The sequence below is a fragment of the Pseudomonas fluorescens genome (assembly GCF_003732425.1).
In the GTDB taxonomy this organism is placed as follows: domain Bacteria; phylum Pseudomonadota; class Gammaproteobacteria; order Pseudomonadales; family Pseudomonadaceae; genus Aquipseudomonas; species Aquipseudomonas fluorescens_BE.
Genome location: NZ_MOBX01000003.1, coordinates 748,017 through 805,687, shown reverse-complemented (window position 1 = coordinate 805,687; position 57,671 = coordinate 748,017). Strand labels below are relative to the sequence as shown.

Sequence of the window (57,671 nt, the reverse complement as noted above, 5' to 3'; positions counted from 1 at the left end):
GCGGATCAAGATCCTCGTCAAAGCGCTCACGCCGGAAGTGTTCGCGCAGAAAGTCGATGCGGAAATGGAACACCTGCGCGGTGGCCAGACCACATTGACCGAAGCTGAACTGCAGCGCGTGGCCAAGCACTTCGTCGATCCGGACTACAAGGCGCTGGACAACCAGACCGCGCAACTGGCCGAACTGGACAAAGAGCATCCAGGTTTCGCCCGCTGGCGCACCCGCAACACCCTGGCGCACAAGAAGCCGGGCTATGTGGCCGTGACCCTGTCGCTGAAACCGACCGGCGTTGCCCCGGGCGATATCACTGACAAGCAGCTCGACGCCGTCGCCGATCTGGCCGACCGCTACAGCTTCGGTCAACTGCGTACCTCGCACGAACAGAACATCATTCTTGCCGACGTCGAGCAAAGCCAGTTGTTCGCCCTGTGGGGTGAACTGCGTGAAGGCGGTTTCGCCACGCCGAACATCGGTCTGTTGACCGACATCATCTGCTGCCCTGGCGGTGATTTCTGCTCGCTGGCCAACGCCAAGTCGATCCCGATTGCCGAATCGATCCAGCGTCGTTTCGACGACCTCGACTACCTGTTCGACATTGGTGAGCTGGACCTGAACATCTCCGGCTGCATGAACGCCTGTGGTCACCACCACGTCGGCCACATCGGCATCCTCGGCGTGGACAAGAAAGGCGAAGAGTTCTATCAGGTCTCCCTCGGCGGCAGCGCCAGCCGTGATGCGAGCCTGGGCAAGATCCTCGGCCCGTCCTTCGCTCAGGAAGCCATGCCGGACGTGATCTCGAAGCTGATCGACGTGTACGTTGAACAACGTACCGAAGACGAGCGCTTCATCGACACCTACCAGCGTATTGGCATCGACCTCTTCAAGGAACGCGTCTATGCAGCGAATCATTAAGAACAACGCGGTCGTCGACGAAACCTGGCACTTGCTGCCCAAGGATTTCAACATCGACGAAATCAGCAACTGCGACGACCTGATCGTGCCGCTGCAACTGTGGCGCGAACACAGCCGCATGCTCAAGGCCCGTGACGGTGGTTTGGGTGTATGGCTGGACGCCGACGAAGAAGCCGAGGAAATCGGTGACGACGTGGATGAGTTTCAGGTAATTGCCCTGAATTTCCCGGCCTTCACTGACGGCCGCAACTACTCCAACGCCCGCCTGCTGCGTGACCGTTACGGTTTCAAAGGCGAACTGCGGGCGATTGGTGACGTGCTGCGCGACCAGCTGTTCTACATGCACCGCTGTGGTTTCGACGCCTTTGCCGTACGTGCGGACAAAGACCCGTACGAAGCCCTGGAAGGTCTCAAGGACTTTTCGGTGACCTACCAGGCTGCCACCGACGAACCGCTGCCGCTGTTCCGTCGCCGCTAAGCCTGCAGTTTACTGCGGACAAAAAAACGCCGGTCATGTGACCGGCGTTTTTTTATGGCTACCTGATTTACCAGAAACGCTGCTGGGTCAGACGGCTCCACCAGCTCAGCAGCACGCGGTCGACCGAACCACTGGCGGCCATGCCGATACGCTCCTGCAAGCTTTTGCGTTCGGCGTAGTGCAAGTGATAGACCTCGCCCTTCTTCGCCCGGTCTGCGAGGTATTCATCACTGGTCTTGAGTTCATCGACCAGTTGTTTGTCGAGCGCCGCGACACCGAGCCAGACTTCACCGGTAGCCACATCATCAATCGCCAGTTGCGGGCGGTAGCGGGCGACGAAGTTCTTGAACAATTGATGGGTGATGTCCAGGTCTTCCTGGAACTTCTCCCGGCCCTTCTCGGTGTTTTCGCCAAACACGGTCAGAGTGCGTTTGTACTCGCCAGCGGTAAGAACTTCAAAATCGATGTCGTGCTTCTTCAGCAAGCGGTTGACGTTAGGCAGCTGTGCAACCACGCCGATCGAGCCGAGAATCGCGAACGGTGCGCTGATGATCTTCTCGCCGATGCACGCCATCATGTACCCGCCGCTGGCCGCGACCTTGTCGATGCACACGGTCAACGGCACGCCGGCTTCACGGATACGCGCCAGTTGCGAGGACGCCAGGCCGTAGCTATGAACCATGCCGCCGCCACTTTCCAGACGCAGGACCACTTCATCTTTTGGTGTGGCGAGGGTCAGCAGTGCAGTAATTTCATGGCGCAGGCTTTCAGTGGCCGAGGCCTTGATGTCGCCGTCAAAATCCAGCACGAACACACGCGATTTGGCTTCGGGTTGCTTCTTCTGTTTTTTCGCGTTTTTCTCGGACTTGGCCTCGCCCTTGCGCAAAGCCTTGAGCTGATCCTTGTCGAGCAATGTCTGCTCCAGGCGCTCACGCAGGCCCTTGTAGAAATCATTGAGTTTGCTGACCTGCAACTGACCGGCCGATTTGCGCCGGCCCTTGCTGCGCAATGCGGCAAAACTGGCAAGCACCACCAGAATGGCGACTACCAGGGTGACGGTCTTGGCCAGAAAACTGGCGTATTCGGTGAAAAACTCCACAGAGACTCCTTAAACGATGCGCGGATGTGAGGCACACGCGGGATGGCTCCAGCATACCCATGCGCCGGCTTGTCGGCCAGCCGTGAAACCTCTGGCAACACCCCTGTAACGGGCATTTCAAACAAGCGTATGTTTTTTCATTGACAGCTACCCGTCATCCTCATAACCTCGCCACAACCTTCAACGTACCGGGATGACGCGGACGTGGGCAGCATCTACTTGATTCGACATGGCCAGGCCTCCTTTGGTGCAGACGACTATGACGTCCTGTCACCGACCGGTGTGCGTCAGGCAGAAATCCTTGGTCAGCACCTCGCTGAACTGGGCATCAGCTTCGATCGCTGCCTCGCCGGTGACCTGCGTCGTCAGCAGCACACGGCCACCAGCGCACTAGCGCAATACGCCGCCAAAGGCCTGCCGGTGCCGACCCTGGAAACCGATTCGGCGTTCAACGAGTTCGATGCCGACGCGGTGATCCGCGCCCTGCTCCCGGACATGTTGGCGGACGAGCCGGAAGCCCTCGATATCCTGCGCAATGCCGCGCAGAACCGTGGCGAATTCCAGCGCATTTTTGCCCTGATCATCGAGCGCTGGCTGACCGGCACTTACGACACCCCAGGGCTGGAAAGCTGGCTGGGTTTTGTCGAACGGGTTCAGGGCGGACTGCACCGGATCCTCGATCTGGCGGAAAAAAATCAGAAAATCGCCGTGTTCACCTCCGGCGGCACTATTACTGCCCTGCTCCACCTCATTACGCAAATGCCTGCCAGACAGGCCTTTGAATTGAACTGGCAAATCGTCAACACCTCGCTCAACCAGCTGAAGTTCCGCGGTCGCGAGGTGGCTTTGGCCTCCTTCAACAGTCATGCGCATCTGCAGCTGCTGAAGGCTCCGGAACTCATCACTTTCCGCTGAGTCCGGTTAGCTGTGAACCTTGCTGTAATCAACCAGCACCCATTATCCAAGAAAGGACCGAACCATGACCTCCGTAGCCGATGCCGTAAAAGCAATGCAAGCCAAGTTCAACCCAGCCGCTGCTGCCGGTCTGGATCTGATTTTCGGTTTCAACATCACTGACGAAGACAAGCAATACGCGTTGATCGTCAAAGATGGCACTTGCGATATCCAGGAAGGCGAGAACCCGGACGCCAACTGCACGCTGGTACTGGACAGCGAAACCCTGAAAGGTATCGTCAGCGGCGAAACCGATGGCATGCAGGCTTTCATGGGCGGCAAGCTGCGCGTTGAAGGCGACATGATGCTGTCGATGAAACTGTCCGAGCTGTTCCCGTCGTAATAGCGACGTTCAGCGGCACAAAAATCCCGCCCCCTGTGGTGGGATTTTTGCGTTTTGGTCTTGCAGGAGCTTCGGCACGCTGCGGTCATTTGCCTGCGTATCAGGCCAACGCCATCTCCTTCAACAACCGGGTGTCCAGGCCAAACCTTTCTTGGGAGACCATCTGGAACTGCCCCTCCGCCAGTTCGCAGCTCACCAGCAGATTCCACGAATGCCGTGTCGCCGCCGAGGGGATCAACACAAACGGATGCTCGGCCAATAGCGCATCGGCAAACAACTGCTGATTGGGTGAAGGCCGTGCGGGGCTCAACCAGTATGGGTTCGGCACCTCTTCCGGCTGCACGATTCTGACCTTGGCATCGTTGATGACTTCAAAGCACGTCAGTACATACGGCTTACTGTCGAGCGCATTAAAACTGTTATTGGCTGCCACCTCCAGAATCGCCGAAGACGGGTCGACGGATGCGTAGACGACTCGCCGGCCAGGCGCATTCCATCGACCTCCATTCAGTTCTGAACCTATCCCGCTGTCCCACGTAGTCCCGTAGGCCTCGGGGTCAAGCCGCCAGGCATACCAGTGCTCGTCCCAAGGCAAGGGATTCATGGGTAAACCCCGGACATGATCTGCCACAAGTATTGTTCCACCATCTGGAAACCCAGTGGATGCCGGATAAATTCCAACGGCACGTGGCCGCTCAGATAAGGGCTGGGTTTCTGCATCCATGCCTCCGCCCGCGATTGCCCTGCGAATGCCCGAGTGGCCATCTCGAGCACCAGCGCATATTGGTAGGCGACGACACTCTGCTGCGGGTCAAGCCGTACCGGTTTACCTTCCTTCATGAGCCGGCGCACGGTTCTTACAGACTTGCCGGTGATGCGTCTGACCATGTCTTCGCGCAGGTACATCTCGGAAGTTGAAAGCATGTTGACGACATCGCGCAGCTCAAAGCCCTCTTCGGTAAGGCGGATGATCAGCAGGGCATCGTCACCGATGTTCTGGCCGTTGACGAGCAGATCGACAGGCTTGCCCGCGACCTTCTTCAGCCCCGTCAGCCGGGGCACTTTTGCTGTGGGCATCGCGACATCCTCCGTGGGGCATCTGGCGCGATCATCGATCCAGAAGTTGCGCAGGGAATAAACTTTGCTTTCATGCTCGATGTGTGGGGTACGCATAATTGATCCTTGATCCGGGAGCCTGAGCGTTCAAGCCGCTCAGCGACTTCAATGTCAGGTCCGATGCTATAGATCGCGCTTCCGACGACCAACCTGAAAAGGTCGTCGGAAATATCCCCTGCTTGCCGCAAAACCCTGCATTTTCCGTAGGACGTAAACGCAAGACATCCGGCCATCAGCCGCCGAAGTGATCACTCACATCCAGCCACCACTGTCGCCCGTCCGGCTCTGATCAGGCGCGACTGCGCAATAGCTTCGGCGAAATTTTAAGCAATAAAAAACCAGCACAGGCAAACCATTGAGCATAAAGCGCTTCGTCGCCGCAGAAACATTGGCTGACAGAACGTTGACTTCGATCACTGGCGCGTGGGCGGTCACTCATTAATCTCGCGGCTCCATCGAAGGCCAGGGACGGCTCAGCGAGAGCCCGTGGCTGAACCCACTCAAGGAAGAGCAATCATGCGACCACTCAACATCATCCTGCTGTCGTCAGCATTCAATGGCCTGACCCAACGCGCCTGGCTGGAACTGCGCGAGGCCGGGCACTCGCCCAGCGTTGTGCTGTTTACCGATGAACAAACCGTGTGCGAACACATCGAGAACAGCGGCGCGGATCTGGTGATCTGCCCGTTCCTCAAGGACCGTGTGCCGCAAACGCTGTGGAGCAACACCGAGCGGCCGGTGGTAATCATCCATCCGGGTATCGTCGGCGATCGCGGTGCTAGTGCCCTCGACTGGGCGATTACCAACGAGCTGCCGAGCTGGGGCGTCACCGCGTTGCAAGCGGTCGAGGAAATGGACGCCGGCCCGGTGTGGGCCACCTGCGAATTCAACCTGCCGCCGGGCCTGCGCAAATCCGAGCTGTACAACGGCCGGGTCAGTGATGCGGCGATTTGCTGCATACGCGAAGTGGTGGAGAAATTCGTCGAAGGCTTCGAGCCGGTGGCTCTGAATTATGCCGATACGAAAGTGCGCGGGCGTTTGCAGCCGAACATGAAACAGGTCGACCGCAGTTTCAGCTGGCACGATTGCGCGCGTTTCATCAAACGCTGCATCGATGCCGCCGACGGCCAGCCCGGCGTGCTGGCGAGCCTGGCCGGCGGACAGTATTACGTGTACGACGCGCACCTGGATGCGCGCAGTGGCATGCCCGGCGAGATTCTTGCGGTGCATGACGATGCAGTGCTGGTCGCCGCCGGTGATCAAAGCCTGTGGATTGGCGCACTGCGGCGCAAACCGCAGCCTGGCGAGGAGACGTTCAAACAACCGGCGCGGCACCTGTTGGCCGGGCAATTGGCCGAGGTGCCGGTGCTGGACTGGTCAGTTGCCACGCAGCCGTTCAGTGACGAAGCGTATCAACCGATTCGCTACCGCGAATCCGGCATCGTCGGTGAGCTGACGTTCGAGTTCTACAACGGCGCCATGAGCACCGAGCAATGCCAGCGCATGGTCGCCGCGCTGCGCTGGGCCAAATCCCGTGATACCCAGGTGCTGTTGATCAAGGGCGGGCGCGGCAGTTTTTCCAACGGCGTGCATTTGAATGTGATTCAGGCCGCGCAGGATCCCGGTGCCGAAGCCTGGGCCAATATTCAAGCGATCGACGATGTCTGCGCAGAACTGCTGACAGCCCGGCAACTGGTGGTCAGCGGCGTGACCGGCAATGCCGGCGCCGGTGGCGTGATGCTCGCGCTGGCGGCTGACATTGTCTTTGCCCGCGCCGAGATCGTGCTCAATCCGCATTACAAGAGCATGGGCTTGTACGGCTCCGAATACTGGACCTACAGCCTGCCCCGCGCCGTCGGCCCGGCAATGGCCGAGCAATTGACCCAGGCCTGTCTGCCGGTGAGCGCGGTGCAGGCGTGGCAACTGGGCATGGTTCAGGAAATCGGCCCGCGCTGCCCGGACGAGTTTGCCCTGTGGTTGCTGCAACGGGCCAACAGCTTGGTGAGCGATCCGACCTATGCAGCGGTGCGCGAGCGCAAGGCACGGGTCGATCAGGTGTTGGTCCGCGAGTGCCGCGAAACCGAGTTGCAAGAGATGCAGGAAGACATGCTCTACAACCGCAATCAGTTTGCCGAGAAGTGCCGCAATTTTGTCTACAAGCGCAAGGTTTGTGGCACGCCGGCGCGGTTGATCGAGGCGTGGGCACGGGGGCGTTCGGTCGAGTTGGCCAATTGATTCTTCACTGACCGGGAACGGCCTCTTCGCGAGCAGGCTCGCTCCCACAGAGTTCAGCTGTAAAACCGGATTTTGTGGCCGACAACAACACCTGTGGGAGCGAGCCTGCTCGCGATGAACGATGACGCGGTATCAAGTGGGCACTTACAATGCGCCCACCTCAAACACCGGCCCGCCCATGGACATCGATCTCGCTCGCACCTTTCTGGAAATCGTCCGTCACGGCAGCCTCGCCGCAGCCGCGCAGAAGCTGTTCGTCACGCAAACGGCAATCACCGCCCGGGTGCAGAAACTCGAAAGCCAGCTGGGTAGCACGCTATTTGTGCGCAACCGTGCAGGGGCGAAACTGACGCCCAATGGCGAGGCCTTTGTGGTCTACGCCAATCAACTGGTGCAGACCTGGGAAGCCGCACGCCGCGACCTGCCGCTGCCCGAGGGTTATCACAACGTGCTGCACATCGGCGGTGAAGTCAGCCTGTGCAACCCGTTGATGCTCAGTTGGGCGGCGGAGCTGCGCGAGAAGATTCCCGGGCATGCCCTGCGCATGGAAATCCGCGACGGCGAAAACCTCCTGCGCCAACTGGAACTTGGTGTGCTCGACGCCGCGCTGGTCTATCAACCGGAATACTGGCCGGGCTTGCAGGTCGAGCAAGTGCTGGAAGAAAAACTGATTCTGGTCCGCGCCCCCGACCGTCCCGATCCCTACGTCTACATCGACTGGGGCCCGGATTTCCGCCGCCAGCATGACGCCGCCCTGCCGGAAAAAGCCAAAGCGGCGCTGAGTTTCAACCTCGGCCCGCTGGCCTTGCAGTACATTCTCGAACATGGCGGCAGCGGCTACTTCCGTACCCGTGTCGTGCGCACTTACCTGGAAAGCGGTGCGCTTGAGGCGGTGACCAAAGCCCCGGAGTTCGGCTATCCGACCTACCTTGTCTACTCACGCGATCGCGATTCGGCGACGCTGCAGCAAGCCTTCCACCTGCTGCGCGAAGTGATCCGCACCGATGACGACTGGTCGCAACGCTGGAATCCATTGAGCTGATGCGGCGGCTTTGCTCCCGATCATGGCGCAAGTGACATTGAGGTGTGGCCTGCACAAACGGCCGGATCGGCTAATCTGCCGGGTATAACAACAATACCCGCAGGTGACGCAGTGAGGCAGACCACCGAGATCTTTCGCAGCCGCTACCGTGCGGCCATTCATCCGCTGTACAACCCGTGGCTGCACGGCACTTTCGTGCTGCTGTTCGGCGTGCTGGCCATCGCTGCGTTCTGGAGCGGCGTGCAGCAGGTCAGTCTCCTGGAGTGGCTGACGGTGCCATTGACCCTGCTGTTGTTCAATTTCGGCGTGTACAAGGTCCATCGCCATCTCGGCCACCACAAAAAGACCTTCGCGAAAATGTTCTACGCCCGGCATGCCGGCGATCATCACAGTTTCTTCACCCCCGGCCACATGACCTACGACAGCGCCCGTGACTGGCGGGTGATTCTGTTCCCCGCATGGCTGATCGTGCTGCACACACTGCTGATCACCCTGCCGTTGTGGTGGCTGATCGCACCGATAAACGCCAACGTTGCCGGGCTGTTTGGCGGGTGCATGGTCCTCGGTTATCTGACTTACGAAATATTCCACGCCTGCGAACACCTGCCGCCGCATAACCCGCTGACCCGCCTGCCGTGGATCCGCCAGATGCGCCGCTTGCACGAACTGCATCACCGTCGCGAACACATGCAGGAGCTCAATTTCAACATCGTTTTGCCGCTGATGGACTACCTGTTCGGCACCCTTTACTGGGAGCCGGAAACCACCCCTTTGAGCCATTCGAATATGCCCATGACCCGCCTGCAGCACCCGATCGATATCGCTGGTGAACCCATCGCCGTACTGGCCTACGCCGCCAGTGTCAGTCGCTGGCCGGAGTGGCACCCGTCGTCGCTGAAAATCGACGGCGCGCAAGGCCCGTTACATGCGGGGGCGCGCTTCGAAGAGGACATTCATGCTGGCGGGCGCGCGGGCCATTTGCGCTGGGAAGTCACCGAGTACCTGCCCGGCCGGCGCTGGTGCGCGCGGGCGCAAGGCGATCATGGCTTGTCGCTGTTGCTGACCTATGAATGCAGCGCTGAAGGCAGCGGCACGCGGTTTGTGCGCACACTGGATTATCGCTTCGACGGCCTGGGCATGCGCATCGCCAATCGCTTGCTGCTCAAACGGCGCATCGAGCGCGAATCTGCCGCGTCAATGCTGGCGCTGCGCGACATGGTCGCCCGCTACCTGGCCTCGGCGAGGGCCAGCGCGTGAAATTCAGACATCTGCTGTTGCTGCTGGTCCTTATCGTCATCGGGTTTTTATTGTTGATGCCCACCAAAGTCGAACCCGTGGCCTGGAAGCCACCGCCAGCGCCATCGCTGGAAGAAGGTCTCTACGCCGCGAACCAGAAACTCAAAGGCGCAGCGCAGGTCGGGCCGAGCGACATCGACGGGCCGGAAGCCCTGCTGCTGGAGAGTGACTTCCTGATCACCGGGCTGCACGACGGTCGACTGATCCGCAGCAGCCTCGACGGCCAGCAGCGCAAAGTACTCGCCGATACCGGTGGCCGCCCGCTGGGCCTGGCCCGGCATCCGAACGGCATGCTGGTGATCGCTGACGCGGTCAAGGGCTTGCTGTCCCTTGATGCGCAAGGTCAGCTGGTGCCTTTGACCACGGCGGCCAACGGTCTGGCGTTTGGTTTCACCGATGACGTGGCCATCGACAAGTCCGGGCATTACGCCTATTTCAGCGATGCTTCCAGCCGTTGGGGCTATGGGCATGACGGCGAGGCGATCATTGAGCATGGCGGCGACGGACGTCTGCTGCGCTATGACTTCCAGAGCGGTAAAACCAGTGTCCTGCTCGACAAGCTTGAGTTCGCCAACGGCGTGACCCTCGGCCCGGAAGACGCTTATGTGCTGGTCAACGAAACTGGCGCCTACCGCATCAGCCGTTATTGGCTGACCGGGCCGAAAGCCGGCACTCACGACCTGTTCATCGACAACTTGCCGGGGCTGCCGGACAACCTCGCATTCAATGGCAGCAATCGCTTCTGGGTGGCGTTGTATGCGCCGCGCAATGCACTACTCGACGGTACCGCCGGGCATCCGTTCGTGCGCAAGATGATCGTGCGGGCATTGACGGTGCTGCCGAAACCGGTGGAGAAGCGCGGGTTTGTGCTGGGCCTGGATCTGGAGGGCAAGGTGATTGCCAATTTGCAGGATGCGAGCAGTGGCAATTACTCGCCGATTACCACGGTGCGCGAGTATGGGCCGTGGTTGTATTTTGGCTCGCTGAAGGCGATGCATATGGCGCGGATGCCATTGGATGCGGCCCTGAAGTGAATCTGGCAACTTTGTGGTGAATGCGCTGACGCCTTCGCGAGCAGGCTCGCTCCCACAGTGGATTGTGTTGAGCACAAATGCTGTGGACAGCAAAGCACCCTGTGGGAGCGAGCCTGCTGGCGATGGCGGTCTGTCAGTTGCTGGACTTGTCGAACTTATCCGGATCTTCGTCTTCGGGAAGATCCTCGTCCGGCTCCTCAGGATTGGCCGTGGTATGCGCCGGGCTGTTCGGTTCGGGATGGGTGGGAACCGGGTCGAATGCGCCCTGCTCTTCACTGGGGAATTTCGGATCGTTCATAAGGCACCTCGCAATGAGTCGCTGATAGAAGACTCTGTAGTTTCGAGGTGCCGGTCGTGGCTGTCGTTCCCGTCAATCCGCAACCGTAGGTCGGCGGATCAACAGGGCTTCAGGTTCGCGCCTGTAATTGCTCGACGATCTTGTCTTTAACCTGCAGGCGTTTCTCTTTGAGTTTTTTCAGCGTGTCGTCGCTGGGCGCATCCGAGGTGGCAGTCTCGGCCTTGACCACCTCGGCGTCCGCCTGGGAGTACTTGTTGATCAGTGCGTCCAGATGTGGATCCGCGGTGCGTTTTTGCTGGATCTCTTCCTTTGTAAGCTTCAAGTCCTGTAACAGATCATGGGTCACCGGCATGGAACACCTCCGTCAGTTGATCGGCTGGCCAACGCGACCGATTGCGCGGGCCAGTTATCAGAATGGCCTCGGTTGGGCGCTTCTGTCGACCACCTGTCAGACCAGCGGTGTCCGTTCGTCGCCCTGTCGCAAATGCGATCAAACCTTTATTCGCCTTGCTGCCTCCATTGCTTAACACTAACAAAAACTGCGTGGAGATACACAATGGACGGATTCAACCTGCGGCATCTGGTTCTGGCTGTCGCTTTGAGCAGCGGCATGGGCAGCGCTTTCGCTGCGACTGACAATGACTTCGTCGACAACGCCGCAGCCGGTGGGATTGCCGAAATCGAAACCAGCCGTCTGGCCCTGGAAAAAAGCCAATCGGCTGACATCAAGGCGTTCGCCAACATGATGATCACCGATCACGGCAAGGCCAATGACGAACTGGCGAGCATTGCCAAGGCTAACGACATCGAAGTCCCGGACACCACGACCCTGGTCAAACAGGCCAAGGAAAAAATCCTCGAAGTGCGTGATGAGTCTTTCGACGCGGCGTACGCCAACAATCAGGTGAAGGCGCACGAAGAGACTATCGAGCTGTTCAAGAAACAAGCCAATACCGTGACCGATGACAAGGTCAAAGGCGCGACTGAACTGAAAGCGTTTGCGCAGAAAATGCTGCCGGGGCTGGAAAAACATCTGGCCGCCGCTAAAGAGCTGCAGGCCAAACATCCGAGCAAGTAACGGTCGTCACAAAAAAGGCCGCATCTCTAAGATGCGGCCTTGTCATATCTGCCGAAATCAACCGCCGTCCGTATCGATGTCCGCATCCGTCTCCTCTCCCGGTTTGGCCCGATCCGGTTTTGGCTCAAAGCCCGGACTGAACTCGTTGTCGTTATCGGTATTCTGGTTCTTCTGATCGACTGCCGGATCGGCGCTCTGAGCCTGTTCTTTCTCACCCTGCTGCTGCGTCGGCGCCGGTTGCCCCGGGACCTGCGGGTCGATCGCTGGATCATTGCGATTGATCGGTTCGCCAGATTGGCTCTGCTTCGTTTGCTCGTTCATGGCCACCTCGTTGGTCAAGTCACGCCCGACACACAACCGCCGGGTGTTAATGATTCGAAGCCTGCCCCGCGCCATCGTTCAAAACATCGCCGCAACCTTGATGGTGCCAGTCGGACCGCCGCAATTACCGGTTCAAGGCTCTGGCCAAAAACGGCGCAGTTTTGCTCTTCTTGCTCGCCGCTACCTTCTGCGGTGTGCCCGCAGCGACAATCCTGCCGCCCTGATCCCCCGCCCCCGGCCCGATATCGATCACCCAGTCACTCTGCGCCACCACGCGCATTTCGTGCTCGACCACAATCACCGTGTGCCCGGCCGTCACCAGCGTATCCAGTTGCTCCAGCAACCGGTCGACATCGCGCGGATGCAACCCGGTGGTTGGTTCATCCAGCACATACAAGGTCGCGCCACGCTGGTTGCGCTGCAACTCGGTAGCCAGTTTGATCCGCTGCGCTTCGCCGCCGGACAGCTCCGTGGCCGGCTGACCCAGGCGTAAATAACCGAGGCCGATATCGCGCAACACCTCCAATGAACGACGAATCCCCGGCTGCTCGGCAAACACCGTCACCGCTTCCTCGACGGTCAACTGCAGCACTTGGGCAATGCTCAAACCCTCCCAGAGAATCGCCAGCGTCTGCGGGTTGTAGCGCGCACCATGGCAAGTCGGGCACGGCGCATAGACGCTCGGCATGAACAACAACTCGACACTGACAAAGCCTTCACCCTCGCACGTGGCGCAACGGCCCTTGGCGACGTTGAAGGAAAATTGCCCGGCGTCGTAGCCGGCGGCCCGTGCCGCGTCGGTGGCAGCGTAGAGTTTGCGCACGTTGTCGAACAACCCGGTGTAGGTCGCCAGATTGGAACGTGGCGTGCGGCCGATGGGTTTCTGGTCGACCTGCACCAGCCGCTTGATCGACTCCAGCCCCGACGTGACCTGGCCGCTGCTGACCTGCGGCGCGTCGTCTTCGAGGCTGAGTTCTTCCGGCTCACTCTCTACCGTCGGACGCCCCAACTGCGCGCCGACCAGTTCCAGCAAGGCCTGACTGACCAGGCTCGACTTGCCCGAGCCGGACACGCCGGTCACCGAGGTGAAGCAGCCCAGCGGAAATTCGGCGCTGAGGTTATTGAGGTTGTTGCGGGTGATGCCATCGAGTTTCAGCCACGCCGTCGGTTTGCGCGCCGCGCGTGTCTGGCGCTGCGCTTCGGCAAACAGGTAGGCGCGAGTCTGCGACGCCGCGATCTCGGCCAGACCGGCGGGCGGGCCGCTGTACAGCACCTGCCCACCCTGCTCGCCCGCCGCCGGGCCGACATCGATCAGCCAGTCAGCGCGGCGCATGGTTTCCAGGTCGTGCTCGACCACAAACAGCGTATTGCCGTCAGCTTTCAAGCGCTGCAACGCCTCGAACAACGCCTCGCCATCGGCCGGGTGCAAACCGGCGGAGGGTTCGTCGAGCACGTAGATCACCCCGAACAATTGCGAGCCCAGTTGCGTCGCCAAGCGCAAGCGCTGCAACTCACCGGACGACAGCGTCGGCGTGCTGCGCTCCAGCGCCAGATAACCGAGGCCCAGATCGGTCAGGGTGCTGACCCGCTCCAGCAGATCTTCGGCGATGCGCTGCGCCGCCAGGCGTTTCTCCAGCGACAGGTTGGGCGTGTGGCGCACGTCCGGCGCGCTCGCGTGGCCGCTGGCGCCGTGGGCCACGCGCTGCTGGCGCGCTTCGCGGGTTTGCGCGTGGCTCAAGGTCTCACCGGTTTCTTCTGCGTGTTCGAGGTAACTGGCCGCTGCCACCGGCCGTAATACCTCGGCCACTTGCAACAACGGCATCTGCGACAGCTCGCCAATGTCGTACCCGGCAAATGTCACCGACAATGCTTCACGCTTCAGGCGTTTGCCGTCACACAACGGGCAAGGGCTACCGAGCATGAATTGCGATACGCGCTTCTTCATCAGCGCACTTTGCGAATGGGTAAACGTGTGCAGGATGTAGCGCCGGGCGCCGGTGAAGGTGCCCTGATAACTCGGCTCCATCTTGCGTTTGAGGGCGACGCGGGTTTCCTCCGGGGTCAGCCCGGCGTACACCGGCACGGTCGGGGTTTCTTCGGTGAAGAGAATCCAGTCACGCTGTTTTTTCGGTAGTTTTTTCCACGGGATGTCGACGTCGATACCCATGGTCACAAGGATGTCGCGCAGGTTCTGCCCCTGCCACGCCAGTGGCCAGGACGCCACCGCGCGCTGGCGGATGGTCAGGTTCGGGTCCGGCACCATCAGCGCCTCGGTGACTTCATACACCCGCCCCAGACCATGGCACTCCGGGCACGCGCCTTGCGGGGTGTTCGGCGAAAAGTCCTCGGCATACAACATCGGCTGCCCCGGTGGATAGCTGCCGGCGCGCGAATAAAGCATGCGGATCAGGCTCGACAGCGTGGTCACGCTGCCCACCGACGAGCGCGTACTCGGCGTGCCACGCTGCTGCTGCAGGGCCACGGCCGGCGGCAGGCCTTCGATGGAGTCGACATCCGGCACGCCGACCTGATCGATCAGCCGTCGCGCATACGGCGCCACGGATTCGAAGTAGCGGCGCTGGGCTTCGGCATACAAGGTCGAGAACGCCAGGGACGATTTGCCCGAACCGGACACCCCGGTGAACACCACCAAGGCATCGCGGGGGATGTCGACATCGACGTTTTTCAGGTTGTGTTCACGGGCGCCGCGTACCCGGACCATGCCGGCGGGCGCTTTGGAATTACGCTTGGAAGTCATTGGCGGGCCTTGTCTGGAAAGTTTCAATCTCCGTAATTGACGAGATTCTTGTGGCTAGTGAAACCTTTGTGGCGAGGGGATTTATCCCCGATCGGCTGCGCAGCAGTCGCCAATCCTGAGAATACGGTTCAGCTGGATAAATGCAGGGGAGCGCTTCGCACTCCGTCGGGGATAAATCCCCTCGCCACACGTTATTGGTGTACCCAGTCAGGCACCCAGCACCACCCGGATCATCTGCAACATGGCTTCCGGGCTGTACGGTTTGCCGAGCAAGTGCGTGTCGGGACTTAACTGGTGATTGCGTGAAATGATGTCGCGGGTGTGCCCGGAGGTAAACAGCACCGCCACCGGCGGCGTCTGTACTTTGGCCCAGGCGAACAGGTCGGAGCTTTTGATCAGCCCCGGCATGACCACGTCAGTGAAGATCAGGTCCACCTCGACACCTTCGAGCAACATTTGCATGGCCGCATCGCCATGGCCGGCGGTCAATACGCGATAGCCCTCCTCGCGCAACAACTCGACTGCCGAGGCACGCACCGCGTCGTTGTCCTCGACCACCAGAATCGTTTCGTGGCCGCCGCTCTGCTGCCTTTGCAGATTGGGCGCCTCATCAAGGATCGGCCGCAGACTGCGCGGGAAGTACAGCTGCACCCGCGTGCCTTCACCGAGGGCACTGGTGATTTCGACATGCCCGCCGCTCTGCTTGACGAAGCCAAACACCATGCTCAGGCCCAGCCCGGTGCCCTGGCCGTCGGCCTTGGTGGTGAAGAACGGCTCAAACACTTGCTCGAGAATCTCTGGCGGGATGCCGGCGCCGGAGTCACTCACCGCGACGCGGACAAACTCGCCGGGAACGATGCCTTTGCCGGCACAGAACTCGCGCTCGAGCCGCACATTGGCAGCGCTGAGCGCAATGGTGCCCTCGCCCTTCATCGCATCACGGGCGTTGATCGCCAGGTTGAGAATGGCGTTTTCCAACTGGTTGCGATCAACGTTGATGTGCCACGGTTGTTGCGGCAACTGCACGTCGATCTGAATGGTTTCACCCAGCGCTCGCTGCAGTAATTCGCCGAGGCCTTCAAAGATCTGCCGCGGGTTGCATACCGCCGGCGACAACGGCTGACGCCGGGCAAACGCGAGCAGTTGCGAGGACAGCTTGGCCCCGCGCTCGACCGCCGCCAGCGAGGCGCTGACACGCCGCTGCACGTTGGCGTTGTCCGGCTCGTGGCGCGCGAGCAGATGCAGATTGCCGGCGATCACTTGTAGCAGATTATTGAAGTCGTGAGCGACGCCACCGGTCAAACCGCCAATGGCTTCGAGCTTCTGTGATTGGCGCAACTGCTCTTCCGCCGCCAGCCGCGCCTCGACTTCTTCGCCCACGCGCTGTTCGAGATTGCGGGTAAATTTGAGCAGGGATTCTTCGGCAATCTTGCGTTCATGGATGTCGATCAGTACGCCGGGAAAGCGCAACGGCGCACCCTGTTCGTCGAACTCACAGGCGCCACTGGCCAGCACCCAGGAATAACTGCCGTCACTGCGCCGCACGCGATATTCGGCGTTATACGGCTCACCGGTCTGCACCGAATGGACGATCCGCTCCTGCACCCAGGCTGCATCATCGGGGTGGATGCGCGATTCGGCGATGTCCTGAGGCAGGTCGCTCAAGTTCTGATCCGGCGGATACGAAAACGTGCGGGCGAATCGCTCATCCGCCGACAGCGTGTTGTTTTTCACGTCCCAGACAAACGAACCGAGCAAGGCCCCGGCATTCAGCGCCAGACGCACCCGTTCATTGTCAGCGCGGTAAGCACTTTCAGCTTCCTGACGCCGGCGTTCGGAATGTATGAATTCGGTGGTTTCCACCACCATCGCCATGACCCCGGCCGGCTTGCCGTCATCATTGGCCACCGGGCTGTAATAGAGATCCATCCAGACGTCTTCGGGGACGCCGTCGCGCAACAGCACCAGTTCTTTATTGCGAAACGACAAGGTGCCGCCCGCCAGGCAGGTATCGACCACGTGCCGGTTGAAATCGGCGACCTCTGGCCAACCTAACTCAACCGGCGAACCGAGCAGATACGGGTGGCGACCACCGGCAAATTTCGAATAGGCGTCGTTGTAGATCATGTACCCGGCGTAGCCCCAAAGCATGACCATCGGCAGCGGCGATGCCAGCATCAGTTGCACCGCGCTGCACAGGCTGGCCGGCCAGCTATTGAGCGGACCGAGTTCGGTGTGGCTCCAGTCGAACGCGCTGATGCGCCCGGCCATTTCGCCTTTCCAGCCCTCACAACCATGGCTATCGGATAAAAACTGCATCGACTGACTCAGTGTCCTTTGGTGATTGCCCGATAAATCGCGATGCCATAACGACGCGACGCCCGTCTGTTTCGAGCGCCTCCAGTCGCATTGGTTTCATATGATATATAGCCGATTTCATCCCTGTCCGGGGCTAGACCCCGATCAGGTGCTTGAGCGGATGGTAGCCAGTTTTCATCTTCGCGGCGACGTCGAGAATGGCCTTCTCGATGCCGTTGAGATGCATGCAGGTCAGCTCGATGGCGGCGCTCTGATTACCGGCCTCGATGTATTCGATCAGGCGCAGGTGTTCGTCGTCACGGCAGACTTCATGGCTGTCGTCATCCAGCGCCGCAGCGTACAGCGAGGCGCGGGAGATCAGCTTCTGGAACCAGTCGAGCAGTACAGGGTTATTGAGGCTGCGCGCCAGTTTGATGTGAAACTCGCCGAGCAGATGGATCAGCCGTTCGTGATCGCCCGCTGCGTGGGCTTCATCTTCCAGCAGCAGGTGTTCGCGCAAATCCTGCATTGCCGCACTGTCCTTGCGCCGGCACAGTTCGGTGACGATGCCGATCTCGATCAGCCGGCGGGTTTCGAACAGCGAACGCAGCTCTTCATTGCTCGGCAGCGACACCGATGCCCCTTTATTCGGCTCGGTGGTGACCAGTCCATCGGCTTCCAATTGCTTCAATGCCGCGCGCACCGACGTGCGGCTGACATTGAATAACTCGGCCAGCGAGGCCTCGCCCAACTTCATCCCCGGGCGTAACGAACGCTTGCTGATCGCCTGGTAAACCCCTTGGTAGACGCGGTCGACCGTGGTTTCCAGTTTCTTTTCGGTCATTCGAATGCTCCTTCAGCATCGGGCAACCAGCCCCTGGCGATACCTGGCCATGGAAAAGGGCGGCAGACGCAGAGTAATCCGGGCATGTCCAAATTGCATTCATAGATTGCATACCGGCAGATGATGGCGCTGAACATCGGCCAGTCGCGGGAGGGCTTTTTTGCCGAGGTGTTGAGGGCGCATGTGCGCGATGAGGGGGGCGATCCGCAGACGCTGTACATTGATCAATCGGGGCCGCGTGGACGGAAACAACGGAGGATGGCGAGCGGTTTTGGCCTACAGCCCAATGAAACGATCCTGCGAGAGTCTGTGGCGAGGGAGCTTGCTCCCGCTCGGCTGCGCAGCAGTGGTAAAACCAAACGACGCGGAGAATCAGATTCATCGCGACGTTGGGTTTTGGGGCCGCTTCGCAGCCCGGCGGGAGCAAGCTACCTCACCACAGATCGCATCCGATAGGCATGGCCCTGTGGGATCTGCCGAAAGCTGCGATCTTTTGATCTATCAGTCAGTGCCGTACTTCGGCGAACGCGGACCGTACAGCAAACCCGCCGGATGCCCGGCCGACAGCAGACGATTGCTCGCCACGCCGGCAATCGGGTAGCCGGCATCGGTGGAGCTGTTGATGATCTGCTTCACCGCCGCCGTGATCAGCATGCCGATCAGACCACCACCACCGTTGTTGCCACCCTCTTCGCTCGACGCCCGAGCCGTACCGGTCCACAGCGTGGTGCCGCTTTTCAGGTCGACCAGTCTGGCCGTCGCAGTCACAGCCGTTTCGCTGCTGATCACCATGTAACGCGTGCCGTATTCGGTGACGGTGATGTACAGCGCGGCGTCCGCACCGAAGATTTCCTTCAGTTTGTTTGGCGGAGCCTGATGGATGTCATCCGGCGTGGTCAGGCCGTTCTGGCGGAACGTCTCGTCAACCAGCGTAATCGGCAGCACGTAGTAACCGGCCTCGGCCAGGGGGAACGTCACCTGCGACAACAGGCTGTACGACGCCTTCACATCCGGCGAGGTGTTCAGCGGCGGCAGCACCAGAATGGTCTTCGGCCGCGCCTGTTTGTAGGCCGAGTAGTCCACGGTCTTGGGCGCGACGCAGCCACCCAGCACGGTCAGGGCCAGACCGGCGGCGAGCAGTTTCAAGGTACGCGCGATCATTTCGCGTCTCCGCTCTTGGCGTTCTTGAGCAGGAAGTCCATGTATGTACCGGACTCGGGAAACAGCGTTTTTTCGGTGTTGAACTGCTGCACCATCTGATCGTCCTTGCCCATGCTCAGGTAGAGCAAGCCAAGGTGCGCGTGGTAGCCCGGCGGTACAGCCTTGCCGGTGGAGCGGATTTTCTGCAGGTCACGTTCCAGTGCTTCGGCCTGGGCTTCCTTCGGCTCTTCGCCTTTGAAGTATTCGTAGACCTGGGGCTCGTAGCCTTCCCACTGATACAGGGTTTTCGGGCTGCTGCAACCGGCCAGCAAGGCACTGGCGGCCAGCGTCAGCGCCATCAACGAGCGCGACAAATTCAGAGTCATGGGGTGTTGCTCCTTGCAATGGGCGTCGATCAGTTGCCCGGCTTCCAGGCACCGGCGTTCATGCCATCAACCAGACGATTGATCGCCTCGCGCATGGCCAGATCCAGTACTTTGCCGTTGAGGGTAGAGTCATAGGCAGCGGTGCCGCCGAAACCGATGATTTCACGGTTGGACAAGGCATATTCGCCGGCGCCCTGAGTCGAATAGACCACTTCGGAGGTGCTGATATTGACGATGTTCAGGTTGACCTTGGCGTAGGCCACTTGAGTCTTGCCACGGCCAAGAATGCCAAACAACTGGTGATCGCCGGTCTCTTTGCGGCCGAACTCGGTGACGTCGCCGGTCACTACGTAATCAGCACCTTTCAGACGCTGGGCCTGGCCCTTGATTGCGGCTTCCTGCTGGATTTCGCCCATGTTGTCGCGATCCAGCACGCTAAAGCGGTTGGTCTGCTGCAAGTGAGTGATGAGGATGGTCTTGGCCTGACCGCCGAGACGGTCGACGCCGTCGGAGAAGATCCCGCGCATATAGCTGGAGCGGTTGTCGAACTTGCCCACGGCCATTGGTACACGAACGCCCGTCCAGACTTGTGTGGCGCTTTCAACCTTGGCTACCGGCAGCGCGCGGGAGCTTTCGGTGGCGCAACCGGCGAGTGTGCCGGCAATTGTGCCGAGCACCGCAATCGCAACGCCTGAGACCAGCATCCGGGAGATCATTCTCACTGAGTATTCCTTTTGAAAAACGGGGATGTCCCGGCACGGCAAAGCGCTCGGGAGCTGAAAAGGGCCGGCATTATGACAAAGTGCCATCATTCACGACAGACTTTTTTGACGCCAATGAATTGGCTTGGCTCAGCACACAAAAATCCCGTGTGGGAGCGAGCCTGCTCGCTCCCACAGAGGGGTTGTGTTTGGTTTGGGAAGAAAGGATCAGTGGAAATCGCGGCTCTGCACGCGGATGCCGTTGAGCAGCGGGCTGAGGTCGCTCAGGCGGCCGGCGATCAGGTGGCGCACTTCGCCTTCGCGCTCCCAGCGGCCGTCGACTTTCAGCAGTTGCGAGCCCACCAGCACTTGCCGCTGACGCTCGGCCAGATCCCGCCAGACCACCACGTTGACGTTGCCGAACTCGTCTTCCAGGGTGACGAAGGTCACGCCACTGGCGGTGCCCGGTCGTTGCCGTCCCGTCACCAGCCCGGCGACGCTCACCGGTCGACCGTGTTCGACCTCAAGCAACTCCTGCGAACTGCGACAGCGCCGGGCTTTGAGTTCGCCGCGCAACAGCGCCAGCGGATGCGGCCCCAACGTGGTGCCGACGGTGCTGTAATCGGCATGCAGATCCTCACCAACACTGGGTTTGGGCAGCAGCACCTCCGGCTCCTCCTGACTCGGCAACCCGGCAAACAGGCCCAGCTGTTTCTGCACCCCGGCGACTTCCCAGCGCGCCCGATGCCGATGCCCGGCCAGACCACGCAACGCCCCGGAGTCAGCGAGTAACGCCTGCGCCCGGCTGTCGAGGGCTGCCCGCTCGCCCAGGTCGGCGACATCGGCAAAGGCCCCGCGCGTCCGCGCCGTTTCGATACGCCGGGCATCGTCCTCGCGAAAGCCCTTGATCATCCGCAGGCCCATGCGGATCGCCGGTTGCGCCGTCGTGGTGGTTTCCAGGCTGCAATCCCAGTCACTGGCGCGCACGTCGACCGGGCGGACCTGCAACTGATGTCGGCGCGCGTCCTGGAGAATCTGGTCGGGACTGTAGAAACCCATCGGCCAGCTATTGATCAACGCACAGGCGAACGCCGCCGGTTCGTGGCACTTGAGCCAGCAACTGGCGTAAGTCAACAAGGCAAAACTGGCGGCGTGGGATTCGGGGAAGCCGTAGCTGCCGAAGCCTTTGATCTGTTCGAAAATCTGTGCGGCGAACTCCGGCGTGTAGCCGTTTTTCTTCATGCCGGCGGCGAGGCGTTCCTTGTGCGGCTCCAGTCCGCCGTGGCGTTTCCATGCGGCCATCGAGCGACGCAACTGATCAGCCTCGCCGGGGCTGTAATCGGCGGCGACGATAGCGATCTGCATCACTTGTTCCTGAAACAGTGGCACGCCGAGGGTTCTTTCCAGAACGACCTTGAGTTCTGGCGACGGGTAGGTTTCCTCTTCCTCTTTGTTTCGGCGGCGCAGATACGGATGCACCATCCCGCCCTGAATCGGCCCCGGGCGAACGATGGCCACTTCAATCACCAGATCGTAGAACTTCGCCGGTTTCAGGCGCGGCAGCATCGACATCTGCGCCCGCGACTCGATCTGAAACACGCCGATGGTGTCGGCGCGGCTGATCATGTCGTAGGTCGGTTTGTCTTCGGCCGGAATCGTCGCCAGGCTCAGGTCCAGATTGCGATGGCGGCGCAGCAGATCGAAGCAGCGACGGATGGCACTGAGCATGCCGAGGGCGAGGATATCCACCTTGAGCAGGCCGACTGCATCGAGGTCATCCTTGTCCCACTGAATGATCGTGCGCTCGGCCATCGCGGCGTTCTCCACCGGCACCAGCGTGTCCAGCGGCTGCTCGGAAATCACAAAACCGCCGGGGTGCTGCGACAGGTGCCGGGGGAAGCCGATCAACTGCCCGGTCAGGCTCAGCACCCGGCGCAGCAGCGGGCTGTCCGGGTCGAAACCGCCTTCGAGCAAACGCGCGACCGGCGGCGTTTCATCGCTCCAGTGGCCGCAACAATCGGCCAGTGCGTTGATCTGATCAGGCGGCAGGCCCAAGGCCTTGGCCACATCGCGCACCGCGCCGGCAGCGTGGTAAGTGCTGACCACCGCCGTCAGCGCCGCGCGACCACGGCCGTAACGGCGAAACACATATTGCAGGACTTCTTCGCGGCGTTCGTGCTCGAAGTCGACGTCAATGTCCGGCGGCTCGTTGCGCTCCTTGGACATAAAGCGTTCGAACAGCAGCGTGGTGCGATCCGGGTCGATTTCGGTGATGCCCAAGGCAAAGCACACCGCCGAATTGGCCGCAGAGCCACGGCCCTGGCACAGAATCCTCTGCTCGCGGGCGAAGTGCACCACGTCATGCACGGTGAGGAAATAGCTTTCATAGCCGAGTTCGGCAATCAGTTGCAGTTCATCGTCGATCTGTTTGAGCACTTTGGCTTGCGGACCTTTCGGCCAGCGCCAGGCGATGCCTTGTTCAGTCAGATGGCGCAACCAGGAACTGGCGCTGTGCCCCTCCGGCACCAGCTCTTTGGGGTATTGATAACGCAACTCGCCCAGATCAAACGTGCAGCGTCGGGCCAGACTTACCGACTCGTCGAGCAAGGCCTGCGGATACAACTCGCGCAACACCTCGACACTGCGCAAATGCCGTTCGCCATTGGGATGCAGGCGTAATCCCGCCTCGGCCACCGGGACGTGATGCCGGATCGCGGTCATGGTGTCCTGCAAGGCACGCCGGCCACGGGCGTGCATGTGCACATCGCCGCTGGCTACCGGCGGAATCTGCAACTCGGCGGCCAGCCCCAACAACGCCGCCAGCCGCTGCTGATCGTCCTGCCCGCGATGCAACTGCACCGCCAGCCACAGACGCTCACCGAAGGTCTGCTGCAGCCAACGCCCCTCTTCCACCTGATCCAGCGAATCCGGCACCCACAACACCAGCAACCCCGGCAACGGTTCGGCGAAGTCTTCGCGCAACACCTGATACTGGCCTTTCTGCGTGCGTCGCCGAGCACGGGTGATCAGACCGCACAGCGCCTGATAACCCGCCAGATTTTCCACCAGCAGCACCAGTTTCGGGCCGTTTTCGATACGTACTTCGCTGCCGATGACCAGCGGCAGCTCAACCGCTTTCGCCGCTTGCCAGGCCCGAACGATCCCGGCCAGCGTGCATTCATCGGTGATCGCCAGTGCCTGATAGCCGTGCTTTTTTGCACGCTGAAACAGTTCCAGCGCACTGGACGCACCGCGCTGAAAACTGAAGTTCGACAGGCAGTGCAGTTCGGCATAACCGTCGTTCATGCAAACCAGCCCTGCAGCCACAGCGGACCGTCCTCACCCACCGCCCGATAAGCCCAGCCTTGCTGACCAGCGCGGTTCTGGATCAGGTAATAATCGCGGCGCACATCGTCACCGTCCCACCAGCCGGATTCGATACGTTCCGGGCCCATGAGAATTCGCGCCGAACCTTCTGCCACGCTTTGCGGCTCACCGAGCAACCAGCCCGGGCGATGCACATTCGGCAAGCCTGCGCAGCGTTGTTTGTCGACGCCGTGCTGCCACGCGCACTCCGGGCGATGATCAGCCTGAAAACGCAAGCCCTGCACCGCGTCATCGCCCAAGCGTGCACGCAGGCGTTCGCGCAACTGCTCCCACGGCAAGGTCTGCTGCGGACGGTCGTCGAACAACTCCTGAAACTGCGGCACGAAACTCGGCAGGTCCTCGGCGCGCAGACGAAAGCCGCGCACGGGCGCCTCGACTTGCACCTGTTCCAGCCGGCCACGCGCCAGCTCGAAGAGCATCGCCGGATCACGTTCGGCGCTGAGCAGGCCGACTTTGATGATGCTGTCCGGCAGCCCGGCGTGCTCCAGGTGCAGATCGAAACGTTGCACGCCGCTGTCACGCCCGCAGAGGAACGCCGACAAGTCACCGGTCAAACGGCGTAACGGGAACAGCAACGCCTGATGGGATTGCACGTCAAAGTTGAGTTCGATGCGCACGTCGAAACGATCCGGCGGCAGGTAAAACGCCAGCGCCAGCGGCCGCGCACCGAACAAGGTGTCGAGGTGCTTGAGCATCTGCGCTTCGAAGCGCCGGGCCAGCGCCTGACGCGGCAGGCTCTGCACCTGACTGAGATTGCGCAGGCCCATGCGCGACAACGCCGTGGCCACTGCGGGTTCCAGACCGACACGGTCGACCGGCAACTGACCGAGGTGATGCTGCAAGGCCTCGCCGTCCGGCACCACCAAGCCATCGTAAGCATTGGCCAGCACCCGCGCCGCCACCGGATTCGGGGCAGCGACGATGCGATGGCGGAAGCCCAGATCGGTCAGCTCCTGGCGCAGTCGTGCTTCGAACTGCGCCCACGAACCGAACAGGCCAAGGCTCGACTCGATCTCGAACACTACGGTGCGCGGATAGTGCACGCTGACCTGCGCGCTAAACCGGTAGGCCCACGCGGCGAGAAACTGCTGCCAGTGCTCGACCTCGGCGGCCTCGTAATCGGCGGTGACAAAACCTTTGCTCATCGCTTGGGCGGCGGTCATCGACTGGCCGGGACGCAAACCGAGTTTGCGCGCCGCCGGGTTGACTGCTTGCAGGACCCGGCGCTGGGCCGGGCCGTTGAGCAGCACCAACGGCTCATCGGGGTCGGGCCGCTGACGCAGCACGGCGTCGAGGGCCAATTGCGGAAACAGAATACACACCCAGCGCATGACGACCTCAGTGACCCACGGCAAAGGCGATCGGTGCCGTACGCGCCAGCCCACCCCGGCACTTGAGCACGCGTAACTGCGCGGGTTTGGCGTCGATGGCGATGCGCAGCGCCGCCGGTGACGGGTTGATCGCTTCGCTCAAGGGGCGCCAGGCAAACGCCAGGGTCTGGCCGGTTTCTGCAGCTACCTGCAAACGGCGCAAGGCACGGTCATCGGCCTTGTGCGGCCAGCACAGCACCGCGCCGCAACTGCCCGAACGCAAACACTGTTCCGCCGCCCACAAGGCATCGCGGTCGCTGGCCTGGATCACCGACAACTGACGCAGATCGACCCCGGCGTTTGCCCACGCCTGCGGATACGGCACAAACGGCGGCGCCACCAGCACGATGCGCTCGCCCGCCGCCGACAACCGCGCCAGCGTCGGCCAGACCAGTTGCAGTTCGCCGACACCGGGACCGGCCAGGAGAATTTCGCTCAGCGCCGCCTCCGGCCAGCCACCGCTGGGCAGTGCCGCGTCCAGCGCGGTGTGCCCGGTCGGTTGCGGGCTGGCGGCCGGTGGCGCAGGCCGGCCTTTCCAGACCTGGCCGCCATTGAACAGCGTATCCAACGCAACGACGGCGCCCATCAGCCTTGCCTCACCAGACCGCAGAACACCCCTTCGATGGCCAGATCCTGATCGTCGCGCACGACAATCGGCTGGTACGCCGGGTTGCGCGGCAACAGTCGCACTTCATCGCCCAGCCGTTCGAAGCGTTTGATGGTGACTTCACCGTCGAGCCGCGCCACGACAATCTGGCCGTTGAACGCCTCGGGATTGCGCTTCACGCCGACCAGATCGCCGTCGAGAATGCCGTCCTCGATCATCGAATCGCCCTGCACCCGCAGCATGTAGTCAGGTGGGCGGGAGAACAGCGCCGGGTCGAGCAGCAAGCGGCTATGGATGTCGGCATCGGCGCCAATCGGCGCACCGGCAGCGACGCGGCCGAGCACGGGAATGTCGAGCAATTCCGGACGCGCCGGTTGCCCGAGCAGGCGAATGCCCCGGGCCTGATGCGGATTGACCTCGATAAACCCGGCTTCGGTGAGCGCGAGCACGTGCTTGCGCGCCACGCTGCGCGAGGCAAAACCAAAAGCCTCGCTGATTTCAGCGAGGCTTGGAGGCTGACCGTGTTCGGCGATGCGTTCGCGAATAAAAGTCAGGATGGCGGTACGGCGGGGAGTCAGGTTCGTCATGGAGTACATTTGTACTCCTGTAGGATTTTCCTGACAAGCGCCGCCAGTCGGCCTAGGCCGACGTAGGAGCTGCCGAAGGCTGCTCCTGCATTAGCTCAGGCCTCTCGAGGCCAGAAATGCGGCGATGTAATCGATAAAGGCGACGACCTTGGCCGTGGCCCGCCGGTGGCTCGGGTACACCGCGAGAATGTGCGGGCCGAAGGTGTCCGGATCGATGTCGTAATCAGCCATAACCCGCATCAATCGCCCGTCGGCAATGTACGGCGCGGCGCTCCACAGCGGCGTGTGCAGCAAACCGCGCCCGGCCAAAGCACTGGCCAACAACAAATCGTAATTATCGCTGCGCAACAGCGGATTCGCCGGTTGCGCGAGGCTCAAGCGCTGCCCATCGCGCTCGGCCCACCAGAATTCGCGGCTGAGCAACGGGTGCTGATAAAGCAGCCATTCATGCTGTTCAAGGGTTTGCGGAGTCACCGGCAAACCCTTGCGCGCCAGATATTCGGGGCTGCCGCACAGGGCCAGACGATTGCTGCCGACCACCCGTGCAATCAGCCCCGGCAAATCATCGTGGCCCTCACGCAGCGCCAGGTCGTAACCACTTTCCAGCAGGTTGACGAACGCATCGCACAAATCCACTTGCAGGCTGATCTGCGGGTATTGCTGCAAAAAGCCGTCACACACCTGATCGAGAAACGCCCGCCCGTACGCCAGCGGCGCGGTGATTTTCAGATTGCCGCGCAAACCGTGCTGCAACTGCTCGATTTCTTCACTGGCCTCGTCGAGCCGCTGCAACACCAGCCGTGCGGTTTCCAGGTACACCCGGCCGATTTCGGTGAGCAGAATCCGCCGCGTGCTGCGTTCGAACAGGCGCGCGCCCAGCTCCGATTCCAGGTGATTGACCGCTTTGGTCAGTGCCGAAGGCGTTTTGCCCAACTGTTCGGCGGCGCGGCTGAAACTGCCGAGCTGCGCGGTGACCACGAACATTTTCAATGCACCCAACTTGTCCATGCTTTTTCCATTCAGGCAAAAACGTTTTTCGTGAGGGAGGCGTTCTGTCGGCCGCTGTCAGCCACTAATCTCGCCATCAGACGCAATAACAAGGAAATCTTCAATGAAAAGATTCATCCCGAGTCTGTTGGCAGCCGCCGTAAGTTTTGCCTCGATGGAAGCCATGGCCGCCGCCGATCTGATCCTGCTCAACGGCAAGATTTTCACCGCCGACCGCACGCAACCCAAGGTTCAAGCACTGGCCGTGGAAAACGGCAAAGTGCTGAAAGTCGGCACCGATGCACAGATCAAAGCCCTGATCGAACCCGGCACACAAGTCATCGACCTTAAGGGCAAAGCGTTGATGCCCGGCCTGATCGACAGCCATTCCCACGCGATATTCGGTGGTCTGGAAATGGTTTCGGCGAACATGGAAGACGAAGTCGTCACCCTCGACGAACTGCAAAAACGCCTGCGCAACTGGCGAGAAGACGGCAAGGCCAAACACGGTGATGTGCTGAGCATTGCCGGCATGAGTTCAGCTTACTGGGCGCAGGCCGAAGCCTTGGGCAACACCTTCAACAACGGCGAATGGGCCAATGTGCCAGTGGTGTTCATCGGCAGCGACCACCACACGGCGTGGGCCAACAACGTCATGCTCAAGCGCGCCGGGATTGATGCGGCCCTGCTGAAAACCCTGCCCGACGCGGAAAAAGACACCATCGGCAAACTGGCGAGCGGCGAGCCGAACGGCTTTGTGGTCGACGCCGGTTGGGATCGGGTCGCCTCGAAAATGCCGGTGCCAAGCCCTACCGACATGTTGAACGCGGCGAAATCAGCGGTGCGCTACAACAACAGCCTCGGCATCACCGCGTGGATGGACCCGGCCGCCAACGCTGCACCGGGTGAAGCGGTGTTCGCCCTCAAACCCACCGAGAAAACCGTCGGCGTGCTGCCGGCCTATAAAGCCCTGTCGGAAAGTGGCGACATGAGCGTGCACGTCGCGGCGCTGCTGGTGGCCAACCCGAAAAGCGTGCCCGCCGACCTCGATACGCTGGACAAGGTGCGCGAGCAATTTCAGGGCATCCCCAACCTGACCCTGCCCGGCATCAAGATCTTTGCCGACGGGGTGATCGAATTCCCGGCGCAAAGCGCGGCGATGATCGACCCGTACAGCAACTCGCACAAACAGGGCGAACTGCTGATCGATCCGCAACACTTCGGTGAACTGGTCAGCGCCATCGACCAGCGCGGCTGGCTGGTGCACATCCATGCGATCGGCGACCGCGCGGTGCGGGAATCGCTGAACGGCATTGCGCAGGCGCGCAAGGACCGCCAAAGCGGTGTGACCCATTCGATCACCCACCTGCAAATGGTCAACCCGAAAGAGTTCGCCCGCTTCAAACCGCTTAACGTGATCGCCTCGATGCAACTGCTGTGGGCCAGCGCCGACGACTACACCACCGAGATGATCAAGCCCTACGTCAGCGCCCTCGCCTTCCGCTATCAGTACCCGGCGCACTCGCTGCTAAAACAGGGCGCGACGATTGCCGGCGCCAGCGACTGGCCGGTGTCTTCGCCGAATCCGTTCAACGCCATGGCCCAGGCGATTACTCGTGTCGGGCCGTTGGGTGTGCTCAATGCCGACGAACGTCTGGACCGCGACACGATGTTCTATGCCTACACCATCAACGCAGCGCGCACGATTGGCCTGGAGAAACAGATCGGCTCGCTGACGCCGGGCAAGCAGGCGGACTTTATCGTGCTCGATCGCGATGTGTTCAGCGTCGACAACAAGGCCCTGCATGACACCAAAGTCCTGCAAACCTGGTTCGGCGGTCGTCAGGTCTATACCACCACAAAATAACAACACTGTTCCCCCCTGTGGGAGCGAGCCTGCTCGCGAAGGCGGCGTATCAGTCGCCATCAATGCTGAATGAACCACCGCTTTCGCGAGCAGGCTCGCTCCCACAGGGTCTGTGCGGGTGGTCGAGATCGAATCCCCCCGCAGTTCTCTTTCTGCCCAATAACAATCACAACATCGGGACTTCACATGAAAGCCTTGCCCCTGTTCGCCCTGAGTTTTTTGAGCGTGCTGCCGTTGAGCAGTTTCGCGATCCCTTTGAACGATGACTTCGCGGTGCTGGTCGACCTGACCCTGGCCAGCGATTACCGCACCCGGGGCATCTCGCAAACCCAGAATGATCCCGCCGTGCAGGCCGGCCTCACCCTCGCCCACAGCAACGGTCTGTACCTCGGCGCCTGGAGTTCCAACGTCGATTTCGGCGGCGGCCTGAAAACCCGCCAGGAAGTCGATTACTACGCTGGCTGGCTGTGGCAGGCGACCGAAGAGGTCAGCCTCGATCTGGGCTACATGAAGTACGCCTACCCCAAGGAAAGCCAGTTCAACCAGAGCGAGGTGTACGGGATCCTCGGGGTGTATGGGGTGAAACTGGCGGCGTATTACTCCAGTGATGCGCCGGGGATCGATAGCAAACAGAGTTCGCTGTACAGCTACATCGGTTATGAAACCGAGTTGCCGTTCGACTCGGGGTTGAAGCTGCGTTACGGCAATATGGATTTCAAGGATCCGCATCTGTATTCGGCGTCCGGGCAGGCCGAGGACAGCTATCGGGAGTGGGAGGTCAAACTCACCCACAATCTGGCCGGGGTGGTGTTGGGGTTGAGCTATATCGACACCGATCTGTCGCAAAGCCAGTGCCTGAGTAATTGGGGCTTCAAGGATGTGTGCACGGCAACTGTCGTCGCCAGCGTCAGCAAATCCTTCTGAAAAACCGTTGTTCACCTGTGGGAGCGAGCCTGCTCGCGAAAGCGGTGGAAGAGTCGCCATCAATCTTGACTGACACATCGCCTTCGCGAGCAGGCTCGCTCCCACAGTTTTGATCGGGGTGAGCCAGCTCGGTAGTTGTTACAGGATGTTTACGAATTTTTTGCTAATGTTCTTCTACAGTTACCCGCGCAACCGCGTGGTTTTCTATTCATGTAGAGGAATGTTTGACATGGCTTTGGGCAAGGGACTGCGTTTACCGTCCATTACCTCTACTCGACTGGTGCTGCTGTTTTCCCTGGCGCTGGTGGCACTGTACAACCTGGCGACCTGGAAGGCGCTGGGTACGCTGATCACCCTGCAAGGCGCGCACAAACTGGCGTTTTTCGCCTCGTTCGGCCTGTTTTTGTGGGCCGCCATCACCCTGCTGCTGACTCTGGTGTCGTTCCGCTGGACGTTGAAACCGGTGCTCACCGTGGTCGCTCTGCTCTCGGCATGCGCTGCGTATTTCATGAACGAATACGGCATCACCATCGACACGGTGATGATCCAGAACGTCTTCGAAACCAACCCCGCCGAAGCCACCGCGCTGTTCAACGGCAAGCTGCTGGCTTACGTGCTGTTGCTCGGCGTGTTGCCGGCGGCGTTGATCTGGCGTTGGCCGGTCAGTTATCGGCCGTTCTTTCGCGGCCTGCTCAACAAGGTGCTGGTGATCGTCGCCTGCGTGCTGGTAATCGCCGCTTCAGTGGGTGCGTTCTATTCGACCTACGCGCCGATCTTCCGCGAAGAAGACAAGCTCACCCACTTCATCAACCCGACCAACTACATCTACGCGATCAGCAAGTACACCCAGCAACGCCTGGGCATCAAAAAGCACTTCGTGGTGCAGGCCATCGGCGAAGACGCGGTGATGAGCGCCAAAGTTGCCAGCCGCGAAAAGAAATCGCTGATGGTGTTTGTGGTCGGTGAAACCGCCCGTGCCGATCACTTTTCGCTGAACGGCTATGAACGCGAGACCAATCCCGAACTGAGCAAACTCGACATCCTCAACTTCACCCAGGTGCATTCCTGCGGCACGTCGACGGCGGTCTCGGTGCCGTGCATGTTCTCGATGTTCCCGCGTGAGGATTACAGCGATAAGAAAGGCAAAACCTACGAAGGCCTGCTCGACATCCTCCAGCGTGCCGGCGTGCAAGTGCTGTGGCTGGACAACAACAGCGACTGCAAAGGCACTTGCCTGCGCGTACCACATCGCGACATTTCCAAAAACCAGCCGGGGCCATTCTGCGACGGCAACAACTGCCTCGACGAAGCGCTGTTGCAAGACCTGCAAAGCTACATCGACAGCCTCAAGGGCCACGCGATCATTGTGCTGCACGCCGACGGCAGCCACGGCCCGGAATACTACGAGCGCTATCCAAAAGACATGGAGCGCTTCAAACCGATCTGCCACACCAACCAGTTGGGCAGTTGCAGCCGCGATGAACTGGTGAACGTGTACGACAACACGATCCTGTACACCGACCATTTCCTCGCCAAGGTCATCGAATTGCTCAAGCGCAATCAGGACGCGCTGGACACCTCGATGGTGTATGTCTCCGACCACGGCGAATCACTGGGCGAGAATGGCTTGTACCTGCACGCCGCGCCGTATGCGCTGGCGCCGCAAGCGCAGACCCATGTGCCGATGGTGATGTGGTTCGGCAGTGGCGCACTGGCCAGCGAAGGGATTGATCGCGGCTGCCTGCAAGGCAAGACCGGGCAGGCGGATCTGAGCCATGACAACCTGTTTCACTCGGTGCTGGGGTTGTTTGAGGTGAAGACCTCGCTGTATCAGCCGGGGCTGGATATTTTTCATGGCTGCCGGCCGTCGATGACCGCTGCGCAATAACCCCAGGAACTGCACAAATCCCCTTGTAGGAGTGAGCCTGCTCGCGATAGCGGTGGATCAGCCAACATCATTGTTGAATGACATACCGCTATCGCGAGCAGGCTCACTCCTACAGGGGGCTGTGGTGTATCAGGAGTTGAGGTTTGCCAGATAAGCCCACGGGTAGATGCCGCGCTGATGGCCGTCACTGAACACCAGTTGCACGCCGTAGCCCTGGGGGTTGAGTTCGATCAGGCGCACGCGATCATCGACCCGCGGCGTCAGGCCTTTCAGGCGAAACGCGCGACATTGCGAGCACGGGCACTGGCGGCGCAGTTCGGCGTGATTGAGCTGTTGTTCGCGGCCATCCGGCCAGCTCAAGCGCAAGGTGCCTGCGCTCTGCGAATTCCCCACCGACAGCGGGTTCATTGCAGCTGACTCAAGGCGATGCGCACGGCTTTGCGCACTTCCGGGTCGCCGTCGTCCTGCGCGGCCTGCAACGCGGCCACGGCACCGCGATCATTCAGTTCGCCCAAGGCCAGCGCGGCTTCCTTGCGCAGGTTGCTGATGCGATGGCCGAGGGTCTCGATCAACGCCTCCAGCGCCGGCACGAAACGCAAACGGCCGAGGCTGCGGGTGGCTCGCAGGCGCACTTGCCAGTAATCATCGCTCAGCGCTTCGACCAAGGCCGGGCCGGCGTCTTGGTGGCCGACCTTGCCCAAGGTCGTCGCGGCTTCTTCGCGCACTTGCCAGGCGTTGTCCTGCAAAGCCTGGCGCAGGGCCGGGAGGACCTCGGCGCTGGAAGCCAAACCGAGGGCACCGGTGGCGGCGCGGCGCACTTCGGTGTCCGGGTCGTCGCTGGCCAATCGCGCTAACGCCGGTAGCGCGTCGAGTTGTTTGAGCCAGCCGAGCACGCCCACCGCTTCGCGACGCACACTGGCATCAGCATCGTTCAGCGCAGCGACCGCAGCCGGCGCGGCGTCGGCGAAACGCAACTCACGCAAGGCACGGAATGCGGCGATCCGCACGCTGACGTCGGCGTGATCGGTCCACGGCAGAATCACCCGCCCCGCTGCTTCCGTTTTGAGCAGACTCAGACTCTGCGCCGCAGCGGATTGCACGGCGGGCGACGGGTCAGTCAGCGCCTCGCACAAGGCCTGCACGACCTCAGCATCTTCCCAAGCCTCAAGCAGGCGCGCGGCTTCGGCGCGGACTTCTTCGGCGGGATCCTGGCCGAGGCGATCGACCAGCCAGAGCAAGCCATCCGGTTCTTCCAGATCCGCCAGATCAATCAGGGCAATGCGCCGCACGCCGGCGTCTTCTGCAGTCAGACGCGGTTGCAGGGCGAGGATGTCATCGTTATCGGTCACAGCAAAAATAGAGGTCATAGGGCAAATCGCGGCAAAGGGTTTTCGGGAGGCAGGCCGAGCGGATTGAGGCGCGGCAGCGGTCGGTCATCGTCGTGGCGCAGCAGGTCGAGGCAGTGGCGTTTGAGTCGCGAGAACTCGGGGCTGGTGACCAGTTCACTGGTGCGTGGCCGGGCGAAATCCAGACGCAAGTCTTCAATGATTCGCCCCGGCCGTGCGCTCATCACCAGCAAGCGGTCGGCGAGGAACAGCGCCTCGTCGATGTCGTGGGTAACGAAGACCACGGTGGTGCGGATGCGCGTCCAGATGTCCAGCAGCAGCTCCTGCATGTTCAGGCGGGTCAGCGCATCCAGCGCGCCGAACGGTTCGTCCATCAGCAACAGGCGCGGACGGTTGACCAGCACGCGGGCGATTTCGACGCGTTGCTGCATGCCGCCCGAGAGCTGATCGGGCCAGCGTTCGGCGAAGCCTTCGAGGCCGACCAGTTTGAGAATGTCATCGGCGGCTCGATGGCGCTCCGCCTTGCCGATGCCGCGCATCTTCAGACCGAAGGCGACGTTGTCGCGCACCGTGCGCCACGGAAACAGCGTGTGATGCTGGAACACCATGCCGCGCTGGGGTGACGGCCCGGATACCGCAGCGCCATCGACTTTAAGGCTGCCGGCGTGCGCGCTCAGATGCCCGGCCAGGGCGCCGAGCAATGTCGATTTGCCGCAACCTGACGGGCCGAGAATACACACGAACTGGCCCGGTTCGATCTGGCAATCAAGTTCGCGCACCGCTTCGAACGCTTCACGCCCTGCGCCGAGGACGATGGACAACTGGCGGATATCGATCCGCCCTTCCGGGGTTTGCATCACGCTCATCAGGCTTTTCCTCGCGGTCGATGCCAAGGCGTGAACAACCCGCCCAGATGTTTGATCAGCAGACTGCTGCCCATGCCCAACACGCCGATCAGCAGCATGCCGACGACGATGTCGGCGTAGTTCTGAATGGTGTAGGACTCCCAGGTGTAGTAACCGATGCCGAACTGGCCGGAGATCATTTCCGCCGTGACCAGACAGAACCACGACGTGCCCATGCCGATCGCCAGGCCAGTGATGATGCTCGGTGCGGCGCCGGGCAAAATCACTTCCAGCAGAATTGCGCGGCGCCCTGCCCCGAGGCTTTTCGCGGAGGCGATCAGACGCGGGTCTACACCTTCGACGCCGTGCACGGTGTTGAGCAGAATCGGAAACAGCGCGCCGGTGAAGGTGATAAAGACCATCGACAGTTCCGAGGATGGGAACATCAGGATCGCCAGCGGGATCCACGCGACGGCGGGGATCGGGCGCAGGACTTCCAGCGGTGGCAGCAGCAGGTCTTCGGCCCATTTCGAGCGGCCGATGGCCAGACCGAGGGCGACGCCGATCAGCAGTGCCGCGAGGTAACCGGCGAACACGCGGCTGAGGCTGGCGGTCAGGTGCTGGAGCAACTTGCCGGAGTCGCCCAGGCCAAGCGCAGCTTCGATCACGGCCACGGGGGTGGGCACGTTGGCAAAGGTGACCAGGCCGAGGTTCCAGTGGTGGCTGGCGGCGAGTTGCCAGAACAGCAGGCAGAGCAGCAGTGAGGCGACTCTTGATGTCCAGCGGATGGGTGTTTTCATGGAGCGGGTTTCCAGTTCTGGATCTGTGTTGTGGCTGAGATTTACCCCCTCACCCCAGCCCTCCCGAAACGTCGGACCGCCCCCAAGGGGGCGAGGGGGAAAGGGAGCCGATTTTCATGCTTTTCAAAACCTGAGTTCGGCTCGGTATTTCAGGTCGGCGTACCTTGCCCAAACACCTCGGTCAGTCCCCTCTCCCTCTGGGGCGCAAGGGGGAAAGGGAGCCGATCTTCATGCCTTTCAAACCTGAGTTCGGCTCGGTATTTCAGGTCGGCGTACCTTGCCCAAACACCTCGGTCAGTCCCCTCTCCCTCTGGGGTGCAAGGGGGAAAGGGAGCCGATCTTCATGCCTTTCAAACCTGAGTTCGGCTCGGTATTTCAGGTCGGTGTACCTTGCCCAAACACCTCGGTCAGTCCCCTCTCCCTCTGGGAGAGGGCTAGGGTGAGGGGCTTTTGATCTTCAACTAGCGGGCAGCGACTGCTTGGGTGGTGGCGTCGGTGAAATCGAGTACCTTGCCCCCCTGCGTCGAGGCAAATTGCTGAGCCTGGCCCTTGAGCAGGAACGCGCTCAAACGTCCTTTCGCATCGCTGGCAAACCACGCCTGTTCAGCGAGCAATTTGATCCCGCTGTCACTGGCCTGGGCATACACAGCACGGATGTTTTTGCCTTCCTGCTTCAATGCGGCGAGCGCAGTGAACGCCTCTTCCGCTGACGCGTACTGGCGCACTTTGTCCTCACCGCGCACCCAGATTTCCGCGACATGGCTGAAGTCAGTGATCGCTTTACCGGTCGCCACATCCACGGCTTTCAGTGGCGTTTGCGCGTAGTTGGCCAGTTGCGCCGTGTAGTCCAGACCCGATGCCTTGAACGCCGCCCGGATGTATTGATCGTCGATGAAGGTATGCAGATCGAGGCCACGATCGGCCTTCTTCAGTAACTTCAACGTATCAATGGCCGTGCCGACTGCCTGACGATATTCCGGCTTCCAGCTCAGGTCGCGGGTCTGCACGCCGAGCGGGCCGTGGAACAGGTAGTTCACTTCTGCATCGACGCCAGTGACTTTGGCGATCAGCTCGCTGTACTTCTCAGGTTCGGCGGTGAGCAGTTGATTGGCCTCGATACTCGCGCGCAAGTACGCGACGACGACCTCCGGGTACTTCTTCGCATACGCCTGATCCACCAGCGCACCGTGAAACGTCGGCGCATTGGCCTGGGCGCCGTCGTAGATCTTGCGGGCGAAACCTCGGCTCGGGAACAGTTCGGCGAACGGCACAAAATCGGCGTGGGCGTCGATCTTGCCGGCCTGCAACGCCGAACCCGCGACCTCTGGCGGCTGGGCAATGATGTTGACGTCCTTGAGCGGATCCCAACCCTGCGCCGCCACCGCGCGCAACAACATGCCGTGGGCCGTGGAAGCGAACGGCACGGAAATCGTCTTGCCCTTGAGTTCGCTCAGCGCCTGCACGCCGGACGCACTCGGCACGACGATGCCGTTGCCGCTGCCCTTGATGCTCCCCGACAACACGCTGATGAACAGGCTGTGCTTGCCGGCGGTCTCGAACGCGACGCCGTTGAACGCGCCGGGGAAATCGGCCATGGCGCCGAAGTCGAGTTTGCCGGCGACCATCTCGTTGGTCAGCGGTGCGCCGCTGGTGAAGTTCTTCCACTGCACGTCGTACTTCGCGTCTTTGTAGGCACCGTCGTGGGGCAGGTATTTGTCGAGCAGACCGAGTTCACGAATCAACAACCCACCGGCGGCGCAGTTGATGGTGGTGTCCTGGGTGCCGATGGCGATGCGGATGGTTTCGGCCGAGGCCGACACGGTGAATGAAGCCAGTACCAGACCGGCGATTGCTGCACGCAACATGAGTGTTTCCCCTCGAATCATTTATTTGAGTTCGTCTCCGCCGCGATCAGGGCGCGGTGGGAAACGAGGGGTGTTCGGTTATTTCAGCGTCCGGGGTTTCCGGATGGCTTTGGGTTGTCAAAAATCCAATGTAGGAGTGAGCCTGCTCGCGATAGCGGTGGGTCAGATGTAGATGTGTTAGCTGACACACCGCTATCGCGAGCAGGCTCACTCCTACAGGGGAACGGGCTTCAGCGCAGGAGATAGGGGATGTCGACTTTGACCGCGCCGGTCGGGCAATCCTTCTCGCACGGCATGCAGTACCAGCATTCATCGAACGCCATGTAGGCCTTCTGCGTTGCCGGATTGATCGCCAGCAAATCCATCGGGCACACATCGACGCACACGGTGCAGCCCTTTTCGGCGATGCATTTGTCCTCGTCCACGGTGACGGGGGCGTTGGAGCGGAAGAAGATTTCCTGAGCTTGATAGGCCATGGTTCGGACTCTCTTTTAGTAGTGCATCAAGCGGCGAAAGCGCCTACCCGCAAGCGGTCGTAAGCCTGCATTTCTTCGGCATCGAGCGGGATGATGTAAGGCTCGACGGCTTTCTTGAAACTGGTCATCTGACCGTCCTCGCCTTTTTTCAAATGGCAATGGCAGAACCAGTCACTGTCGTTGCGCTGCGGGTGATCAACGCGATAGTGGTACAGGCCCCAGCGGCTTTCGGCGCGGAACAACGAGGCGCGCGCAGCCATTTCGGCGCAATCGCGGATCACGCTGGTTTCCATGGCGCGCATCAGCTCATGGGCGTTGTTGGCTTTCATCTGTTCGAGATCGCGTTCGATGTCGCTGAAGCGTTGCAGGCCGATCTGCATTTTCTTGGTCACTTTCGGCGGCTGCAGGTAATCGTTGACGAAGCGTCGCAGCTTGTACTCGACCTGCGCCGGCGGCAGACCGTGCTCGCGGTCCAGCGGTGCGTAGACCCGGGCCTTTTCCTTTTCGATCTGCTCGGCATCCAGCGCGGAAAACTCGCGGCCGGCGACGAAGTCTGCGGCGTTGTGCCCGGCGAACCAGCCGTAGGTGAACGCGCCAAGCATGTAGTTGTGCGGCACCGCAGCCATGTCGCCCGCCGAGTACAAGCCCTTCACCGAGGTCTCGGCACGCTCGTTGACCCACACCCCGGACGCCGAATGGCCACTGCAAAAACCGATTTCGGAGATGTGCATTTCGACCATTTGCGTGCGGTAATCGGTGCCACGATTGGCGTGGAACTGGCCGCGACTCGGGCGCTCGTTGCTGTGCAGGATTTCCTCGATGTTCTGGATGGTTTCCTCGGCCAAGTGATCGAGCTTGAGGAATACCGGGCCGTTGCCGCTCTCCAGTTCCTGGTGGAATTCCCACATCATCTGCCCGCTCCAGTAGTCGCACTCGATGAAGCGTTCGCCCTTGTTGTTAGCTGTATAACCGCCCAGCGGGCCGGTGACGTAGGCGCAGGCCGGGCCGTTGTAATCCTTGATCAGCGGGTTGATCTGGAAGCACTCAAGGTTCGCCAGTTCGGCACCCGCGTGGTACGCCATCGCGTAACCGTCGCCGGCATTGGTCGGATTCTCGTAGGTGCCCATCAGGTAGCCCGACGACGGCAGACCGAGACGCCCGGCAGCGCCACACGCGAGGATCACAGCCTTGGCCTTGATCACATGGAAATCGGCGGTGCGGCAATCGAAGCCCATCACACCGTTGACAGTGCCCTCCTCGTCGGTCAACAAGCGCGTGCAAACCAGGCGATTGGTGATGCTTACCCGCGCACGTTTCAACTGGCGATAAAGGACCTTTTTGATGTCGTGCCCTTCCGGCATCGGCAACACGTAGGCGCCCATGTGGTGGACCTTTTTCACCGCGTAATCGCCGGTTTCGTCCTTCTCGAACTTCACGCCCCAGCGGTCGAGTTGTTCGATGGTTTCAAAGCTGTGCGTCGCATAGGCGTAAACGGCGGCCTGATTGACGATGCCGTCGTTGGCGATGGTGATTTCCTTGGTGTACTGCTCCGGCGTCGAGTGGCCAGGGATGATCGCGTTGTTCAGGCCGTCCATGCCCATGCTGATCGCGCCGCTGCGTTTGACGTTGGCCTTGTCGACCAGCAACACGCGCAAGTCGCGGTTCTTTTCCTTGGCCTTGATCGCGGCCATCGGGCCTGCGGTGCCACCGCCGATGACGACGATGTCGTATTCCTGTTCAAGAACGTTGCGGGTCATGCCTGCTCCCCTTTTTGCCGGTCGATCCGCAGGCGGTACTGGAACGCATCGCCACGGTAGTAAAGGTGTTCGAAGTCCAGCGGCTGCCCTTGCGCATCGTGGGTCAGGCGCTCAATGCGCATGATCGGCGAGCCGGCCTCGACGTTGAGCGCCTGGGTCAGGTCGCTGTCGGCGAGCACTGCATCGATGGCCAGATCGGCGTGGCCGAGGGCGATGCCGCAGTCGTTTTCGAGGATCAGGAAGATGTCGCGGGTGACCAGATCGGCTTTCTCCAGTCGCTCGCCGACGGCTTTGGGCAGGTAGGTGATTTCCAGCGAAATCGGCTCGCGATTGATCAGTCGCACGCGTTTGATCTGCGCGACAATCTCGCCCTCGGCGACTTGCAAACGCTCGGCGACACGCTTGTCCGCCGGGATGAATTTGAAGCTGCGCAGGCGGTTGATCACCTCGTAGCCGCGTCCGGTCATCGACTCGGCAAGGCCTTGCAGGCTGCTGACGTTCTGAAAGGTTTTCGGCTTGGCAACGAAGGTGCCTTTGCCGTGGATCTTGAAGATCAGCCCTTCCTTTTGCAGATCGCCCAGCGCCTGGCGCACGGTGATGCGGCTGACTTTGAACAGCGCACCGAGTTCGCTTTCGGAAGGCATCTGGCTGTCTTGCGGGTATTCGCCGTCGAGGATCCGCGCACGGAGGACGTCGCGCAGTTGGGTGTGCAGAGGAACGCTACTGAGGGAGAGAACGTTATCGGTCATCACGGGATCACTTGTTATAACGAGTTATGACGTGATCTTAGAGTTGTTATGACAAGGTTGAGAAATACCGAATGGGCATAACCTTAGAGCTGGAAGCGGTTCCTGAGGACTCGAGATTTTGTGGCGAGGGAGCTTGCTCCCGCTCGGCTGAACAGCAGTCGTAAACCCGGCTGACGCGATTTACCTGAAATACCTTGTTGCCAGTATTTGGGGCCGCTGCGCGACCCAGCGGGAGCAAGCTCCCTCGCCACAGGGTTGTGGTTTAAGGCGTAAATCAGTGGCGTTTGAGGATCTGGTCCATGACCCAGTCGGTCTTGAGCGCTTGCTCGGCGACGGCGGGATGGTGTGAATCGCCACGAATATGCGCATTCATGCCCAGCACGTGATGCCACTGGATGTGCTCGTGATGGGGGATTTCCAGGCTGATGTGTTCATCGGCATGCAGCTGCACCGGATGCTCATCAAACACGGAAAAAACGATCCGCCCCTTGCTGCCGATGATCTCGACCCGATCCTCGCGCCGATCCGCGACAAAGCTCCAGCAGCCCATGCCCAGCGCGCCTGAAGCAAACCGCCAACTGGCGCTGACCGCGTCTTCTGCCGCGTATAACCCGGCCTGGTGCGCGGTGAATCCGGCGACTTCAACAATGTCACCGAGCAGATACTGGAACAGATCGAAACCATGGCTGGCCAGATCGGCAAAGTACCCACCACCGGCCACCGCCGGATCAGTGCGCCAGTTGTCGCTGCCTTCCAGGTCTGCCGCTGACGGTGCCTTGGTCAGCGTCCAGCTCAAGTGCCGCACCTCACCGATTCGCCCCTCTTCCAACCATTGCCGCACTTGCGCAAAACGTGGCAACGCACGGCGGTAGTAGGACACGAACAGATGCAAGCCGGCCTCGGCAAACGCTTGCTGCATTTGGCGACTCTGCCCGCCACTCAGCGCCATGGGTTTTTCCACGCAGCAATGCTTGCCGGCGGCGGCGACTTTCAGACTGTAGGCGTGGTGGCTGTCGGGTGGCGTGGCGATGTACACCGCGTCCACTTCGGGATCGTTGATCAGCGCGTCGACGTCGGTGTAGAACCGCTCGATGCCGTGGCGCGCAGCGTAATCGCTGACCGCCTCAAGACGTCGGCCCATTACCGCCACCAGCGCCGAACCGGGGGCCTTGTAGAAGGCCGGCCCGCTCTTGCGTTCAGTGACATCACCGCAACCGATCATGCCCCAGCGCACTACGTTCATTTTAAGTCCCTTTTTTCAAGATCAGTCCATGCGCAAGGCGCGCAAATCGAGATGCCCGTCTTTCAGCGGCGGGCACCAGTAATAGCCGCCGGTGAGTGGACGGCTGATGCGATACAAACCATCGGTGATGCCATCTTCCAGACCGCTCATGCGCCGCAGTTGCGCCTCAAAAGCATCCAGCGAGAAACCGAAAGCGAGGAACATCAAACCGGCACGATCACCTTCGATCCACGGCATCGAGCGGCGCACGACAAATGCCTCCGGCGCGAAGCTTTCCTGCGCGGTGCGTTTGACGTGAGCGGAGACCGGGGCGTCGTCAATCTCTTCGTTGTCGCTCAGGCGACGGCCCATGATGTTGTCTTTGTCGTCGGCGGACAACTTGTGGAAACCCTTGAGGTCGTGCTGCCACTGCTGGATCGCGGCGAAGCTGCCACCCACCAGGCCTTCAGCGCCTGTACTTTGCAGAGCGGCGGCGATGGCGGCTTCGTCGTGCGGGTTTTCGGTGCCGTCTTCGTAGCCGGTCAGGTCGTGGCCGTCCTTGTGGCGGAAGGCTTCCTGCATGTCTACCAGACGCAGCGCCGGGGCCAGTGCGGCTTCAAGGGCGTTGCAACGGTTGAGCAGTTCACCACGGTCGACGCCGTGCAGCCAGACCCACAGCGCGTGCTGGGTCGACGGGTTCTCGACGCCAACGCCGGTCATCTGCGGAAAACTGCGCAAGCCGTCGATCTGCACGTTGAGGGCCTTGACCAGCGCTTCACCGAAACCGACCACCGCCGACTTGCCGTCCACCTGATTCAGCAGGTTGTCGAGCGCCTGCGGCAGAGCTTCAACCGACTCAAGGGCGAAAAACAGGTGACGTGCTTGCGCAGGAACAGGGGTGGCGAGAATGCCCGGCTGGTAGTAACTCATGTGAACTCCTTGGGAAAGTGCGCGGGAGTTTACCTGTGGCCGGAGGGTTTGTGTGGTTGAAACACTGATGCATTGCGCACGCAAGCCTGTGGCGATTGTCCGGACTATGCGGTGATGCTCTCCTGCCGCCACGCGCTCGGGCTCAGCCCCGTCCAGCGCTTGAACGCGCGGCGAAAACTGCGCACATCGCTGTACCCGACTTCCTCGGTGATCCGCTCGATCGGCATATCAGGATTGGCCAGCAAACTCAGGGTCCGCGCCTGGCGCACCTGCTCCAGCAACGCTTCGAACGTCAGCGCATGCTCGGTCAACCGCCGGCGCAAGGTGCGACTGCTCATGTTCAAGTCGCTGGCGACCTTTTCAATGTGACTGCCGCTGCTCAGATCCCGGGCGATTGCACGCTCCACGGCCTGAATCAGATCGAGTTTCTGATGCACCTGCGCCGCTTCCAGCTCGAGCAATGCAACGGCCTGACGCAACGCCAGCGAATGATGATTGGGCAGGTGCACGTCCAGCCATTGCCCGTCGATGAGCATGCGATTTTGCAGACAACCGAAGCGCACCTCCGGCCCTAGCAGGCGGTGGTATTCGCTCAGGTAATCCGGTGCGGCATGCACAAACTCCACAGCGATCGCCTTGAACTCAGCCCCCACCAGCGCGCGGCCATACACCAGCAGACTGGCGAAAAACTCCTCGACCGCAAACACCTGCACATCGGCAAACGGCAAGCGGCATTCGGCATCGAGATGCACCTGCCCGCCGACCACATCGACGCTGGACACGACGATGCCGCCTGAAGTGTGCTGATGGCGAATGCCGAGGGCGAAGGCATCGCGCAAGGTCTTGCACAGCGATAACACGTGCCCGAGCAGGCCCAGTGTGCCAAGTACATTCTGCGCCCCGACCCACAGCCCCAAACCTTGATTGGGCAACACCTTGAGTGCGCGCTGAATCATCGCCACGGCCTGACGATAGGAAATCCGCTGCGCCGGATCCTGAAGATCCTCAAGGGTGAAGCCCAGTCCCCGGCACAGGCTCTGGGGATCAATGCCCTTGTTCTGCACGACTTCAGCGAGGGTTTGCAGGAGGAACGGCGAGACCAGCGCCAGTTCAAAGGTCGGGTCTTGGACTTTTACGTTCATGGGGGCTGACATTCCGGATCACGCTTGATTGTTATTTTTGTAACCGGTTATGTCGAAGAAAGTTAGCACAGGGTTGGGCGACTGTCCGCAGAAGTCCCCCTAACTGTCCGCCAATACCCTGCCCCGCCGAGCACCAAGCGCTTATTTCTATAGTACCGGGCGTACTGCGTGCCGGCGTTGCGCCCAAAACACAATAATAATGAGGACGGTTATGCACCCGAACCGCGCGACATTCCCTCTGCGTCTGGCCCTTTCCTTACTGAGCTGCGCCGCGACCGCAGCGGCGCTGGCCACCGAAGCCGGCGTCGACAACATCGGCACCGGCACCGACGGTTTCTTCATGCTGCCGCTGGAAGTCGACAGCCTTCCGGAGAACATGGTCGCGTTCAACCTCTACTACAACCACTACAAGGCGCGAAAGCTCAACATCAGCTCGTTCGGCGGCAAGGTGCCGAATGTCGAAATCGAATCCACCGCTGTGATTCCGCGTCTCGATTATTTAAGCCCGGTGCGCGTGTTCGGTGGACGCCTGGCCGGTTACATCGCCCAGCCGTGGCTGAAGCAGGAAGTCTCGGTGTTCGGCTTGAGCGACACCCGCGAAGGCATGGGCGATACCACCATCGCCCCAATCATTCTGTGGGACATGGGCAAAAACCTGACCCTTGGCGCCGCCGTGGAAATCACCGTACCCACCGGCGAATACAACGTCGACCGACTGGCCAATACCAGCAACAATTTCTACACCTACAAACCGCTGTTCTCCTTCACCTGGTTGCCGACCGACAACACCGAAGTCTCGATGAAGACCACCTACAGCTTCAACGAGAAGAACAAAGACACCGACTACAAGTCGGGGCAGATCTTCCATTTCGATTATTCGGCCAGCTACAAAATCACCGACGACCTGATGCTCGGCATCAACGGCTACTTCCTCCAGCAGACCACCGATGACAAACAGTTCGGCCACACCGTGCAGTTCGCCGGGCAGGACGTCGATGACGGCGTGCGCGGCAAGGTGTTCGCGATCGGCCCGGCGCTGCAATTCACCTTTCTCAAGTACGCCAGTGCGGAGATTCGCTGGGCCAAGGAATTTGATGTGGAGAACCGACCGGAGGGGGAAATGTTGTGGGCGAAGGTGAGTATTCCGTACGCTTTCTGAGTGCATTTGTAGGAAAGCGCACCTGGATTTGTAGCCTGAAAACCTGAAAAACGCATGGGTGGAATACGCCTACAGCGGCGGTCGAGATTACCGGACAACAGGGGGAAACGTCTGGCAGATTTAAAGGGGGCGCTTGCAGATACTGACGCCGTTATCCCATGGTTCCTCAAGGGCTCATGGGGTGCATCGTCAGCCAGTGACGACAACGGGCCATTCCCCACTTAGACTGCTTGAAATTGATCACGGAGGTCATATGAGCATATTGCTTTCCCCGTTTTATTCTGAGTTCGAATCCGAAGAAGAGGCAGAGAGCTACGATCGCTGGTTCCGTGCCAAGGTGCGGGCTGCACTGGATGATCCTCGCCCGGGCATTCCCCATGAGGAAGCCATGGTGCGGCTCGAGCAACTATTAGAAGAGAAACGCAAGAATCGACGCGCTGCCGCTTGAATGGAGCGATCAAGCTCTGGACGATCTGGCTGACATTATCGATTACATTGAACAATACAATTCCAACGCTTCAGCGGCTTTGCAGCGCAAGGTGGGTGCAGCAACGCAAAGGCTTTCATCAATTCCCTATGGTTACAGATCCGGTCGAGCGCCAGGTACTCGGGAAATGCTGGTCAATCCAAACTATCTACTGGTCTATCGAGTGAACGGGCACATCAAAATACTGACGTTTGTCCACACTCGACAACAATACCCACGAACCTCATCAACATAAAAAAAGGGCGACCAACCGGTCGCCCAAACGTACTGCACGAGAGTCTTTTACAGCGTCAGTTGCCCACGTTCCTCTTCGGTCAACTGCTGTTTCGCCTGTTCATCCAGCGCCCCGGCGCCCAACACCTGCACCGGACTGTTCGGGTTGTAACCCGGGGCCGGTGCACGGCTGGCACCATCGCGGGACGGCGCGAGTTGCTCATTGCCGAAACTCAATACCTGCACGGTGAACACCGACGCCTGATTCTGTCGCGAAGCTGCTTGCTGCTGACGGGCGACGTCCTCCGCCGCTTGCGTGGCCGACGATGCGGCCGAACTGGCCGAAGTAATCGCCCCGGTATTCACCGCCGACACCACCGGCACACCCGTCGCCTTGCCCTGCACCGAGATGTTGGCGGCGTTGACCACCGTCAGCGCGGCGATGTTGACGTTGCCCGAGACACGAATCCCCGCCTCGCCCGCATCAATGGTGCCCAAAGGCGCGATCAGGTCGATGTCGCCCGGCGCCACTTCGGCGATCGGGTTGAGCGTGGCGATACCGGCGCCGGTGCTCGGCACCGATGGCGACAGGGTCACGTTGCCCCAAGTGTCGTACACGCGCTTCGGCGGGGTGTAGACCACCGTGGTTTTCGAGCCACGACCGGCGTTGATGTCGCCCTCGGCCGACCAGCCGAGAATCGAGCCGCCGAAGGTGGTCATGATCCGGCTCTGCCCCAGCAAGATGCTGCCCTGCGAGTAGAGCTGAATGTTGCCCGAGCCCTGAGTGATGATCCCCGCCGTGGACGGTGGCGCCGCGCCTTCGATGCCGAACACCTGACCGCCACCCGGGGTGAGCATCTGGATATCGCCGCCGAACAGCGTCTTGACCCCTGCTCCGCCGTACAGCGTGATGTCGCCGTCGTAACGGATCGGGTTACCGGCCACATCGGTGGTCGGGAACAGCGCCGCGATGGCGTTGCGACCGCGCAGGTAACTGCCTTTGCGCGGGCCGTCGACATCGTTGTATTCCAGGCCGCCGGCACGCAATTCGGCGAAATACACTTGGCGGGCGAAAATTGCCTGCTCGGCACTTGGCAGCGCGGCGTAGAACGCTTGCGCCTGTTCGGCGTTGCCGCTGAAGCCGTAGCCCAAGGTCAGCCAGCTCTGCAGTTCGTCGAGGTAGGTCTTGACCACTTTGCCCGGCTGACTGTTGAGAGAGGCATTCGGATCAGCAAGGTTCTGCAGGTTCAGGTAACGCGCGATGAACCTTGTGTAATCCGGCCCCTGCGCGCCCACGCCCGCCTGCAATACCACGCTGGCACCAGGGCGCTGATCCCCCGCAACTATCGAGCCGAGACTGGTGATGCTGGCACGGTTTTCCATGAGGATGTTGCGCCCGGCATTAATGTCCAGCGTGCCTGGGCCGGCAATATCGAAGCTGCTGTAGAGAATGTCGCGGCCTGCCGACACCCGCGATACGTCTCGCGGGTCGTTATGCACGAAAAGGTTGCCGCTTGAGCTGATGCTCTCCCGACCAACGCCCATTTCATCAGGCTGTACGATTGTCGGTTGGCCCAGGTTGGTCCCTGACGCCACGATGTCGCGCCCGGCGATCATCCAGACCGGGCCTGCCGCTTCATACCAGGTACGTTTGGACACACCAAAGCTCAAAGTTTCGCCACTGCGTATCCCCACCAGATCGCCGGTCAAGGCGTAGAACCGTGCCGGCCCCTGCACGTCATTCAATCCGGAATAGCTGTCGGGACCAAAGGCCAACAACGGATAACGCGAATTAGCGTCAGGCTTAACACCGTCGCTGCCGTAGTTGCTAGTGAGGGGTGTCCCGGCGCTAGCGCTGGCGAAAGCCTGGAATGCCGGCTTGAAAGGCGTGGCAATGGCCAATGGGCTGGCGCCCGATTGATTGATCGCGTAGCCGCCAGCATAAATGGAATCGCCGGCCAGCAGCTCGAGTTGTCCGGCTGTCGAAGGTGCCAACAACAATGAATACGCGGTAGTCGGCGCTAAGTTGCCCTTGCCGTATGCCGCCGATGGACCGGCATAAATCGACCCTTGAGCCGCCACTGCCCGAAGAATCGACGGATAGACAAAACGGCCATCGGTGGGCGAGGAATTGGCGTCGCTCACAGGGGAAAGACTCCCTGCAACCTCCGCCAGTTGAGTACTGGGTGTGAGATTGCCTCCGGCAGAAAACAGATCGATGGCCGTGTGATCGGTCCACAGCGAGAAGCCGCTCAGGATGCCGCCGGTTCCAATATTGCCGCTGTTATCGAACACTGGCGAGGCATTGAACAGACGCACCCGACCGGGATCGGCCGCACCGCCCAACACCAGGTCGCCCCGGGTGCTGAGGCTCATGCCCGAGTCACCAGGAATCAGCACCAGACCACCGGACGCGTTGCTGGTGGTCGAGGTGAAAGGATCCAGCGGTCGGGTTTCACGGACATCATGCGACTGTGAAATGGCACCGTATTGCAGGTTGATGCCGCCCAGTGCCCCGCCCGTCAATTGCGCCGCCCCGCGCAAATTGATCAGCGCGCCTTGCAGGTCGTGCCTCGGCGCCCCCGTCCCATTGTCTCCGGCTCGCGCTTGCAGCGATGGGTTGAATGCGCCGCCGATGCGGATGTCCATATCGCCGCCGCCGGTCATCTGCACGCTGCCATCGCTGGCGACACGACCCGTGCTGCCCACGGCAACGATAAGCCCTTGGCTGCGCGGATAATTGATGGTGTCGCCCAACGGTTTGAGCATACCGGCGTCACCTCCGGCACGCAGGCTGATATTACCGCCGCCCAAGGTGCCGAATCCGGTGAAGCCCACCAGGTACGGTTCGGTATTGCCGTCGGATGTCATCAACTGAGTGGCGTAACTGCCGAAGTTGATCCACCAGGCTGTGGGCACATCCGGATTGCCTGTACCTTGGCGCCACAGCCAGTTACCCACTGACGCGCTGGCAATCTGCTCACGGAAACCGCCACCCGACGATAGCGCCTTCTTGCCTACTGAATCGGCGGAAACCGAGCCCCCGGCGTTGATCGTCAGGTTGCCACCCATCTGCGGATACCAGGCTTGATACAAGCTGTCCGCGCCACCGTTGACCCATTTCTCATAGTCAGCACCCGCCGTGCCCAGCACCGAATCGCTGTCCGAGAGATGCCCGCGTTTCTGGTTATAGAGCGGATCAACGTTGGCTGACTGAGTGCCTGCGGTATACACGCCGAACGGCGAGTCCATGCTCAGGTTGCCGGCGGCGATCAGGTCGAGATCCCCCGTGCCGGTGCGCAGGACGCTGAACATCTGGCTATGAGCTTTGGCGGTTGTGCCCGGATTATTGCCGATACACAGGTTCGGGTAGATGTCACAGAGGATCAGCGCCTCTTCAGGCACCGGCTCATAATCACCGCCCAACCCGCTGCCTGGCGCCCAGACCCAACGCGCCATCGGCTGACAAAGTCCCGGAATCAAATCGCACATGAACAACTGGTCATCGGGCACCGGGTTATACCCCGGCAGATCGTAGGGATTGCCTGGCGCCCAGACCATTGTTCCGGTACCCGTCGTCACGGTCACACCGTAATGAGCATCGGCCAGGCGCAGATTGCCATCAGTCAATACCGGCTTCACCGCGCGGCTGTCCGCCGCCCCGAGATCGGCGCCGGCCACCGCACGCATCGACCAGGAGGCACTGCCCGCGGGCAGCATGCTCGCCACCGCCCAGTTTTTACCCTGTTGTGCGCCATTGAAGGGACGAAGCTCGATCAAAGACGTGCCGTCGGCCAGTTTCACGTCGGTCATGGAAGGAATCAGCGATCCGCGCAGCAACGCCAGCGAACCACTCAGCCTGACCCCGGAAACGCTTTGCAGGTCGGCGTTGTAAACCCCCGGCAACGGCACGCCTTTGGGCCAGTTCATGGCTTGCAGGCTGGTCGCCTTGTTCAGACGGATACCGGCCCCCAAACGGCTGTTGGCCGGCACCGTCACACTGTCACTGAGCAACGTCCCCGCCGCGTACAGCAGGTTGCCACTGGCATCATGGATGGCCCCGGCCAACACCGTGCCGGCGCTAAAGGTATACGCCTCAGCCAACACGGCCTGAGTCGGCAGCAACGTGCCGCTGGCCAACACCGCGCCCTGAATTGTCACGTCGTAATTGAGCGTGACGCCGACCGGGAACTGTGTCCCTTCAGCCAGCGAAACACCGCTGCCCGGCACGATCAGATCACCGCCGAACGGCTGCACACCGGCAATCAATTTCCAGCCGGCATCATCCTGAGTTTCCGGCGGCGGCGCGAAACCGTCGTTGATGCTGCCGTAAATATCGAGGTTGCCACCCGCGCGGATGACCAGGCTACCGGCCTCACCAGAGCCATACACCGACGGGTTCAAGCGCGTGTGCGGATTGAGGCTGGCATAGCGATAACCGGACAAGTCCAGATCGCCCTCCACCACCAGGTCGCCGTCAGCCGTCTTGCTGGCGATTTCCACACCCGGGCGAAGATGGAACGCGTCGGCGTAAGTGGCGTTGTTCAGCCCGGCGAGTTTGCGTTGCAGCAGATCGCTGTTGCTCAGCGCGGCGTTGATAAAGATGTTGCTGTCACCGTGAATGCGCTCGAGCATGGCTTGATCGATCACTTGATACGGTCGGCCACTGACCGCTTGATCGACGCCATCGCGGGCGTCGGTGTAGCGGCGTGTACCGTTGAGGCTAATGGAGCGAGCGCCCTGAATGGCCAACGCACCGCTGGCGTCGATGGCGATGTCATTGCTGCCCAGACGCGGCGCGTTGAGTTCAAGAGTGCCGCGCAGCATTCCATCGTTTTGTCCTGCAAGGAAACCGGGCAGCGAATCGGTGCCGTGACGCAGGTCGATCCGCGCGCCGGACGCCAGCGTGAGTACACCCTGACCGGAATTGAGTTCCACCGTGGCGCGGTTCGGCGCATCGATGATCTTGCCGTAGCTGTCGACGCGCAGGACTCGACCATGAGCGTCGAGCACGCTGTTGCCGGCCAGCGCCAGACCGTTTTTCGCCGACAGACGAATGTTGCCGACGCGCTCGCCACTGGCGTCGACCAAACCCGTCACTGTCAGGCTGCCGTTGTCCACCGAGACATTGATGTCACTGGCCTTGAGGCCATCGCCAATCACAAGATTGCCTTGCTTGAGCTGCAAGCTGCGGCTGCCGAACACCTGTCCGGCGTTCAGGCGCTGATTAAGCGCGTCGAACTGCGCGGTGGCATCTGCGCCCAGATTTTGCGCGCGAATGTCCACGCCCCCGGCCTTGTACGGCACCAGCGTGCCGCCGGCATCGTAATAACCGCTGCTGCCGCCGAGGATTTCACCCTGCAAATCGACTGTCCCGGCTGCGTCGGCCAACGCAATGGCGCTGAGGTTACCGGCTTGATTGTTCTTCGCCGACAGGTCAATCCGCGAGCCCGCCGCTTGACGAATATTGCCATTGGCGCTGTACAGCGACACGTCGCCGCCCCAGCTGTATTTGTTCAAATCGTTGAACGGCAACGTACGCCCAGCCATGTCCAGCACCGCAGCGCTGCCCAGGGTCAAATCGCCCTCGGACTTGACCGTCAGCTTGCCGCTCGCCAGGGTGATACGGCTATCGAGCACGATGTTGCGAGCCTCAAGGTCCAACTCGGCACCCAGGGCGTCCGCCGCCCCTGCAGCCCCGCCACCGCTGAGCGTCAGATTGTTGCCAGCCTTGAGCACACTCACCGACGCCGCGTCACCCGTAAGCAACGGCGTACGCAGATTCAGGTTGCCGCCGCTGTAGCTGTAACCCTTGACCGGGTCGTAAGCGCCCTGCTCCTGATACACCGCGAGGCTGCCCTTGTGGTTGGCGGTGATGCGGTCGCTGGCCGTCAGGTTGACGCTGGCAAAACCCAGCGCCAGACGATTGTTCTGATCCAGGCCGCTCGCCTGCGGCATCGAGTCGTACCCCAACTCGATACGTTGCGCCTGAATGTCCAGCGTGCCGCTGCCCGTACCGGCGCCAGCGGTGATCACGCCGCCAGGGCTTTGCGTGGCGCCGTTCCAGATCAAATTGGCGGTGCGGATGCTCGCCACATCGTTGGCATTGCCCAAGCCATAGATCGCCGGAGTGACCAGCACCAGGTTCTGCAATTTACTCTGGCCGGTCTGCGGATCGAGAGTGTCGAGGCTCACGCTGCCGTAAAAATTGAAAGCATCGCGAGTGGTCAGGCTCAGGGTTTCCAGCGCCGGTGCGCCGTACTGCGTATCGCCACGCAGCAGTCGATTGAGCACGTTCTGGTTGAGCATCAACCCCGCCGGTACGCGACTGCCTGCCGCTGCCAGTGCTTCGGCGCTGCCGGCGTTGACCGAGCCGACCGAAAGCGCCAAATGACGCGTGCCGAAACGCACCGCTTCGTCGAGCTCGAACTGATTATCCGTGGCAGCCGTGAGACTGCCGTTCGAATAAAGGATCGCCGGGTTGCTGCACACAGTCGTGGTGCAGGCACCGATGCGGATGCTGCCACCGCCGGAAATGCCGCTGGCCGCTTTCGGCGCCAGAACGTGGGTCCAGCCGTTGGAAGCCAGCAACAGACTGGATTGGTCAGGCTGATAGAAATAGCCGGCCGTTGAGTCGTAGGCCACATCGCCGCGTCCCAGGGTATTGATCCCCGCCCCCGCCTCGACCGTGATGCCACCAAGGGTCGACGTGGTGCGCAACAAGACTTCCGGCGCCGACAGGATCGCCCCTTCACGCAGAACAATGTCTTTGCTGGTGCCAAGGAATCCGATGATGTTGGCCGAGTTACCGTACATGACGTTCGGCATCGCACCGATGCTCAGGCGTCCGGCATTGAGGTTGTTGAGCGTGTCAGCGTAGACCGAGACGCCATCGAAGTCAGCGGTTGGCGCATGCCCTGCACCAAGGATTTCAAAGTTCGCACCGGCATTGCCCCCGCGCAGTACGGCGGTGCCGGTAAAGCCACCCTCGGCGGCCTTGAACAGCGCATGCCCGTTGAACTGCAAAGCAATGTCTTGTTCGCCACCGGCGTTCAGACGCAAATCCAGCGTCTTGCCGTCCATGGGCGCCAGCGCACGCGGCACGCCCCGGCGTGCGGCATCGCTGTAAATGAATTGGGTCAGGCTGGTTTCGTTGTATTGCGAGTAGCGGCGCAACACATCGGCAGAGGTCAGAATCACCTGGCTGGCGAGGCTGTCACGCAAACCGGTATTGGCAATCGACATCTGTCCGCTGCTGGTCCAGGAGCCGTTGCCCAGTTGCAGCGCACGCGTCGTCCCGCTCGGCGTCGCCTGACCGTTGACTTCAACGCGAAACGCCCCCGGCAACAGGGCAAAGCTGGAGGGCAACAAGGTGTAGGTGCCTGCGGCCAGACCCGGCACGCCCGCGCCAAGGGTGATCTGCTGGCCGACACGCGGATCCACTGCAGCGGCCCCTGCCACCACCGGCGCATAAACGCTCTGATTGCCCGGCACGATGGCGTAGACCGGATTGCTCGCAAGCCCTGGCAAGCTGAAGGTGCCGTCGGCGGCGTTGCGTACCAACGGATTGAGACGAGCATCGGTGGAGCCGCCACGCCCGGACACGAAACCGGCGCCGCGAAGGTCACCGCCACCGGACAGATCAAGGGTCGCACCACTCTGTACATCGATATATTGCGAGTTGACGACCACGCCATTGGTTTCGCCGGTGATGCCATTCAAGACGACAGACTTGTCGTTGTAGCGATAGTCGATGCCATCGGTGGTGCCGCCGTAAGGCATGACCAACCCGGCGGCGCTGACCGACGTCACGCTGCCCGGCAACAGGCGCACCTCGCGTGTGGTGGTCAGGACATCGTCACCCAGGGTAATCAGGCCCAACGGTGCACGGATCACCCCGCCCTGCTCGAGGGTGCCCGCGGTCAGGCTCAAACTGCCGAATACCGAGTAAGGCACCGCCGCAGGTGCCGCGCCGCGGCCGCTGATGCGCAGGGTGTGTTCGTTCGCCCGGTCGGCGCCCTGATAGCCGGCGCGGACGTCAGCCTGCACGCCCGTGGCGGGGTAGATTTGCGCCGCACCGAGATTCAAGTCTCCCGGGGCCCACAGGCGGGTTTTTTCGGCACGGTCGTTGGGGGCGAGGAAACGCAGGTCACCGCTGCTGTCGAGCGACACCAGGCCGAATGCCCGGCGACTGTATGCAACGGCAGGCCCTTGCTGTTGCAAGATCGCACCCTGCGTACCGAACGACAGCCCGTTGCCCACATCCAGCAGGTTCGCCGATGCATTGAAGGTGGCCTGCGACAATCGGTTCGTGGGATTGAGGGTCACCCGTGGCCGCGTCATGGTGGGGGCTTCAAAGTAAGTACCGACACCGGACAGGCGCAGGTACGGCGCGCGCAAGTCGATACGTGCCGCATCACTGGAATTTTCTGCCAGCGAGAGCGCCCCGGCAAACAGATTGAGGCTCTGGTTCATGTGCAAATTGACGTCACCGTCAAACGACAGCAAGCCGTTGCTCAGCAGACTCAGGTTGTCGAAACCGCCGGCCATCAATCCATCGGCACTCAGGCGCGTCTGGCCGTAGCGCAAACTGTCGGCGCCCTCGCCCGGTCGCAGAGTGGCGGACAGCCGCGTGTCCCCCGGGCCCTGGCCGATAATGATTTCCCTCGGCGCGCGCACCGCATTGCTTGCCGAGTCCATGTACAACGGGGCCTCAAGCGCCAGCTCCAGACGCCCACCGGCAGCGCCGACACCTCCGGCCGCCGCACGCAAGCTGCCCTCCACGAACACGCCGTTGTAGGAACTCAGGCTGATGCGCCCGCCATCCGTTGCGACGCGGGTCGGCCCCTGACCGGCGATATCGAGAACAGCTTCGGTGCCGGACGCATCGAGTCGAGCCCCCTGACGAACGATGACATAGGCATCGGCCGCTGTGGCCGTCGCCAGCTTCGTGTCTATTTCGCCACCGATGATGATGCTGCCGCCCTTGCCGACCTGACCGTACGTGCGCCCCAGGGCATCAATGGCGGTATTGGCGCGTCCGGCGACATCCAGTACGGCCTGCTCGCCGATCCAGATCGAACGGTGGTGCGCATTCGAATCCGCCACTTGATTGGAGGTGCCCGGGTTGATCGAGCCGAACTGTTGCTGACGAATATCAATCGTCCCGCCCCAGGCATTCAGTTCACCTTCGACCGTGATCTGCCCCGCCCCTCGCAGCTTGATGCTCTGCCCCGGATCGACACTGATGCGCGAACCACGGCCCAGGGTCAACGTGCTGTTGGCGGCATCGATCAAACCGATCAGGCTGGCGCCGCCCTGCAACGTCAGGCTGGCGCCGGCACGTTGGGTCAGCAGGCCCTTGGTCGGGTTTTCCTGGAACAGCGTCGGCGTCCACAACTCAAGCGCCGTTTGCGGGTCGACACCACTGACCTGATTCGGCGCGGCATCACCAAATCGGTACACCGGCAGGGTGATGTCAATCGCTGTGCCTTCGGCAACATCCAGCCCGCTCAGGCCGATCAGGTTGTAAGCGGAAAAACCCTTGCTGAACAGATCACCGGACAGTTGCAGGGTGTTGTCGGCCAATGCCTGGTCGGTCTGGCCAACGAGGATCTTGTTGGCCTGCACTGTCAGCGTGCCGCCGCCCGTGACACCGTAGCCACGCAGTTCACCCGCAAGGTCGAGGCGGGTTTTACCAGGCGCCGAAATCGCACTGGATTCCAGCGTCAAGTCACCACCCTTGCCGCCACGGGTCTTGCCGTTGGCCAGCACAGCGCCACCGGAGGAGACATCAAGCAGACTGCCCGCGCCGATATCGATATCACCACTGCTGCGGATCGATACCAAGCCACCGTTGAGATATGCCAGGCTCGCACCATCATCCGGGTTGGTGCGCAGGTTGCTCCACACGCCACGAGTATCGAGTCGCACACCGTCGGCCACGTTGACCTGCGTCGCCTTGTCGACCTTCGCCGTGAGCCGAGTGTCAGCGGTGTCGCTACTGAGGAACTGATTGAGCACGTTGCCCAGGCGCAGGCTACCGCCACGCGCGGTCAGGTCGGCGCCGATTTGCACGTCCGGGGAGTACAGGGTGATGTCGCCACCGTTATCGACGGTCAGTGCGCCATCGACAATGACCTGATCCTTGGCCGCGACTTTGAGGGCACCGAGGCGGAAGCCATTGAGTTGATCGTTATCGAGATACAACTTGCCCTTGCGCGCATCGGACACCGCACCGGCCAGATCCAGATCACTGCCGGCGACCGGGCGCTCGCCGCCAATCTGCACTTGATCCAGCGTCGGGTTAAGCGTGTACAACAAGCCGCTCGCGGCGGCGACCCAGGTCGGGTCATAACTGCCGACGATCAACTGCGCCCGCCGCGCCAGTGCGGTCTGGCTCTGCTCATAGCCATCGAGTACCGGTTTGGCTGCCTGATTCTGCCGCTCGCCCTGGTACACCTCGCCAATCATCTGCCCGTCGAGTACCGCATTGGCGGTGGCGACCACCAGTTGCCCGGCGTCACGGCCGACGGTGTAACCCGATTCGAAGCGTGAACGCGGCGCGATCAACGGGTTGTAGAAGTAGCTGGTCTGGCCCCAGCGTTCGCTGTTGTCCTCATAGCCTTTGTACAGCCCGGTGTAGAGCAGATCGCCCGGCGCGCGCGAGACTTCGTAAAGTTTGCCATCCGCACCGCGCAGCCAGCTCTGGCGAATCTGGCCGCTCTGCACATCCAGCGTGCCGCCGGACAGATTGATCAGCGACCCCTTCTCGGTGACCACATCATTGCCGGCAAAACTCACCGTACCGCCCTGGGCCATCCATTCGCCGATGCTGTGCCCCTGCGTGCCGAGGTAGCCGCCCACTTCCAGCAAGCCACCCGCCGTGTACCAGCGATCCGTGGCATAGCCGTTGGTGCCGGCCGGCACGTAGACCAATTCGCGCACGTCGACCCAGACGTCGTTGCTGTTGAGCGCGCCCTTCTCGCGGTTGATCGACGCGTCGCGCTGTTCATTGCCCTGCACGTTGATCTTGATGTTGTTGTTTTCCATCGCGACCTTGACGCCGAGCGCCCCAGACACATCGATCATCGCGCCGTCGCGTACCAGACTGCGACGCTGAGCGCTGACCGCGACCTGTCCGCCGGTGGCCAAGGTGATCGAGCCGTTCTGGAACTCGACGCTGCCGCCGCTCTGGATCTCGATACGCGATTGATCGCCACGGATGCGGTTGTTGGCGTTGACCCCGGTCAGGGCAGCGTCGCGCTGACTGTCGAGCGCCGTAAGGTCGCTGCTGTCGAGCATGATCGCCGTGGCACTGCCCTGTCCCAGCGTGACGCTGCCAGTGCTGTCGGTGCCCGGGTTGGACAAATGAATCGTGCCGCGCGTAGACACTGAGGTGCTGGCGAGCAAAACGCCGTTCTGCACCACCTCATGACCGGCCAACGTGATGTCGCCAGTGGCGGACTGAATGAGGCCGTTGTTCGTGACTTTGCCCGCCACAGCGCCGGCCTTGAAGCCTGGCGTGACCTCGTTGCCGAAGGTCGTCGAAAAGGCATTACCCTCGGTGCCCGAGCCCTTGCGGATGTAGAACCGGTCACCGGCGGCCAATACCGTCTGCCCCTTGGCGGTGCTGATGCTGCCGTCGTTTTGCACTTCGTTGCCGAGCAGCAAGGCATAACCACCGGCATCGGTGGAAACCGCTGGTTTGTGCGTCTCGATGGACGCCCCGCGCTCCACCAACACCTTGCCAGCGGCATCGGTGAAGGTCGGCTGAGTGCCGGTGCTGTCGAAGTACAACCCACGATCGCGGAACTGGATATCGGTGATATTCGCCGCCGCCGCCACCAGGTTGCGTACGTTGACCTGACTGCTGCCGCTGAAGACGATGCCGTTGCGGTTGACCAGCATCACCGTGCCGGCACCCTTGATCTGACCCTGAATCTGACTGGCCCGCGCGCTCGGGTCGTTGACCCGGTTGAGCACCGCCCAGTTCGCTTGCTGAGCGAACTCGACCGTGGTGTTGCGGCCGACGTTAAAGGTTTCCCAGTTGAGGATCGCCTTGTCGGCGGTCTGCTCGATCTTCACCGTGGTCTTGCCGTCAGCCTGAGTCTGTTGCGGGCCCTTGGCGTTCTGCCAACCCTGGGCCAGGCTGTTATCGACTTTCAAACCGCCCTCACCCAGACCGTCCGGCACAAACTGCACCGTGCCCAATGCGGCAGCACGGCCGGCCGCCTGGGCCGCTTGTTGTGCGGCAATCGCGGCAACGGTGTTGTTCAACGTCTGGATCGAACGCTGCAGCTGCTGATTGGCCTTCTGTTGTTGAGCCAGCGGCGGTGTCATCCCCGGCAAGCCGCCCATGCCCGGACGCGCCGCCGCTGCCTGTTGCGCAGCACCCTTGGCAGCAAACCAGCTCGAGCTGAATGCCGTCTGCGCCTGCGCGCTGCCCGCCACCAGGCACAACGCCACGGCGTGAGCCAACGGCTTGAGCAGCCACAGCGTCGGCTCCATGGCTTCACGCTTGGAGGACAGAACATGGGTACGACGACGGGATGGGCGAGCGAGCATCACTACGAGATCCTTTTTGATTGCCACACTTTGGTTGCCAAAGATGCCGCAGGCCTGCAAAAAACCTGCTGTTACGACATAGGCCGTTGGCGAGGGGCACGACCGAACGGATGTCACACAAACTTCATGTTCGAGGAGTAGTCGGGCAAAAAAAATGACGGC

The 57,671-nt window shown here is 61.3% G+C and carries 44 protein-coding genes and 1 pseudogene (1 of these 45 only partly in view); 16 read left to right on the top strand and 29 right to left on the bottom strand.

The window, feature by feature from the left end:
- Positions 1-913, top strand: partial view of a nitrite/sulfite reductase gene (locus BK670_RS06490; RefSeq protein WP_123449091.1) — the 3' portion only. 746 nt of this gene lie to the left of the window's left edge; the window shows 913 of its 1,659 coding nt (coding positions 747-1,659); its start codon lies beyond the left edge, outside the window; the stop codon is at positions 911-913.
- Positions 897-1,391 (top strand): DUF934 domain-containing protein, encoded by a 495-nt coding sequence (locus tag BK670_RS06485; protein ID WP_123449090.1) that lies wholly within the window; start codon positions 897-899, stop codon positions 1,389-1,391. The genes BK670_RS06490 and BK670_RS06485 overlap by 17 nt, the downstream gene beginning before the upstream one ends.
- 67 nt (positions 1,392-1,458) lie before the next feature.
- Here BK670_RS06485 and sohB read toward each other — a convergent pair whose 3' ends face one another.
- Entirely contained in the window at positions 1,459-2,490 is a 1,032-nt protein-coding gene (sohB, locus tag BK670_RS06480) for a protease SohB (RefSeq protein WP_123449089.1), read from the bottom strand.
- A 204-nt stretch (positions 2,491-2,694) separates the two neighbouring features.
- On the opposite strand from sohB, the gene BK670_RS06475 reads away from it, so the two are divergent.
- Both BK670_RS06475 and BK670_RS06470 read left to right on the top strand, forming a co-directional pair.
- Entirely contained in the window at positions 2,695-3,405 is a 711-nt protein-coding gene (locus BK670_RS06475; protein WP_123449088.1) for a histidine phosphatase family protein, read from the top strand.
- Positions 3,406-3,469: 64 nt separating this feature from the next.
- Positions 3,470-3,787, top strand: a complete 318-nt coding sequence (locus BK670_RS06470) for an SCP2 sterol-binding domain-containing protein (protein ID WP_123449087.1) — start codon at positions 3,470-3,472, stop codon at positions 3,785-3,787.
- A gap of 100 nt (positions 3,788-3,887) precedes the next feature.
- On the opposite strand, the gene BK670_RS06465 is transcribed toward BK670_RS06470, so the two are convergent.
- Entirely contained in the window at positions 3,888-4,391 is a 504-nt protein-coding gene (locus tag BK670_RS06465; protein WP_123449086.1) for an RES family NAD+ phosphorylase, read from the bottom strand.
- Positions 4,388-4,864, bottom strand: coding sequence for an MbcA/ParS/Xre antitoxin family protein (locus BK670_RS06460; RefSeq protein WP_123449198.1), 477 nt, complete (start codon positions 4,862-4,864; stop codon positions 4,388-4,390). The genes BK670_RS06465 and BK670_RS06460 overlap by 4 nt, the downstream gene beginning before the upstream one ends.
- A 555-nt stretch (positions 4,865-5,419) precedes the next feature.
- Here BK670_RS06460 and BK670_RS06455 point away from each other — a divergent pair.
- The 4 genes from BK670_RS06455 to BK670_RS06440 all read left to right on the top strand — a co-directional run bounded on the left by BK670_RS06455 (position 5,420) and on the right by BK670_RS06440 (position 10,510).
- Positions 5,420-7,138 carry a hydrogenase maturation protein gene (locus BK670_RS06455; RefSeq protein ID WP_123449085.1) on the top strand — a complete coding sequence of 573 codons (1,719 nt, stop codon included), beginning with the start codon at positions 5,420-5,422 and terminating at the stop codon, positions 7,136-7,138.
- A gap of 178 nt (positions 7,139-7,316) precedes the next feature.
- Complete coding sequence (locus tag BK670_RS06450; protein WP_007912548.1) at positions 7,317-8,180, top strand: LysR family transcriptional regulator; 864 nt, start codon at positions 7,317-7,319, stop codon at positions 8,178-8,180.
- 111 nt (positions 8,181-8,291) lie between these two features.
- A complete protein-coding gene (locus tag BK670_RS06445; RefSeq protein WP_123449084.1) occupies positions 8,292-9,437 on the top strand; it encodes a sterol desaturase/SRPBCC family protein in 1,146 nt (381 codons plus the stop codon).
- Positions 9,434-10,510, top strand: a complete 1,077-nt coding sequence (locus tag BK670_RS06440; protein ID WP_123449083.1) for an SMP-30/gluconolactonase/LRE family protein — start codon at positions 9,434-9,436, stop codon at positions 10,508-10,510. The genes BK670_RS06445 and BK670_RS06440 overlap by 4 nt, the downstream gene beginning before the upstream one ends.
- 133 nt (positions 10,511-10,643) lie before the next feature.
- Here BK670_RS06440 and BK670_RS29580 read toward each other — a convergent pair whose 3' ends face one another.
- Both BK670_RS29580 and BK670_RS06435 read right to left on the bottom strand, forming a co-directional pair.
- Positions 10,644-10,808, bottom strand: a complete 165-nt coding sequence (locus BK670_RS29580; RefSeq protein WP_007912545.1) for a hypothetical protein — start codon at positions 10,806-10,808, stop codon at positions 10,644-10,646.
- Positions 10,809-10,917: 109 nt separating this feature from the next.
- A complete protein-coding gene (locus tag BK670_RS06435) occupies positions 10,918-11,160 on the bottom strand; it encodes an HP1242/YdcH family protein (protein WP_016983385.1) in 243 nt (80 codons plus the stop codon).
- A 204-nt stretch (positions 11,161-11,364) separates the two neighbouring features.
- Between BK670_RS06435 and BK670_RS06430 the strand changes: the two genes are divergently transcribed.
- Positions 11,365-11,886, top strand: coding sequence for a DUF4142 domain-containing protein (locus BK670_RS06430; RefSeq protein ID WP_095120997.1), 522 nt, complete (start codon positions 11,365-11,367; stop codon positions 11,884-11,886).
- A gap of 57 nt (positions 11,887-11,943) precedes the next feature.
- Here BK670_RS06430 and BK670_RS06425 read toward each other — a convergent pair whose 3' ends face one another.
- The 4 genes from BK670_RS06425 to BK670_RS06410 form a co-directional block, all read right to left on the bottom strand.
- Positions 11,944-12,207 (bottom strand): hypothetical protein, encoded by a 264-nt coding sequence (locus tag BK670_RS06425; protein ID WP_123449082.1) that lies wholly within the window; start codon positions 12,205-12,207, stop codon positions 11,944-11,946.
- 124 nt (positions 12,208-12,331) lie between these two features.
- Positions 12,332-14,965 (bottom strand): excinuclease ABC subunit UvrA, encoded by a 2,634-nt coding sequence (locus BK670_RS06420; RefSeq protein WP_123449081.1) that lies wholly within the window; start codon positions 14,963-14,965, stop codon positions 12,332-12,334.
- 207 nt (positions 14,966-15,172) lie between these two features.
- A complete protein-coding gene (locus tag BK670_RS06415) occupies positions 15,173-17,284 on the bottom strand; it encodes a hybrid sensor histidine kinase/response regulator (protein ID WP_123449080.1) in 2,112 nt (703 codons plus the stop codon).
- A 133-nt stretch (positions 17,285-17,417) separates the two neighbouring features.
- Positions 17,418-18,107 (bottom strand): GntR family transcriptional regulator, encoded by a 690-nt coding sequence (locus tag BK670_RS06410; RefSeq protein WP_123449079.1) that lies wholly within the window; start codon positions 18,105-18,107, stop codon positions 17,418-17,420.
- Positions 18,108-18,221: 114 nt separating this feature from the next.
- On the opposite strand from BK670_RS06410, the pseudogene BK670_RS29825 reads away from it, so the two are divergent.
- Positions 18,222-18,397, top strand: a pseudogene (locus tag BK670_RS29825) (flavin reductase family protein); the annotation flags it as partial.
- 211 nt (positions 18,398-18,608) lie between these two features.
- Here the strand turns inward: BK670_RS29825 and BK670_RS06400 are convergent.
- The 8 genes from BK670_RS06400 to BK670_RS06365 form a co-directional block, all read right to left on the bottom strand.
- Positions 18,609-19,268, bottom strand: coding sequence for a DUF799 domain-containing protein (locus tag BK670_RS06400; RefSeq protein ID WP_123449078.1), 660 nt, complete (start codon positions 19,266-19,268; stop codon positions 18,609-18,611).
- Positions 19,265-19,633 carry a DUF4810 domain-containing protein gene (locus BK670_RS06395; protein WP_123449077.1) on the bottom strand — a complete coding sequence of 123 codons (369 nt, stop codon included), beginning with the start codon at positions 19,631-19,633 and terminating at the stop codon, positions 19,265-19,267. The genes BK670_RS06400 and BK670_RS06395 overlap by 4 nt, the downstream gene beginning before the upstream one ends.
- 29 nt (positions 19,634-19,662) lie before the next feature.
- The gene (locus BK670_RS06390; protein ID WP_161986630.1) at positions 19,663-20,349 is read right to left on the bottom strand and encodes a CsgG/HfaB family protein; all 687 of its coding nucleotides are present in this window, start codon (positions 20,347-20,349) and stop codon (positions 19,663-19,665) included.
- A gap of 213 nt (positions 20,350-20,562) precedes the next feature.
- On the bottom strand, positions 20,563-23,640 hold the full coding sequence (locus BK670_RS06385; protein WP_123449076.1) for an error-prone DNA polymerase: 3,078 nt from the start codon (positions 23,638-23,640) through the stop codon (positions 20,563-20,565).
- Positions 23,637-25,052 (bottom strand): Y-family DNA polymerase, encoded by a 1,416-nt coding sequence (locus BK670_RS06380; RefSeq protein ID WP_123449075.1) that lies wholly within the window; start codon positions 25,050-25,052, stop codon positions 23,637-23,639. Before BK670_RS06380 ends, BK670_RS06385 begins: the two co-directional genes overlap by 4 nt.
- Before the next feature lie 7 nt (positions 25,053-25,059).
- Positions 25,060-25,677, bottom strand: a complete 618-nt coding sequence (imuA, locus tag BK670_RS06375) for a translesion DNA synthesis-associated protein ImuA (RefSeq protein ID WP_123449074.1) — start codon at positions 25,675-25,677, stop codon at positions 25,060-25,062.
- Positions 25,677-26,294: a transcriptional repressor LexA gene (gene lexA / locus BK670_RS06370; RefSeq protein ID WP_123449073.1), complete on the bottom strand. Its 618-nt coding sequence runs from the start codon at positions 26,292-26,294 to the stop codon at positions 25,677-25,679. Before lexA ends, imuA begins: the two co-directional genes overlap by 1 nt.
- Positions 26,295-26,375: 81 nt before the next feature.
- Positions 26,376-27,293: a LysR family transcriptional regulator gene (locus tag BK670_RS06365; protein WP_123449072.1), complete on the bottom strand. Its 918-nt coding sequence runs from the start codon at positions 27,291-27,293 to the stop codon at positions 26,376-26,378.
- A 103-nt stretch (positions 27,294-27,396) separates the two neighbouring features.
- Here BK670_RS06365 and BK670_RS06360 point away from each other — a divergent pair, with 103 nt between their 5' ends.
- The 3 genes from BK670_RS06360 to BK670_RS06345 all read left to right on the top strand — a co-directional run bounded on the left by BK670_RS06360 (position 27,397) and on the right by BK670_RS06345 (position 31,951).
- Entirely contained in the window at positions 27,397-29,139 is a 1,743-nt protein-coding gene (locus tag BK670_RS06360) for an amidohydrolase (protein ID WP_123449071.1), read from the top strand.
- Positions 29,140-29,325: 186 nt separating this feature from the next.
- Positions 29,326-30,063 carry a TorF family putative porin gene (locus tag BK670_RS06350; protein WP_123449070.1) on the top strand — a complete coding sequence of 246 codons (738 nt, stop codon included), beginning with the start codon at positions 29,326-29,328 and terminating at the stop codon, positions 30,061-30,063.
- Between the two features lie 229 nt (positions 30,064-30,292).
- On the top strand, positions 30,293-31,951 hold the full coding sequence (locus tag BK670_RS06345) for a phosphoethanolamine transferase (protein ID WP_123449069.1): 1,659 nt from the start codon (positions 30,293-30,295) through the stop codon (positions 31,949-31,951).
- A gap of 129 nt (positions 31,952-32,080) precedes the next feature.
- Here BK670_RS06345 and BK670_RS06335 read toward each other — a convergent pair whose 3' ends face one another.
- From BK670_RS06335 to BK670_RS06280, 11 genes are all read right to left on the bottom strand, one after another.
- Positions 32,081-32,359, bottom strand: a complete 279-nt coding sequence (locus BK670_RS06335; RefSeq protein WP_123449068.1) for a DUF971 domain-containing protein — start codon at positions 32,357-32,359, stop codon at positions 32,081-32,083.
- Positions 32,356-33,318, bottom strand: a complete 963-nt coding sequence (locus BK670_RS06330; RefSeq protein WP_123449067.1) for a HEAT repeat domain-containing protein — start codon at positions 33,316-33,318, stop codon at positions 32,356-32,358. Before BK670_RS06330 ends, BK670_RS06335 begins: the two co-directional genes overlap by 4 nt.
- A complete protein-coding gene (locus BK670_RS06325) occupies positions 33,315-34,163 on the bottom strand; it encodes an ABC transporter ATP-binding protein (protein ID WP_123449066.1) in 849 nt (282 codons plus the stop codon). The genes BK670_RS06330 and BK670_RS06325 overlap by 4 nt, the downstream gene beginning before the upstream one ends.
- Positions 34,163-34,942 carry an ABC transporter permease gene (locus BK670_RS06320; RefSeq protein WP_123449065.1) on the bottom strand — a complete coding sequence of 260 codons (780 nt, stop codon included), beginning with the start codon at positions 34,940-34,942 and terminating at the stop codon, positions 34,163-34,165. Before BK670_RS06320 ends, BK670_RS06325 begins: the two co-directional genes overlap by 1 nt.
- 461 nt (positions 34,943-35,403) lie before the next feature.
- Entirely contained in the window at positions 35,404-36,828 is a 1,425-nt protein-coding gene (locus BK670_RS06315) for an ABC transporter substrate-binding protein (RefSeq protein WP_185036728.1), read from the bottom strand.
- A 209-nt stretch (positions 36,829-37,037) separates the two neighbouring features.
- Positions 37,038-37,283, bottom strand: a complete 246-nt coding sequence (locus BK670_RS06305; protein ID WP_003225615.1) for a 4Fe-4S dicluster domain-containing protein — start codon at positions 37,281-37,283, stop codon at positions 37,038-37,040.
- 26 nt (positions 37,284-37,309) lie between these two features.
- Positions 37,310-39,040, bottom strand: coding sequence for a fumarate reductase/succinate dehydrogenase flavoprotein subunit (locus BK670_RS06300; RefSeq protein ID WP_123449063.1), 1,731 nt, complete (start codon positions 39,038-39,040; stop codon positions 37,310-37,312).
- A complete protein-coding gene (locus BK670_RS06295; RefSeq protein ID WP_016774450.1) occupies positions 39,037-39,789 on the bottom strand; it encodes a GntR family transcriptional regulator in 753 nt (250 codons plus the stop codon). The genes BK670_RS06300 and BK670_RS06295 overlap by 4 nt, the downstream gene beginning before the upstream one ends.
- A 274-nt stretch (positions 39,790-40,063) precedes the next feature.
- Positions 40,064-41,032: a Gfo/Idh/MocA family protein gene (locus BK670_RS06290; RefSeq protein ID WP_123449062.1), complete on the bottom strand. Its 969-nt coding sequence runs from the start codon at positions 41,030-41,032 to the stop codon at positions 40,064-40,066.
- Positions 41,033-41,053: 21 nt separating this feature from the next.
- The gene (locus BK670_RS06285; protein WP_123449061.1) at positions 41,054-41,941 is read right to left on the bottom strand and encodes a Dyp-type peroxidase; all 888 of its coding nucleotides are present in this window, start codon (positions 41,939-41,941) and stop codon (positions 41,054-41,056) included.
- Positions 41,942-42,045: 104 nt separating this feature from the next.
- Complete coding sequence (locus BK670_RS06280; RefSeq protein ID WP_123449060.1) at positions 42,046-43,083, bottom strand: AraC family transcriptional regulator; 1,038 nt, start codon at positions 43,081-43,083, stop codon at positions 42,046-42,048.
- A gap of 211 nt (positions 43,084-43,294) precedes the next feature.
- Between BK670_RS06280 and BK670_RS06275 the strand changes: the two genes are divergently transcribed.
- The 3 genes from BK670_RS06275 (at position 43,295) to BK670_RS06265 (ending at position 44,964) form a co-directional block, all read left to right on the top strand.
- The gene (locus BK670_RS06275; protein ID WP_123449059.1) at positions 43,295-44,242 is read left to right on the top strand and encodes a SphA family protein; all 948 of its coding nucleotides are present in this window, start codon (positions 43,295-43,297) and stop codon (positions 44,240-44,242) included.
- A 253-nt stretch (positions 44,243-44,495) separates the two neighbouring features.
- The gene (gene relB / locus BK670_RS06270) at positions 44,496-44,690 is read left to right on the top strand and encodes a type II toxin-antitoxin system RelB family antitoxin (RefSeq protein ID WP_123449058.1); all 195 of its coding nucleotides are present in this window, start codon (positions 44,496-44,498) and stop codon (positions 44,688-44,690) included.
- The gene (locus BK670_RS06265) at positions 44,671-44,964 is read left to right on the top strand and encodes a type II toxin-antitoxin system RelE/ParE family toxin (protein ID WP_311197018.1); all 294 of its coding nucleotides are present in this window, start codon (positions 44,671-44,673) and stop codon (positions 44,962-44,964) included. The genes relB and BK670_RS06265 overlap by 20 nt, the downstream gene beginning before the upstream one ends.
- 47 nt (positions 44,965-45,011) lie before the next feature.
- Here BK670_RS06265 and BK670_RS06260 read toward each other — a convergent pair whose 3' ends face one another.
- Positions 45,012-57,509 carry a filamentous haemagglutinin family protein gene (locus BK670_RS06260; RefSeq protein ID WP_123449056.1) on the bottom strand — a complete coding sequence of 4,166 codons (12,498 nt, stop codon included), beginning with the start codon at positions 57,507-57,509 and terminating at the stop codon, positions 45,012-45,014.
- Between the last annotated feature and the right edge of the window lie 162 nt (positions 57,510-57,671).

Excerpts from the sequence above, each read along its gene's own strand:
- BK670_RS06485 (WP_123449090.1), top strand. The coding sequence starts at position 897 with ATGCAGCGAATCATTAAGAACAACGCGGTCGTCGACGAAACCTGGCAC.
- BK670_RS06470 (WP_123449087.1), top strand. The coding sequence starts at position 3,470 with ATGACCTCCGTAGCCGATGCCGTAAAAGCAATGCAAGCCAAGTTCAAC.
- BK670_RS06465 (WP_123449086.1), bottom strand. The coding sequence starts at position 4,391 with ATGAATCCCTTGCCTTGGGACGAGCACTGGTATGCCTGGCGGCTTGAC.
- BK670_RS06460 (WP_123449198.1), bottom strand. The coding sequence starts at position 4,864 with ATGCCCACAGCAAAAGTGCCCCGGCTGACGGGGCTGAAGAAGGTCGCG.
- BK670_RS06455 (WP_123449085.1), top strand. The coding sequence starts at position 5,420 with ATGCGACCACTCAACATCATCCTGCTGTCGTCAGCATTCAATGGCCTG.
- BK670_RS06450 (WP_007912548.1), top strand. The coding sequence starts at position 7,317 with ATGGACATCGATCTCGCTCGCACCTTTCTGGAAATCGTCCGTCACGGC.
- BK670_RS29580 (WP_007912545.1), bottom strand. The coding sequence starts at position 10,808 with ATGAACGATCCGAAATTCCCCAGTGAAGAGCAGGGCGCATTCGACCCG.
- BK670_RS06435 (WP_016983385.1), bottom strand. The coding sequence starts at position 11,160 with ATGCCGGTGACCCATGATCTGTTACAGGACTTGAAGCTTACAAAGGAA.
- BK670_RS06430 (WP_095120997.1), top strand. The coding sequence starts at position 11,365 with ATGGACGGATTCAACCTGCGGCATCTGGTTCTGGCTGTCGCTTTGAGC.
- BK670_RS06425 (WP_123449082.1), bottom strand. The coding sequence starts at position 12,207 with ATGAACGAGCAAACGAAGCAGAGCCAATCTGGCGAACCGATCAATCGC.
- BK670_RS06420 (WP_123449081.1), bottom strand. The coding sequence starts at position 14,965 with ATGACTTCCAAGCGTAATTCCAAAGCGCCCGCCGGCATGGTCCGGGTA.
- BK670_RS06415 (WP_123449080.1), bottom strand. The coding sequence starts at position 17,284 with ATGCAGTTTTTATCCGATAGCCATGGTTGTGAGGGCTGGAAAGGCGAA.
- BK670_RS06410 (WP_123449079.1), bottom strand. The coding sequence starts at position 18,107 with ATGACCGAAAAGAAACTGGAAACCACGGTCGACCGCGTCTACCAAGGG.
- BK670_RS06400 (WP_123449078.1), bottom strand. The coding sequence starts at position 19,268 with ATGATCGCGCGTACCTTGAAACTGCTCGCCGCCGGTCTGGCCCTGACC.
- BK670_RS06395 (WP_123449077.1), bottom strand. The coding sequence starts at position 19,633 with ATGACTCTGAATTTGTCGCGCTCGTTGATGGCGCTGACGCTGGCCGCC.
- BK670_RS06390 (WP_161986630.1), bottom strand. The coding sequence starts at position 20,349 with ATGATCTCCCGGATGCTGGTCTCAGGCGTTGCGATTGCGGTGCTCGGC.
- BK670_RS06385 (WP_123449076.1), bottom strand. The coding sequence starts at position 23,640 with ATGAACGACGGTTATGCCGAACTGCACTGCCTGTCGAACTTCAGTTTT.
- BK670_RS06380 (WP_123449075.1), bottom strand. The coding sequence starts at position 25,052 with ATGCGCTGGGTGTGTATTCTGTTTCCGCAATTGGCCCTCGACGCCGTG.
- imuA (WP_123449074.1), bottom strand. The coding sequence starts at position 25,677 with ATGGGCGCCGTCGTTGCGTTGGATACGCTGTTCAATGGCGGCCAGGTC.
- lexA (WP_123449073.1), bottom strand. The coding sequence starts at position 26,294 with ATGTACTCCATGACGAACCTGACTCCCCGCCGTACCGCCATCCTGACT.
- BK670_RS06365 (WP_123449072.1), bottom strand. The coding sequence starts at position 27,293 with ATGGACAAGTTGGGTGCATTGAAAATGTTCGTGGTCACCGCGCAGCTC.
- BK670_RS06360 (WP_123449071.1), top strand. The coding sequence starts at position 27,397 with ATGAAAAGATTCATCCCGAGTCTGTTGGCAGCCGCCGTAAGTTTTGCC.
- BK670_RS06350 (WP_123449070.1), top strand. The coding sequence starts at position 29,326 with ATGAAAGCCTTGCCCCTGTTCGCCCTGAGTTTTTTGAGCGTGCTGCCG.
- BK670_RS06345 (WP_123449069.1), top strand. The coding sequence starts at position 30,293 with ATGGCTTTGGGCAAGGGACTGCGTTTACCGTCCATTACCTCTACTCGA.
- BK670_RS06335 (WP_123449068.1), bottom strand. The coding sequence starts at position 32,359 with ATGAACCCGCTGTCGGTGGGGAATTCGCAGAGCGCAGGCACCTTGCGC.
- BK670_RS06330 (WP_123449067.1), bottom strand. The coding sequence starts at position 33,318 with ATGACCTCTATTTTTGCTGTGACCGATAACGATGACATCCTCGCCCTG.
- BK670_RS06325 (WP_123449066.1), bottom strand. The coding sequence starts at position 34,163 with ATGAGCGTGATGCAAACCCCGGAAGGGCGGATCGATATCCGCCAGTTG.
- BK670_RS06320 (WP_123449065.1), bottom strand. The coding sequence starts at position 34,942 with ATGAAAACACCCATCCGCTGGACATCAAGAGTCGCCTCACTGCTGCTC.
- BK670_RS06315 (WP_185036728.1), bottom strand. The coding sequence starts at position 36,828 with ATGATTCGAGGGGAAACACTCATGTTGCGTGCAGCAATCGCCGGTCTG.
- BK670_RS06305 (WP_003225615.1), bottom strand. The coding sequence starts at position 37,283 with ATGGCCTATCAAGCTCAGGAAATCTTCTTCCGCTCCAACGCCCCCGTC.
- BK670_RS06300 (WP_123449063.1), bottom strand. The coding sequence starts at position 39,040 with ATGACCCGCAACGTTCTTGAACAGGAATACGACATCGTCGTCATCGGC.
- BK670_RS06295 (WP_016774450.1), bottom strand. The coding sequence starts at position 39,789 with ATGACCGATAACGTTCTCTCCCTCAGTAGCGTTCCTCTGCACACCCAA.
- BK670_RS06290 (WP_123449062.1), bottom strand. The coding sequence starts at position 41,032 with ATGAACGTAGTGCGCTGGGGCATGATCGGTTGCGGTGATGTCACTGAA.
- BK670_RS06285 (WP_123449061.1), bottom strand. The coding sequence starts at position 41,941 with ATGAGTTACTACCAGCCGGGCATTCTCGCCACCCCTGTTCCTGCGCAA.
- BK670_RS06280 (WP_123449060.1), bottom strand. The coding sequence starts at position 43,083 with ATGAACGTAAAAGTCCAAGACCCGACCTTTGAACTGGCGCTGGTCTCG.
- BK670_RS06275 (WP_123449059.1), top strand. The coding sequence starts at position 43,295 with ATGCACCCGAACCGCGCGACATTCCCTCTGCGTCTGGCCCTTTCCTTA.
- relB (WP_123449058.1), top strand. The coding sequence starts at position 44,496 with ATGAGCATATTGCTTTCCCCGTTTTATTCTGAGTTCGAATCCGAAGAA.
- BK670_RS06260 (WP_123449056.1), bottom strand. The coding sequence starts at position 57,509 with ATGCTCGCTCGCCCATCCCGTCGTCGTACCCATGTTCTGTCCTCCAAG.